49 protein-coding genes (1 of these 49 running past the window's edge) are annotated in these 57,671 nt (G+C 46.0%); 31 read left to right on the forward strand and 18 right to left on the reverse strand.

Going from position 1 to position 57,671, the window contains the following annotated elements:
• Nucleotides 1–184: 184 nt before the first annotated feature.
• Nucleotides 185–1,111, forward strand: a complete 927-nt coding sequence (locus tag VNE01S_RS11155) for a zinc dependent phospholipase C family protein (RefSeq protein ID WP_053394389.1) — start codon at nucleotides 185–187, stop codon at nucleotides 1,109–1,111.
• On the forward strand, nucleotides 1,108–1,536 hold the full coding sequence (locus VNE01S_RS11160; protein ID WP_053394390.1) for a hypothetical protein: 429 nt from the start codon (nucleotides 1,108–1,110) through the stop codon (nucleotides 1,534–1,536). The genes VNE01S_RS11155 and VNE01S_RS11160 overlap by 4 nt, the downstream gene beginning before the upstream one ends.
• A 280-nt stretch (nucleotides 1,537–1,816) precedes the next feature.
• On the opposite strand, the gene VNE01S_RS11165 is transcribed toward VNE01S_RS11160, so the two are convergent.
• The 4 genes from VNE01S_RS11165 to VNE01S_RS11180 are packed head-to-tail and all read right to left on the reverse strand — an operon-like array spanning nucleotide 1,817 to nucleotide 8,272.
• A complete protein-coding gene (locus VNE01S_RS11165) occupies nucleotides 1,817–2,680 on the reverse strand; it encodes a DUF7281 domain-containing protein (RefSeq protein ID WP_053394391.1) in 864 nt (287 codons plus the stop codon).
• On the reverse strand, nucleotides 2,680–3,978 hold the full coding sequence (locus VNE01S_RS11170; protein ID WP_245649886.1) for a hypothetical protein: 1,299 nt from the start codon (nucleotides 3,976–3,978) through the stop codon (nucleotides 2,680–2,682). The genes VNE01S_RS11165 and VNE01S_RS11170 overlap by 1 nt, the downstream gene beginning before the upstream one ends.
• Nucleotides 3,975–4,613 carry a hypothetical protein gene (locus VNE01S_RS11175; RefSeq protein WP_053394392.1) on the reverse strand — a complete coding sequence of 213 codons (639 nt, stop codon included), beginning with the start codon at nucleotides 4,611–4,613 and terminating at the stop codon, nucleotides 3,975–3,977. The genes VNE01S_RS11170 and VNE01S_RS11175 overlap by 4 nt, the downstream gene beginning before the upstream one ends.
• Nucleotides 4,610–8,272, reverse strand: coding sequence for an ATP-binding protein (locus tag VNE01S_RS11180; RefSeq protein WP_053394393.1), 3,663 nt, complete (start codon nucleotides 8,270–8,272; stop codon nucleotides 4,610–4,612). Before VNE01S_RS11180 ends, VNE01S_RS11175 begins: the two co-directional genes overlap by 4 nt.
• Nucleotides 8,273–8,496: 224 nt before the next feature.
• Between VNE01S_RS11180 and VNE01S_RS11185 the strand changes: the two genes are divergently transcribed.
• The gene (locus tag VNE01S_RS11185) at nucleotides 8,497–9,369 is read left to right on the forward strand and encodes a BrxR family helix-turn-helix transcriptional regulator (RefSeq protein WP_053394394.1); all 873 of its coding nucleotides are present in this window, start codon (nucleotides 8,497–8,499) and stop codon (nucleotides 9,367–9,369) included.
• A gap of 473 nt (nucleotides 9,370–9,842) precedes the next feature.
• Here the strand turns inward: VNE01S_RS11185 and gcvP are convergent, their stop codons facing one another.
• From gcvP to VNE01S_RS11200, 3 genes are all read right to left on the reverse strand, one after another.
• Nucleotides 9,843–12,707, reverse strand: a complete 2,865-nt coding sequence (gcvP, locus tag VNE01S_RS11190; protein WP_053394395.1) for an aminomethyl-transferring glycine dehydrogenase — start codon at nucleotides 12,705–12,707, stop codon at nucleotides 9,843–9,845.
• A gap of 285 nt (nucleotides 12,708–12,992) precedes the next feature.
• Nucleotides 12,993–13,373: a glycine cleavage system protein GcvH gene (gcvH, locus tag VNE01S_RS11195; RefSeq protein WP_053394396.1), complete on the reverse strand. Its 381-nt coding sequence runs from the start codon at nucleotides 13,371–13,373 to the stop codon at nucleotides 12,993–12,995.
• Between the two features lie 36 nt (nucleotides 13,374–13,409).
• Entirely contained in the window at nucleotides 13,410–14,705 is a 1,296-nt protein-coding gene (locus VNE01S_RS11200; RefSeq protein ID WP_053394397.1) for a serine hydroxymethyltransferase, read from the reverse strand.
• Nucleotides 14,706–15,075: 370 nt separating this feature from the next.
• Here VNE01S_RS11200 and VNE01S_RS11205 point away from each other — a divergent pair, with 370 nt between their 5' ends.
• From VNE01S_RS11205 to VNE01S_RS11225, 5 genes are all read left to right on the forward strand, one after another.
• Complete coding sequence (locus VNE01S_RS11205) at nucleotides 15,076–15,699, forward strand: helix-turn-helix domain-containing protein (RefSeq protein WP_053394398.1); 624 nt, start codon at nucleotides 15,076–15,078, stop codon at nucleotides 15,697–15,699.
• 258 nt (nucleotides 15,700–15,957) lie between these two features.
• The gene (gcvT, locus tag VNE01S_RS11210; protein ID WP_053394399.1) at nucleotides 15,958–17,076 is read left to right on the forward strand and encodes a glycine cleavage system aminomethyltransferase GcvT; all 1,119 of its coding nucleotides are present in this window, start codon (nucleotides 15,958–15,960) and stop codon (nucleotides 17,074–17,076) included.
• Nucleotides 17,077–17,181: 105 nt separating this feature from the next.
• Complete coding sequence (locus VNE01S_RS11215) at nucleotides 17,182–18,249, forward strand: S1 family peptidase (protein WP_053394400.1); 1,068 nt, start codon at nucleotides 17,182–17,184, stop codon at nucleotides 18,247–18,249.
• A gap of 110 nt (nucleotides 18,250–18,359) precedes the next feature.
• Complete coding sequence (locus tag VNE01S_RS11220; RefSeq protein ID WP_245649889.1) at nucleotides 18,360–19,388, forward strand: S1 family peptidase; 1,029 nt, start codon at nucleotides 18,360–18,362, stop codon at nucleotides 19,386–19,388.
• 118 nt (nucleotides 19,389–19,506) lie between these two features.
• Nucleotides 19,507–20,175, forward strand: a complete 669-nt coding sequence (locus VNE01S_RS11225; RefSeq protein WP_053394402.1) for a LuxR C-terminal-related transcriptional regulator — start codon at nucleotides 19,507–19,509, stop codon at nucleotides 20,173–20,175.
• Between the two features lie 65 nt (nucleotides 20,176–20,240).
• On the opposite strand, the gene VNE01S_RS11230 is transcribed toward VNE01S_RS11225, so the two are convergent.
• Nucleotides 20,241–20,504, reverse strand: coding sequence for a DUF3012 domain-containing protein (locus tag VNE01S_RS11230; RefSeq protein WP_053394403.1), 264 nt, complete (start codon nucleotides 20,502–20,504; stop codon nucleotides 20,241–20,243).
• Nucleotides 20,505–20,809: 305 nt separating this feature from the next.
• On the opposite strand from VNE01S_RS11230, the gene rbsD reads away from it, so the two are divergent.
• From rbsD to VNE01S_RS11260, 6 genes are all read left to right on the forward strand, one after another.
• Nucleotides 20,810–21,229 (forward strand): D-ribose pyranase, encoded by a 420-nt coding sequence (rbsD, locus tag VNE01S_RS11235; protein ID WP_053394404.1) that lies wholly within the window; start codon nucleotides 20,810–20,812, stop codon nucleotides 21,227–21,229.
• A 24-nt stretch (nucleotides 21,230–21,253) separates the two neighbouring features.
• Complete coding sequence (rbsA, locus tag VNE01S_RS11240; RefSeq protein ID WP_053394405.1) at nucleotides 21,254–22,759, forward strand: ribose ABC transporter ATP-binding protein RbsA; 1,506 nt, start codon at nucleotides 21,254–21,256, stop codon at nucleotides 22,757–22,759.
• Nucleotides 22,756–23,739, forward strand: coding sequence for a ribose ABC transporter permease (rbsC, locus tag VNE01S_RS11245; RefSeq protein ID WP_053394406.1), 984 nt, complete (start codon nucleotides 22,756–22,758; stop codon nucleotides 23,737–23,739). The genes rbsA and rbsC overlap by 4 nt, the downstream gene beginning before the upstream one ends.
• A gap of 56 nt (nucleotides 23,740–23,795) precedes the next feature.
• A complete protein-coding gene (gene rbsB / locus VNE01S_RS11250) occupies nucleotides 23,796–24,674 on the forward strand; it encodes a ribose ABC transporter substrate-binding protein RbsB (RefSeq protein ID WP_053394407.1) in 879 nt (292 codons plus the stop codon).
• A 178-nt stretch (nucleotides 24,675–24,852) separates the two neighbouring features.
• A complete protein-coding gene (gene rbsK, locus VNE01S_RS11255) occupies nucleotides 24,853–25,773 on the forward strand; it encodes a ribokinase (RefSeq protein ID WP_053394408.1) in 921 nt (306 codons plus the stop codon).
• A gap of 34 nt (nucleotides 25,774–25,807) precedes the next feature.
• Nucleotides 25,808–26,812, forward strand: a complete 1,005-nt coding sequence (locus tag VNE01S_RS11260; RefSeq protein ID WP_053394409.1) for a substrate-binding domain-containing protein — start codon at nucleotides 25,808–25,810, stop codon at nucleotides 26,810–26,812.
• Nucleotides 26,813–26,911: 99 nt separating this feature from the next.
• Here the strand turns inward: VNE01S_RS11260 and VNE01S_RS11265 are convergent, their stop codons facing one another.
• Complete coding sequence (locus VNE01S_RS11265) at nucleotides 26,912–28,861, reverse strand: DEAD/DEAH box helicase (RefSeq protein ID WP_053394410.1); 1,950 nt, start codon at nucleotides 28,859–28,861, stop codon at nucleotides 26,912–26,914.
• Between the two features lie 366 nt (nucleotides 28,862–29,227).
• On the opposite strand from VNE01S_RS11265, the gene rnb reads away from it, so the two are divergent.
• Nucleotides 29,228–31,231: an exoribonuclease II gene (gene rnb, locus VNE01S_RS11270; protein ID WP_053394411.1), complete on the forward strand. Its 2,004-nt coding sequence runs from the start codon at nucleotides 29,228–29,230 to the stop codon at nucleotides 31,229–31,231.
• Between the two features lie 47 nt (nucleotides 31,232–31,278).
• Here rnb and VNE01S_RS11275 read toward each other — a convergent pair whose 3' ends face one another.
• A complete protein-coding gene (locus VNE01S_RS11275; RefSeq protein ID WP_053394412.1) occupies nucleotides 31,279–31,629 on the reverse strand; it encodes a DUF3024 domain-containing protein in 351 nt (116 codons plus the stop codon).
• Nucleotides 31,630–31,770: 141 nt separating this feature from the next.
• Here VNE01S_RS11275 and VNE01S_RS11280 point away from each other — a divergent pair, with 141 nt between their 5' ends.
• Complete coding sequence (locus VNE01S_RS11280; RefSeq protein ID WP_053394413.1) at nucleotides 31,771–32,595, forward strand: phosphate ABC transporter substrate-binding protein; 825 nt, start codon at nucleotides 31,771–31,773, stop codon at nucleotides 32,593–32,595.
• Nucleotides 32,596–32,668: 73 nt separating this feature from the next.
• On the opposite strand, the gene VNE01S_RS11285 is transcribed toward VNE01S_RS11280, so the two are convergent.
• Nucleotides 32,669–35,437, reverse strand: a complete 2,769-nt coding sequence (locus tag VNE01S_RS11285) for an amylo-alpha-1,6-glucosidase (RefSeq protein ID WP_053394414.1) — start codon at nucleotides 35,435–35,437, stop codon at nucleotides 32,669–32,671.
• 488 nt (nucleotides 35,438–35,925) lie between these two features.
• Here VNE01S_RS11285 and VNE01S_RS11290 point away from each other — a divergent pair, with 488 nt between their 5' ends.
• Both VNE01S_RS11290 and VNE01S_RS11295 read left to right on the forward strand, forming a co-directional pair.
• Nucleotides 35,926–36,939 (forward strand): porin, encoded by a 1,014-nt coding sequence (locus VNE01S_RS11290; RefSeq protein ID WP_053394415.1) that lies wholly within the window; start codon nucleotides 35,926–35,928, stop codon nucleotides 36,937–36,939.
• A gap of 182 nt (nucleotides 36,940–37,121) precedes the next feature.
• Nucleotides 37,122–37,736 (forward strand): fumarylacetoacetate hydrolase family protein, encoded by a 615-nt coding sequence (locus VNE01S_RS11295; protein ID WP_053394416.1) that lies wholly within the window; start codon nucleotides 37,122–37,124, stop codon nucleotides 37,734–37,736.
• Nucleotides 37,737–37,946: 210 nt separating this feature from the next.
• Here the strand turns inward: VNE01S_RS11295 and VNE01S_RS11300 are convergent, their stop codons facing one another.
• The 3 genes from VNE01S_RS11300 to VNE01S_RS11310 all read right to left on the reverse strand — a co-directional run bounded on the left by VNE01S_RS11300 (nucleotide 37,947) and on the right by VNE01S_RS11310 (nucleotide 39,884).
• The gene (locus VNE01S_RS11300) at nucleotides 37,947–38,255 is read right to left on the reverse strand and encodes an AzlD domain-containing protein (protein WP_053394417.1); all 309 of its coding nucleotides are present in this window, start codon (nucleotides 38,253–38,255) and stop codon (nucleotides 37,947–37,949) included.
• Complete coding sequence (locus VNE01S_RS11305) at nucleotides 38,252–38,971, reverse strand: AzlC family ABC transporter permease (protein WP_053394418.1); 720 nt, start codon at nucleotides 38,969–38,971, stop codon at nucleotides 38,252–38,254. The genes VNE01S_RS11300 and VNE01S_RS11305 overlap by 4 nt, the downstream gene beginning before the upstream one ends.
• 91 nt (nucleotides 38,972–39,062) lie before the next feature.
• Nucleotides 39,063–39,884, reverse strand: coding sequence for an AraC family transcriptional regulator (locus tag VNE01S_RS11310; RefSeq protein WP_053394419.1), 822 nt, complete (start codon nucleotides 39,882–39,884; stop codon nucleotides 39,063–39,065).
• Nucleotides 39,885–40,093: 209 nt separating this feature from the next.
• On the opposite strand from VNE01S_RS11310, the gene VNE01S_RS11315 reads away from it, so the two are divergent.
• The 4 genes from VNE01S_RS11315 (at nucleotide 40,094) to VNE01S_RS11330 (ending at nucleotide 43,959) form a co-directional block, all read left to right on the forward strand.
• Nucleotides 40,094–40,726: a LysE family translocator gene (locus VNE01S_RS11315; protein WP_053394420.1), complete on the forward strand. Its 633-nt coding sequence runs from the start codon at nucleotides 40,094–40,096 to the stop codon at nucleotides 40,724–40,726.
• 67 nt (nucleotides 40,727–40,793) lie between these two features.
• Entirely contained in the window at nucleotides 40,794–41,213 is a 420-nt protein-coding gene (locus tag VNE01S_RS11320; protein WP_053394421.1) for a GNAT family N-acetyltransferase, read from the forward strand.
• 125 nt (nucleotides 41,214–41,338) lie between these two features.
• Complete coding sequence (locus VNE01S_RS11325) at nucleotides 41,339–43,444, forward strand: protein-disulfide reductase DsbD family protein (protein WP_053394422.1); 2,106 nt, start codon at nucleotides 41,339–41,341, stop codon at nucleotides 43,442–43,444.
• Nucleotides 43,441–43,959 (forward strand): protein disulfide oxidoreductase, encoded by a 519-nt coding sequence (locus VNE01S_RS11330; protein ID WP_053394423.1) that lies wholly within the window; start codon nucleotides 43,441–43,443, stop codon nucleotides 43,957–43,959. Before VNE01S_RS11325 ends, VNE01S_RS11330 begins: the two co-directional genes overlap by 4 nt.
• 62 nt (nucleotides 43,960–44,021) lie before the next feature.
• On the opposite strand, the gene VNE01S_RS11335 is transcribed toward VNE01S_RS11330, so the two are convergent.
• Both VNE01S_RS11335 and VNE01S_RS11345 read right to left on the reverse strand, forming a co-directional pair.
• Complete coding sequence (locus VNE01S_RS11335; protein WP_156309781.1) at nucleotides 44,022–44,555, reverse strand: hypothetical protein; 534 nt, start codon at nucleotides 44,553–44,555, stop codon at nucleotides 44,022–44,024.
• A 218-nt stretch (nucleotides 44,556–44,773) separates the two neighbouring features.
• Complete coding sequence (locus tag VNE01S_RS11345) at nucleotides 44,774–46,477, reverse strand: phospho-sugar mutase (RefSeq protein WP_053394425.1); 1,704 nt, start codon at nucleotides 46,475–46,477, stop codon at nucleotides 44,774–44,776.
• Between the two features lie 346 nt (nucleotides 46,478–46,823).
• On the opposite strand from VNE01S_RS11345, the gene coxB reads away from it, so the two are divergent.
• From coxB to VNE01S_RS11365, 4 genes are read left to right on the forward strand one after another with little or no spacing between them, the layout of a single operon-like run.
• Nucleotides 46,824–47,951, forward strand: a complete 1,128-nt coding sequence (gene coxB, locus VNE01S_RS11350) for a cytochrome c oxidase subunit II (RefSeq protein WP_174522335.1) — start codon at nucleotides 46,824–46,826, stop codon at nucleotides 47,949–47,951.
• Entirely contained in the window at nucleotides 47,948–49,597 is a 1,650-nt protein-coding gene (gene ctaD / locus VNE01S_RS11355) for a cytochrome c oxidase subunit I (RefSeq protein WP_053394427.1), read from the forward strand. The genes coxB and ctaD overlap by 4 nt, the downstream gene beginning before the upstream one ends.
• 10 nt (nucleotides 49,598–49,607) lie before the next feature.
• Complete coding sequence (locus tag VNE01S_RS11360; protein WP_053394428.1) at nucleotides 49,608–50,204, forward strand: cytochrome c oxidase assembly protein; 597 nt, start codon at nucleotides 49,608–49,610, stop codon at nucleotides 50,202–50,204.
• Nucleotides 50,201–51,085, forward strand: coding sequence for a cytochrome c oxidase subunit 3 (locus VNE01S_RS11365; protein ID WP_053394429.1), 885 nt, complete (start codon nucleotides 50,201–50,203; stop codon nucleotides 51,083–51,085). Before VNE01S_RS11360 ends, VNE01S_RS11365 begins: the two co-directional genes overlap by 4 nt.
• A 61-nt stretch (nucleotides 51,086–51,146) precedes the next feature.
• Here VNE01S_RS11365 and VNE01S_RS11370 read toward each other — a convergent pair whose 3' ends face one another.
• Complete coding sequence (locus tag VNE01S_RS11370; protein WP_053394430.1) at nucleotides 51,147–51,386, reverse strand: DUF2909 family protein; 240 nt, start codon at nucleotides 51,384–51,386, stop codon at nucleotides 51,147–51,149.
• Between VNE01S_RS11370 and VNE01S_RS11375 the strand changes: the two genes are divergently transcribed.
• The 5 genes from VNE01S_RS11375 to aroG all read left to right on the forward strand — a co-directional run bounded on the left by VNE01S_RS11375 (nucleotide 51,385) and on the right by aroG (nucleotide 56,317).
• Nucleotides 51,385–52,125: an SURF1 family protein gene (locus VNE01S_RS11375; protein WP_053394431.1), complete on the forward strand. Its 741-nt coding sequence runs from the start codon at nucleotides 51,385–51,387 to the stop codon at nucleotides 52,123–52,125. The genes VNE01S_RS11370 and VNE01S_RS11375 overlap by 2 nt on opposite strands.
• Nucleotides 52,118–52,666 carry a redox-active disulfide-containing membrane protein gene (locus VNE01S_RS11380; RefSeq protein ID WP_053394432.1) on the forward strand — a complete coding sequence of 183 codons (549 nt, stop codon included), beginning with the start codon at nucleotides 52,118–52,120 and terminating at the stop codon, nucleotides 52,664–52,666. Before VNE01S_RS11375 ends, VNE01S_RS11380 begins: the two co-directional genes overlap by 8 nt.
• Before the next feature lie 15 nt (nucleotides 52,667–52,681).
• On the forward strand, nucleotides 52,682–53,716 hold the full coding sequence (locus VNE01S_RS11385) for a COX15/CtaA family protein (RefSeq protein ID WP_053394433.1): 1,035 nt from the start codon (nucleotides 52,682–52,684) through the stop codon (nucleotides 53,714–53,716).
• Nucleotides 53,713–54,609, forward strand: coding sequence for a heme o synthase (cyoE, locus tag VNE01S_RS11390; RefSeq protein WP_053394434.1), 897 nt, complete (start codon nucleotides 53,713–53,715; stop codon nucleotides 54,607–54,609). The genes VNE01S_RS11385 and cyoE overlap by 4 nt, the downstream gene beginning before the upstream one ends.
• 652 nt (nucleotides 54,610–55,261) lie before the next feature.
• Entirely contained in the window at nucleotides 55,262–56,317 is a 1,056-nt protein-coding gene (gene aroG / locus VNE01S_RS11395; protein ID WP_053394435.1) for a 3-deoxy-7-phosphoheptulonate synthase AroG, read from the forward strand.
• Nucleotides 56,318–56,398: 81 nt separating this feature from the next.
• On the opposite strand, the gene VNE01S_RS11400 is transcribed toward aroG, so the two are convergent.
• A protein-coding gene (locus VNE01S_RS11400; protein ID WP_053394436.1) for an alpha-amylase crosses the window boundary here: on the reverse strand, nucleotides 56,399–57,671 show its 3' portion. 785 nt of this gene lie beyond the right edge of the window; the window shows 1,273 of its 2,058 coding nt (coding positions 786–2,058); the start codon falls outside the window, past its right edge; it ends in the stop codon at nucleotides 56,399–56,401.

Here is a 57,671-nt window from a genome sequence, read left to right on the forward strand (position 1 = left end):
AAAACTGAGTTGGAGATTTGACGAACTGCCGACTAAAGATGGAAGAAAGCATCTGCGGAACAGTGCTTTGCTAGAGCCCCAACACTAGATGGCCCACAATCAATAATTATGCAATTTAAGTCGCAATACATATGTTGTGTGCATAGTAAACTCCATATTTTTTACACTGGAAATGGAGGTGATTATGCCCGGTGCTTTTGCTCACATCACAGCGGTAAACGTGGCCTCTGCTAATAATGCGTTACGGGAATTAAATATGCCTCGAAACGCTAAAAAGGCTTTAGCTCAAAACAAAAGGTACTTGGAGCTTGGTTGTGTCAGCCCTGATTACCCTTACCTTGCCATTATGGATTCTGCACAAAACAAGTGGGCAGATGAAATGCACTACAACAAAGTTGGTGAGTTGATAGATGCCCTTGTTCAGCAAGTAAAGAGGGTAGACAACGAACACTTTGACCATGCCTTTGCTTGGTTATGCGGGTTTGTTGCGCATGTCGCTGCAGATATTACGATTCACCCCGTTGTTGAGATGAAAGTGGGTCCCTATGCTGAAAATGCTAAACAGCATAGGATCTGTGAAATGAATCAGGATGCCTATATATGGCCGACTAGAATGAATCTGGGAGCGATTGGACTGGCTGACCGAGTAAAGTTAAACATCGGCAGTTGTGTGGATAGTCATGACGATAATTTGATTGATCCAGTGATCAATAATATTTGGTGTACCGCTCTTTCAATTGTCTATCCTGAGTATGCAAAAGAGTGCCAACCTGACATTAATGCTTGGCACAATGGTTTCCAAAGGGTTGTAGATAATGCGGAAGAGTCGCATCGATTATTCCCTTGGGCACGACATGTGGCATGTGATCAAGGGCTGACTTACCCACTTCAAAATGAAGTAAACCTTGTTTACATCGAGAACTTAGAAACGCCAGATGGCCTTAAGCACTATGATGAGATTTTTAACAAGGCAATTGACACTATCCAAGTGTTCTGGGAACAAACTGCAAACGCTGTCTATGAAGATCAAGCCACAGGCTTTTTCAAAAATTGGAATTTAGATACTGGCTGTTGCGAAGATGGAGTACTTACTGCTTGGGGGAGTCTATGAGACTATTCACTACTATCGCGTTGATGCTAATGTTGACCGCTTGTGTTTCTCAAGGAAAATATTCTGAAGAAGTTATGTACGACATGGCTTCACTTTTAAAAGACGTTACCCAAGCTGTTGATGGAGAACTCAAATTTGGAGATACAACAGGGTTAACAAACGCAGAGGTTATAGAAAACGCAACCTCTTCAAACCCTGAGCAACTCGTTAAACTCCCAGATTTAGCCAAAGAAGGGAATGTCTCTAATTACCGAATTATTTCAGAATTTCAGGGTGACAATGCGGTAATGCTGATATGTGATGGCGATATCGCACTGATGGAAGATGTTGGCTGTAACACAGCATTTGATTCTGGTTACTGGCACGCCCCACAACCAAACTCCTGTCAAATAACACTGGATGCTGCCAAAATTTGTTCCAATTAGCTTGTGAGCACTTTCGAATGAACCCTGAAAACAAAAAGGCGAACCACTAGGTTCGCCTTTGGCATTTCTGCTTGTTACTAGGTGATCATGTCATATCAAGTTAGAAACAGAGTAACCCACTACATCAGTGAGTTAGTTATTGGTGACAAACAAATGTAGTTGGATACATGCACAATCTATAGTGTTGGTATAAGTGTCCTGTATGCCAACTAAGTTGGAAACAGGACTTATATTACGCTTCAAAGCGAACTCTCGTACTGTAAAGTTATTGAATGTTAAATTACTTTTCCAAATCCTTCCCAAAGGAATGCAAGACTAGAGGTATGTTGTTCGCAACTATGGATTCTTGAGTTATACCTTTTTCTACACTAGAAATTAAAGCCTCTAATTTAGAGGGGAGTGCCTTTGATACTCGTTCCCAATATCTGTACTGTTCTTCAAATAAAGTGGGATTTCCGTGCTCAATAAGATCTTGTTTTGATATGGAAGGAATAAGCATATAGTTTGCCCCTGATGCTAAGGCGAAAGAAATGCCTGAAGGATCAGTATCAAACCACGCAACAAGCTCAACCTTTGGGAAACGCTTAGCAATCTCTTTAGATATAACCCCTCCCTCTATATCTCCTCGATATACAACAAGCGGGTTGGGGCTCATATTTGATTGAATGATCCTAAATTGCGAAAATGCTTCATAATTTTCGACAATAACTATTTGCTTGTGTTCAATGCTTCTCAGACCGCCAAGAGGTACCTCTAGGTTCATGCCGTCTTCTAGATCGTATTTCTTACCATTTATGTTAGTAGACAATACCCCATAGACTTTGACCACCTTATCTTTGACAGGGGTAGTGCTTAACTTCTCGTTCGGGAAGTACTTAGCCATTTCTGTTCGAGAGCTCGGTATTGGATCAGTTAGAATATCAAACCCGGACATCTCTTTAATTAGCTTTCTGATTTGCCGTATATCTTTGGGTGTTAGTTGCAGCTTTCCTGAGCTAGTTTTACCTATACCATAGTCTTGGTGAAAGGCCTGAAATACTCCCGTCAAAACTACGGAGGCCCCATGTTGAATTTTGGCTGGAACGAAGATGTTTTTAAGTCGAGTTAGATCTCCACTCGTAATATTTTCAATAATTTTACTCACTATTTCCTCGATATAGATACATCTTCTAAGTGGAGGTTGCCATAGCCTATGTTACTGCCCTCAGCATGATAGGTATGTGTTCCAATAGGCTCAATAATAAAGTCTTTGCGATCTTGTGGAAGCATCGAACTATGGAAGTTAAGCACGCTAAATAGCCATACATCTTTGGCACAAGTTAGTTGCTCAAGATCATCAGGTAGGTCATCGTTGATTTGCTCATAGTAATCCAGTGCCGAAACCTTTGTTTTCCCCTGAGCCATAAAGGCTTCAGCAAAGAAAGTATCGCAGTGGGAATCAATATCAACTTCAATCAGCTCTTGTATTTCAACATCGAGTGTAAACACTCGACGCCCAGCTTCTTCTATAACCGGCAGATCCTCTTGCTCAACGGGTTGTGCTGTGATTTTCTCTACAATCTCGGCCAATTCCGGTTCTTGTTCCATATTCTCAGGGTTTGGGTGATGTGCAAAATCAATCTGTTCTGATAGCCAGAATGCAGGTATACCATCATGCTTTACCATTTCATCTGGCAAGATCACTTCTTCATTTGGTGTCCAGTGTGGCTCCTGATCGATGAATCGGTCAAAAGCGTTGATAAGGTCTTTATCACGCTCTCGATTACGATATTTCATCATTAGAATGCGAAGTTGGTTTAGGATAGAACCAAGTTCTTGCTGACAGCTACGGATAGCATGGTGCATTTCAACGCAAAGCAATGTGTTTAGTTCAGAGTTATCCCCAGCCATGTCGCTTAGCAGCCTAAATGAGAAAGCTTTCATGCCACTGACAAGTTTGTCAGCTTGATCTATAGCTACTTGATTCTCTCTCTGCTTATGAGCAAGTGTATTGCCGTAACCAAAGTCATAGCTGATACGGTTGCGCAGACGTCGACAAGATTCTTGTAGGTCCATGGTAATGTCATAGACTACACCCTCAAGGGTGTTGAACCTGTCAGCTTCTTGCTCCCTTTTGCCATTGAGTTTGGCTTCCAGGTACTCTTGGGCCAGATCTTGTATTTCTGGAATACGCTCCGAGTGCTGGGTGCCAAGGAACGAACTTGCTTCCGTCTCAAGGAAGTAGTTCATCAGTGCTTCCATCTTCGGGTGGACACGGTAGCCGCGGCTTGTAACGATAACAACGCGTGCTTCTTTCAGCTTGCGAAGGTCGTTGGCGTTCTCATGGGTTTCGCGGATCGTACCGTTTTCAAATACTTGAGTTAGGGTGTCCTTTGCTTGGCTGATTAAGCGAAGCATGTGGCCGACGCCACCATGTTTGCCGTTGCTTTGAGAACTAATCAAAAGTCGAACTCCCCTTGGTCCTCGTTTGATTTGTTGACTGTCTCAACAACCTTCTCATGCGTATCGATGAAGTCGAGCACCTCGTATACAAAGTCTAGTTTACCTGTCATCACATAAAGTTGACGTTCTTTATTTACGAGATGGGCAACCCCCTCCTTAACCAAAAATTCGACTACCACATCGAGTTTTTCGCTGGCAGTCTCACGAACTTTTTTTCGACTAACTTTTGGTAGTCGGTAAATACTATCGAGTTTCTCCATCAAGCTAGGGGATGATTGGATTTGCGCACTAAGTACAGGCACATTTAACTCATCACCACCAACCATGACAGTTTCCACTTGGGCTGCTTCACTGACTGTTGCAATGAACTTAACTACAGGTCGAATGATACCGTGTACGTTGCTCATCAACGTGGTTACCTGACGGCGGTTGTAGTCGTTGATGCTTTTGTAAGTCACATAGTAGGCGCTGGTTCGACTCGTGCATTGAAGCTCACGACTCATAAGAGTCAAGACTTGATTAATTTCGCGGCGAGTACGATCGTCTGTAAGAGTCTTATATGCATCGCGATCCGTCGCAGGGCAGATAAAGCTACCACCCAGTAGTGACTCTAGGACTTGTGATACTGGCTTCATGCTTCTGCTCCTGTGCTTTCTTCAGCGGCTTTTGCTAAGGCGAGCTTGCTTATTTTAGGTTTGTTAAAAATGTTCTTGTCAGGCGTTAGGTGGTACAAGTTCTTAAACAGGTTAGCTGTACGGTTGTTACCGTCCGGTTGAGCGGCTACAACATTGAAGTTGTGAGCATCCATCATCTTGAGCAGTTTCGCTTGGTTCTCCGCAGTCAACTTACCAATCTCATCGGTAGGGTAAGTAATTGACAGCCGGCTGGCCCCGCGTTGCTGCGTGAGTAAAGCCAGATACAACATTGATTGGATAAGCAAGTTGGTACCATTACTGGCTAAATCGCGCATATCTTTATCTGTTTTAGCGGTTTTACGCTGGTTGTTTTCGATCACTTCGAATTTAATGTCAAAGAGTTCGGTTGGCTTCTTCACTTTGTCGGCACTGATATGGTACGTCAGTGTATCTAGGGCGTTGTAGAACTCCTTGGTTGGCAGTTCAGCCGCACCAGTTCGGTCCCACTCTTCGTAAACCTCAGAGAAGTTAATGATGTCTTGCCAGCCTTGTAGCTTGGAAAGCGAACTCTCAACGTTGATATCAATAGAACCAACCACCGAGAACGTGTTGTTTGCCTTTACTTGTTCAGAGACATTGCGACCGAGTTTCTTAATGTCACGGTCGAAGCCAAGTAGTCGGTCTTTGAAGTCTACTAACATGCGCCCCATGTTAACGGCACTATCAATTGTTATGCTCGTCACTTGTGGAATAATGTCATTCATGATTTTTTCTAGAATGTCGATGCGTTTAGAGTCGCTAGCTACAATATCTTCGCTAATGGTGTTTCGACTGGTTTCATTCCAGAAACGGTAAAGCTCCCCGTCACCAAGACCAAGTGTTATGGTCTCCATCTGCTGGATATCTTTCTTACGCTGCTTCGATAGCATATCTAATTCAGGTAGCTTACTCTCCACCTCACTAAGTATTGAGTTTAAGTCTCCGCTATAACTAAAGCCCTCATCTACCACTTTTTGGTACTCGAATGCTTCGTAATTAGATAGGCGATGAATAGCGCTCTCGGCACGTTTTATACCTTTATCCAATGTATCAATCGCTTGTTTAAAATCTTGTTTGGTGTGATGGACTTCACTGCGCAGTTCTTTCAATTTAGTTTCAAGCGATTGAATATGTTGGTTAACCGATACAAGTGCTTGTTGTTTTTCGTTGCGAGAATGACGGCGTTTCGGATCGTCAATATGGTAGACAGCTAACCAAGTCTCATACTCTTTGATATCTTGACGCTTCGCTTTTAGATTCTTGATATCATCTTCAAGCCGTTCAATATCGCTCTGGTAACGCTGGTAGAGACCGCGGTTGATTCCTTGCTCACTCAGCCGCTGTTCGTACTCCATTGTGATGCGTTCTTGATTTTCATCTAGCATCAATTGGTTCTGTTTCAGCGTATTTTTGAGTGTGTCAATACTGAGGTTTAACGTCGTTTCAATCGTAGCAATCTGAGTCAATCTATCATTTCTTAGTTTTGATTCTGCCTCGATAAAACGCACTTCTGCCTTTGATAGTTCCCGTTCAACCAGAGAGAGGCTTTGCTGAATTGACGTGATATTTGCGCTGATTTTTTCAACCAAAGTCTCTTTAGCGCGAGCAATCTCGATCTTTTTGTTTTCAAGATTGCTTTTGGTTTGGGTTAAGTCGTTCTCAGTGTTTCGAAGTTCACTGCGAAGTTGTGCCAATTTGATAGTTGACTCTTTAATCTTCGCATCGGTTTTCTTGATTTGCTGGTTGAGTTCAGCCTCAGATTCTTCAAGTTCATCAAGGAGGTCGATTAAATTAGCTTGCTCTTGGATATCCACTTGGTTCGTCACCGTACAGTCAGGTAAATGCGTTGTGTCGATCGTTAAATCAAACAGGCTGCCAGAATCTTCGGTCATCAATGGAGCAAGAGTGGTGTCCATCAACAGTTCATCAGTAAGAACTCGACCAAGTGGTGAGCTTTGCCATCCAATTTTGTGAGTTTCAAGAAACGAGAACAAGGTTCCTGATTCAGGGTCGAGTCTAGCGCTGACCAACTGAAGTTTCTCTTGTGCATTACGCTTTTTATTGCACGTTGTCTCAAGATTTTTCAGTAAATTCTCCCGTCCCTTAAGCCAATCTTGCTCTTCTTTTTCCGCACTATTCAAAGCCGAATTTTGTGCATTAATTTGATCTTGGAGCTGATCTTTTTCTGATTCAAGATGCTCTCTCTGGTCAATAAGACACTGATCAATATCAGGATGTTTGAGACGTTGTTCTTGGGTTGCGAGTTCAGCCTTTCGCTCACTCAGTTCTGCATTAGTTTTTTTGGTGAATCTACTGTGCGAGTCTCTCAGCTCTTTTAATTGCTGCTCGAAAGAATTATCGACTAGTGTTTTTTTTTGCTTAGCCTCTTGCTCAGCTTGTAGCTGTTGGTCTGTGAGCTTGGACTTTTCAGCATTGAACTTGCTATCAAGGTTTTGAAGATCACGGTCGCGTTTATCTTTCGCGTCAGCCACCTTAGTTTCAAGCTCAGCGTAGCTCTCTCTTTGATGGACTAACTTGTCTTCCATGTCTGGAAGCTGCTTTAATTTTATCGCTAGTTCTGGGTAATCATTATCTTCATAATCAAAGAGCTTTTGTTCATTGACTTTGATTTCAGAATCAAGGCTTCGGATGGCGTTTTGAAGTGAGTTGTGGGAGCTCTCTTTGTCGATTTTTAGGTTATTGAGCTCTTCGAGCTTTTTGTCACTGGCCTCGATGTAATTTTCTAGTTCGCGGTGTGTTTTTGATAGTGACTCTGCAAGCTTGCCTGATTCTTCACGAATGACCAACAGGGCATTGGCTAGTCGGCTAGTTAGATAGGCAATCTGCTTATTGTTGGCAATAGCCTGAGTGAAGGCGTCTTTTTTGCCAAGGAAAGCTGTTAGGCCGGTGTAGTCATCACACCATTGTTCAATCTTGTTCGCATCAACACCAAATTCTAAAGTGCGATTACCTTGCTCAAGAATATCAAGGAAAAGCGCCTTAGTGTCGGCCATGTTGAACTCACCCTGAATTAATGCAGCAGTGATTTTTTCGATATGGCGAACATCATTACGACCAGAGCATAGAGAATAGCTGAGGAGTTTGTTGTTTCGAGTACCAGCGTTTATGTTTTGGATGACTTCACGGTACTCTTTAACACTTGTGATACGAGATTCGTAGTCCAAACCTTGAGCGGTCAGTTCTGCGGCCAATTTGGTCGAGGCTAGAGCGTACGGCTTTTCTTCGTGGTCTTGTTTGATAAACACGGATTGCTCAAACTCACCTTTAACGAACAGGTAAACAATCCCACCTTTAGTGCTTAGATTGCGATAACAAATGACATGAGCAACTTGACCACGTGAGGTAATGTACTCAAAAACAAGATAACTGTTGTTGTGGGGTAAGTACCATTCTGCGAAAGGCTTATTAACGTTAGACTTCCTAACAATCTGTGTACCCATAGCACCATAAAAGAACGGTATAAGCCTTAGTAGTGATGTTTTTCCAGCACCATTGTCACCTGTTAGTTGAGTAGGTGAATCAAAATCATACTCTGAAAACATCTTCTTTTTCTGATATGAGTTTATCGCGATGACTTTTCTCAATCCGGCATACATCATAATAACTGTCTCTGCTCTCAGGGCTTTGGGGTTAAAAATTAACTAAGTTGATTTTGTGACTTTATTGGAAGGGAACCAAGGTGTCTCGTATAGATGTTGATACTCACATCTCAAAAAATCACATCACCTAAAGCGATCCTACCAATTACCATAATTAATTTATGTACTTTTTGTATACATGTATATACTGTATACATCAACATGTAACTTTTATGAACAGTACTATGACGCAGTTAGATATCAAGTGGGATCAACAAATGAGATTTCGACTCATCGAAATCATTGCCCAGTGGGAGGGACGTCTGACGACCAACCATTTATGCGATGCCTTTCGCATAGGTCGGCAACAGGCATCAAGGGACATTAACAAATATTTAAACCTTACTGACCGACAACAGTTGATTCTAGATAGGACAATTAAAGGGTACAGACCAGCGGATGACTTTAAGCCACTATTTACTCAAGGTACTGCTCACGAGTACCTGACAATGCTTCATCAGCAGTATAACCAGGAAGAAACATTTGAGTTCTTCAGTTGGGGAGAAGCGCAGTCGACTGTATTAAATGTTCCTGAAAGGGCTGTTTCACCGAAAATTGTTCGTGGGTTAATTGCAGCTGCAAGAGCTAACCTTAGAGTAGATATTGATTATGTATCGCTCTCAACTCCAGAGATCCGAGGGAGAATAATTGCCCCTCATAGTTTGGTATATGACGGCATCCGCTGGCATGTGAGGGCCTATTGCGAGGAAAAAAGAGAGTTTCGTGACTTTGTTCTTAGCCGCTTTCGAAACGAACCGGATTTAATGGACAGATCACTTAATACGCGGGAACAGGATGATGATTGGAACCATCAAGTTATGGTAACTATTACACCAAATCCCTACCTATCTAATAAACAACAACGTGTTGTTGCTGAAGACTATGCAATGGAAAATCGTAGACTTACAATCGTTACGCGCAAGGTTTTGGTTCATTATTATTTACGTCGTATGGGTGTTGTACTTGATGAAAAACGACTAAAGGAACAACCCGAAATGCACCAACTGACGGCCAGCTATGAGCATCGAAATAATCTAGATGCTGATGATGTGCTCTGATGTGTAGGTGGTTGAATTTGCTCTCTGAGTTAGATGTTTTGCAATATCCTATCTAATCCGTTAAACGCTAATTTAGTAAATTCACTGACTCATTTCTGTCCATTTTTGAGCTAGTGAACCTTTAAGTTGATGTGTGATCTCTAAGTTATAGCTTCGTAATTGAGGATGATTAATCAAGTTTGGTTAACCGACTCTTGGAGAGATGTACCTTCGAAAACGTACTTTAAACATGGAAGTTGACTAACATGCCTCGATCTGATTGTCTGGTATGTGGAAGTAAATGCTCGAATGATTGGGTGGTTATATTATGACGTAGCAGTAGGATCGTTGCCTGAGCTTAGTCCACAAAGCAAAAAGCGAACCTTGTAGGGGTTCGCTTTTTCATTATTTGGAATTAACCAATTTAATGATTTATCCTCAGTACTAGCATATCACTGTTTCCAACTTGATATGATATGTTCACTAGGAAGCGATTAGTTTTCGTAGTTCTCGATGCTTGGGCACGAGCAGATTAGGTTACGGTCACCGTACACGTTATCTACGCGGTTTACTGTTGGCCAGTATTTCCAAGACTTAGTCGCTTTCGATGGGAAGCAACCTAGTTCACGAGAGTATGGGCGATCCCATTCTTCAACGTAAAGATCAACTTGGGTGTGTGGTGCGTTCACCAGCGGGTTGTTCTCTAGTGGCCATTCACCGTTTTTCACTTTCGCCATCTCTTCGCGGATTGCGATCATCGCATCACAGAAGCGGTTTAGCTCTTCCAAATCTTCTGATTCAGTCGGCTCTACCATTAACGTACCAGCAACTGGGAATGACATTGTTGGCGCGTGGAAGCCGTAGTCCATCAAGCGTTTCGCGATGTCTTCTTCGCTGATGCCTGTTTCTTCTTTCAGTGGACGAATGTCGATAATACATTCGTGCGCTACGCGGCCGTTAGTGCCACGGTAAAGAACAGGGTAGTGAGGAAGTAGGCGCTCCATCACGTAGTTCGCGTTAAGAATCGCCACTTTAGTCGCTTCTTGTAGACCTGCTTCACCCATCATCGCGATGTATGCCCAAGAAATAGGTAGGATTGACGCACTACCCATATCCGCCGCAGACACTGCAAAGTCATCGCCTTCTACACCGTTTTCGATGTGGCCTGGTAGGAATGGTGCTAGGTGAGATTTAACACCGATAGGACCCATACCCGGACCACCACCACCGTGTGGGATACAGAAGGTTTTGTGCAAGTTCAGGTGAGAAACGTCAGAGCCGATGAAACCTGGAGACGTTAGTGCAACCTGAGCGTTCATGTTCGCGCCATCTAGGTAAACTTGACCGCCAGCGGCGTGAACCATTTCACACACTTCTTTCACTTGCTCTTCGTACACGCCGTGTGTTGAAGGGTAAGTGATCATGATGCTTGATAGGTTTTCTTTGTGCTTTTCGATTTTCGCAGCAAGATCGTTCATGTCGATGTTGCCTTCGTCATCACACTTCACCACGACAACTTTCATTGACACCATTGACGCTGTCGCTGGGTTAGTACCGTGCGCAGAGCTTGGGATCAAACATACGTTGCGGTGACCTTCGCCACGGCTTTCGTGGTAGCGTTGAATCGCGATAAGACCTGCGTACTCACCAGATGCACCAGAGTTTGGCTGCAGTGAGAACTCATCGTAACCTGTGATTTCACACAGTTTTTGTTTTAGATCTTTTGCTAGTGCTGCGTAACCCGCTGCTTGCTCTAGAGGTGCGAATGGGTGGATAGCACCGAACTCAGGCCAAGTGATAGGGATCATCTCTGCTGCTGCGTTCAGTTTCATTGTACAGCTGCCCAGTGGGATCATACCGTGAGTTAGCGAGAAGTCTTTGTTCTCAAGCTGTTTCAGGTAACGCATCATTTGCGTTTCGCTGTGGTGTGTGTTGAACACAGGGTGAGTCAGGAACTCAGAAGTACGGCGTAGCGCTTCTGGAATCGCAGCAAATTCGTTGCTCGCGATTTCTGAAGACAGCGCGTTCACGTCTTCCTTTACGTCGAATACAGCGAACAGTGCGTTGATGTCATCTGTCGTTGTTGTTTCGTCTAAGCTGATACCTAGCTTGCCATTGAGCTTACGTAGGTTGATATCTGCTGCTTGTGCTTTCGCGTAAAGCTCTTCAGTTTTGCTATCTGTGTTGATAGTGATGGTGTCGAAGAAGCTGTTGTGCGCAAGCTCGTAGCCAGATTTAGTCAGGCCAGCGGCTAGAATCGCCGTCATGTGGTGAGTACGGCGGGCGATGGTACGTAGGCCTTCAGCACCGTGGAATACCGCGTAGAAAGACGCCATATTCGCTAGTAATGCTTGTGCAGTACAGATGTTTGATGTCGCTTTTTCGCGGCGGATGTGCTGTTCACGAGTCTGCATTGCCATGCGAAGTGCTTGGTTGCCTTTTTCATCAATAGACACACCAATTACACGACCTGGCATGGTACGTTTATGCTTGTCACGTGTTGCCATGAATGCCGCGTGAGGACCGCCATAACCCATCGGTACACCGAAACGCTGAGCCGAACCGATCACCACGTCTGCACCCATTTCACCTGCTGGTTTTAGCAGAGTTGAAGCGAGTAGGTCAGTTGCCACCGTTACTAGCGTTTTGTTTGCTTGCGCTTTTGCGATGATGTCCGTTAGATCACGAACTTCACCCGTTGTACCTGGGTACTGAACTAAAGCACCAAATACGTCTTGTTCTGGAAGTGATTCAAGAGTGCCAACTTGTACGTCAAAGCCGATGAATTTAGCACGTGTTTTCACTACTTCTAGTGTTTGCGGATGAACATCGTCAGCCACAAAAAATACGTTACTCTTGCTCTTACCCGCACGCTTACACAGAGTCATTGCTTCGGCTGATGCCGTTGCTTCGTCAAGAAGAGAAGCGTTCGCGATGTCCATACCAGTTAGGTCCATGACCATTTGCTGGTAGTTTAGTAATGCTTCTAGACGGCCTTGAGAAATCTCTGGTTGGTAAGGTGTGTACGCAGTGTACCAACCTGGGTTTTCAAGCACGTTGCGCAAGATAACGTTAGGTGTGAAGGTGTTGTAGTAACCTTGACCAATGAAAGTACGCTTGATTTGGTTCTGGTCAGCGAACTCACGCATTGTTGCAAGCATATCTGCTTCGCTTTTTGCTTCTGCAATCGCTAGAGGCTTCTCTAAACGAATTTGAGCTGGAACGGTTTCGTCGATCAGTGCATCAAGACTTGCTACGTTGATAGCGTCCAACATTTTTTGTTGGTCAGATTTGTTTGGGCCGTTGTGGCGAGCAACGAACTCATTTTGTGTGCTGAGGCTTTGAAGTAATTCAGTCATTGTCCTTTACCTACTCCATGGTTCGGGTAACGGAAGTCATCGTTACTGATAACTCTATACCAATCGTCGTAAATAGCTGCTTATTCTAGCTTGTTAAAATGCCCGATAACTGCGTTTAAATTTTTGATTGTAGAGTAACTACTTATCGAAAAATTTTGCCTTGTTCTCAAGCATTTTTCCTACGCTATTTCTGACCATTTACTTACTGTATTGGTATTAATTATACGTCCGAACATTGAAAAAAAGCTGCCTTCCAAATGGGGGCAGCTTTCCTAATCTTCCTAATTACTCATCTTCAATTGAGTTTAGGTATTCTTCTGCGTCTTTTAGATTGTCTAGTTCAGATGGGTCTGCCATTTTAACTTTCACAATCCAGCCGCCTTCATACGGTTCTTCGTTGATTAGCTCTGGGCTATCTTCTAGTTCTTCGTTGATCTCTACAACTTCACCCGTAATCGGTGCGTAGATGTCTGAAGCTGCTTTTACAGATTCAACCAGTGAAAAGCTTTCGCCCGCTTCGACTTCTGCTTCCACTTCTGGTAGGTCAACGAATACTACGTCACCTAGCATTTCTTGCGCATGCTCAGAAATACCGATTGTGACTGTGCCGTCGCCGTTGTCACGTACCCACTCGTGGCTATCTGCAAACTTCAAAGTGTTGTCCATTGCTTAATCTCCAAAAAATAACTTTGTTTAAATTGTTTACTGGTAAAGAGGGAAGCGATTGCACAGCGTTTTCACTTCTTTGCGAACGCGTTGTTCTACTTCTGCGTTACCTTCTGGGTTTTCTACTAACCCATCCAGTACATCGCCAATCCAATTACCGATGAGCTTGAATTCTTCTGCGCCAAAGCCGCGGCTTGTGCCAGCTGGTGTACCCAAACGGATACCCGATGTAATCATAGGCTTCTCTGAATCGAACGGGATACCATTTTTGTTGCATGTGATACCAGCACGTTCAAGAGCTTCTTCTGCTTTGTTCCCTTTCAAGCCTTTCGGGCGAAGGTCAACCAGCATCAGGTGAGTATCTGTTCCGCCAGTCACAATGTCGCAACCGCGAGTTTGCAATACTTCCGCTAGAACTTTTGCGTTGTTGATCACCGAATCGATATAAGTCTTAAACTCAGGTCCCAAAGCTTCACCGAATGCAACTGCTTTTGCTGCAATAACGTGCATTAGTGGGCCACCTTGCAGGCCAGGGAATACCGCTGAGTTGATCTTTTTAATGATGTCTTCGTGGTTCGTTAGGATCATACCGCCACGTGGGCCACGCAGTGTTTTGTGCGTTGTTGTTGTGACCACGTGTGCGTGTGGTAGTGGGCTAGGGTGAGCACCTGTCGCGATAAGGCCAGCAATGTGCGCCATATCAACCATTAGGATTGCATCCACTTCGTCTGCGATTTCGCGGAACTTAGCGAAGTCGATGGTACGAGGAATTGCGCTACCACCAGCGATGATCATTTTTGGTTTGTGCTCAAGTGCAAGAGCGCGAACGTCTTCGTAGTTGATTTCTAGTGTTTCACGATCAACACCGTATTGAACTGCGTTGAACCATTTACCAGATAGGGCAGGGCGTGCGCCGTGAGTTAGGTGGCCGCCCGCGTCTAGAGACATACCAAGAATAGTATCGCCTGGCTTAAGAAGCGCTAGTTTAACCGCACCGTTTGCCTGCGCGCCTGAGTGTGGTTGAACGTTTGCGTACTCACATTGAAAAAGTTGTTTAGCGCGTTCAATAGCGATTGCCTCTACTGTATCAACGTGCTCACAACCACCGTAATAACGGCGACCTGGGTAGCCTTCTGCATATTTGTTAGTAAGGCATGTGCCTTGTGCTTGCATCACCGCTTTAGACACGATGTTCTCTGAAGCGATCAGCTCGATTTGTTCGTTCTGACGAGAAAACTCAGATTGGATACCCGCAAAAACGGCATCGTCTGTAGCAGAAAGGTTGGTAGAGAAAAAGTTCTCTAGGCTGTGATTCTGATAAGTGTTGTTCATGGTAGATGACCTTCCTATCGTGCTAACGAGATGTATTTATGTAGGGTACTTACCTCGTTAGTCCTTATTTTTTATTGCTCTCTGAAAACAGAAAACAACGTGATTTCCATGTCCCCAAAAGGGTGGGGTAAAACCGAATTTGATTGTTAAATCTATCAACGAACAAACCCGGAAACAGCATCTCTTCAACTAACAAGTTGGTAACATAGCGGTTGTTATCGGAACAATCAACCAAAAATTTCCTATTGGAAACATGGTTTCTAATTTTGTTACCGAGAGCACGGTTTATTTCTTGTTCGGTGCTTTCCTCTATTATCCGCTTCGGGCACAATGAAAATGACACAGGAAGTAGCCGTTTAAAGAGGGAAGTATGCCCGAAGATTTCTATGACGAATATCCGTCGTTGACTCTGGCAAGAGAGTCGTCCGAGCAAAACATCGAGCCGTTAAAGCTCGGACAGCGTATTAAAGACATACGTAGCAAATTAGGCATCACACTTGAAGAAGCAAGCCAAAGAACAGGCCTTGCGCGATCCACACTAAGCAAGATCGAAAACGAGCAAATTTCACCGACATTCCAGGCAATGCAAAAACTGGCGGCTGGTTTACAAATAGATATGCCGCAACTATTTGAACCGCCAAGGAAAAAGGTTGCAGCAGGGCGACGGGATATCACGCTATCAAACCAAGGAAAACCGCACCCAACGCCAACCTATGAGCATGAATTGCTTGCCACTCAGCTTTCTAATAAAAAGATGATGCCATTTAAAAGCCGTATTCATGCGCGTGAGTTTGAAGAGTATGGTGATTGGGTAAGACATGATGGTGAAGAGTTTCTACTGATTTTATCCGGAGCCGTCAGATTTTATTCCGAGTTTTATGAGCCAGTCGAACTATGTGAAGGTGACAGTGTTTACTACGATGCGAATATGGGGCATATGCTGGTTTCGATCAGCGAAGAAGATGCGCATATTTTATGGGTCACCGCTAAATAAAACGGGTTTAACTCGATTTCCTATAGTGAAAGCAAACGTTTGCTTTTGTTTTTTAGATAAGTACAATAGCGCCGTCTTGAGCAAAGAATGTTCGTGACGGCGCTTTCATTTCATATTTCCCGATGTGAATTTAATGTTAAATGTCACATTTTGAACTGTTCTAAACTTGTTAATGGTGCAAAACTTCTCCACTCGTGTTTATTATTGGAAACAAGGTTTCCTCGAATGGAAAACGGACCTGATTAAATGGAGACAACAATGACTCAAGATCTACTAAAAACGCCACTTCATGCACTTCATATTGAAGCGGGTGCAAAAATGGTTCCTTTCGCAGGCTACGATATGCCAGTGCAATACAAACTTGGCGTAAAGAAAGAGCACTTACACACGCGTGATGCCGCGGGTCTGTTTGATGTTTCTCACATGGGACAACTTCGTTTGCACGGGGCAGGCGCAGCAGCGTTCCTTGAGTCATTGGTTCCAGTAGACATTATCGACTTGCCACAAGGCAGCCAGCGCTACGCATTCTTTACCAATGAAGAAGGCGGCATTATGGATGATCTGATGGTAGCCAACCTAAGCGATCACCTATTTGTTGTCGTTAATGCGGCATGTAAAGATCAGGACATTAGCCATCTTCAGGCGCACCTTCCTGAAGGCGTTGAGCTAGAAATTATCGAAGACCGTGCGCTACTTGCGCTGCAAGGACCAAAAGCGGTTGAGGTGCTTAAGCGTTTTAATGCTGAAGTCGCGGACATGGTGTTTATGGACGTGAGAAAACTGGAGATCCTGGGTGTTGAGTGTATTGTTAGCCGCAGTGGTTACACGGGCGAAGATGGCTATGAAATCTCTGTACCAAGTTCTCATGCAGAAGAATTAGCACGCAAGTTAACCGATGAAGCGGAAGTTGAGTGGATTGGCCTCGGTGCTCGTGATTCACTTCGCCTTGAGTGTGGTTTGTGCCTATACGGTCACGATTTAGATACAACGACAACACCTGTAGAAGCAAGCCTATTATGGGGTATTCAAAAAGTTCGTCGTCTTGGTGGTGAGCGTGAAGGCGGCTTCCCTGGTGCTGATATCATTTTGAAGCAGATCGAAACGAAAGATGTCACACGTAAGCGCGTGGGTCTCGTTGGTCAAACTAAAGCTCCTGTTCGTGAAGGCGCAGAATTGTTTGACGCAGAAGATAACAAAGTGGGTGTGGTAACCAGTGGTACTGCGGGGCCGAACGCAGGTAAACCAGTGTCTATGGCATATGTACGTGCGGACCTTGCTGCGATTGGCACTGAGCTGTTCGCCGATGTTCGTGGTAAGAAATTACCAATGACAGTAGAGAAAATGCCATTTGTTCCACAGCGCTATTACCGCGGCTGATAACTTGGTTCAATATATTGTCAATATTTATAAAACCTCTCGACTGAGAGGTTTTTTTGTAGGTATATTCGGAAAATTCTTCAAAGTAGTATTAAGAGTTAAAGCATGAAAAAAATTGTACTGGCAGCGGGTTTGTTTGGGGCTGTAAATGTTGGCGCTGTAGAGGTCTCTCCTTACATTGTGAATGGTACAGACATTATTAGTGCTTTAAAATACCCTTCGTTTGTTAGCCTGTTTTTTGACGGTTTGGACTATGATGGTAGATATGGTGAAGGACCATTTTGTGGTGCCACATTACTGGATGAACAGCACGTTTTGACCGCAGCGCACTGCGTCTACGGAGATAGAGGGAAACAGCTGTTTATGTCCGCCGTGCCTCAGCTCCTAGACGAAACCAACTTTCCTCATCAAGTTATGCAAAGGGTGATGGTCAACGAGTACTACTATCCCGATACGTACAATGACGACACTTTGACCGATGATATTGCCATTCTGAAGTTAGCTTCCCCAATTACGGCTGTGGCAAGTTACGCCGCGTTTGTGCCTTTAGCGGACATTGCCAATTACCGCAAAGATTCTGAAGCCTTTTTTGCAGTCGGGCATGGTAATACCCAGTCGGGCGATGACGCTACAACCAAGCTTCAAGATACTCAGCTTGAGTTTGTGCCTAACAGCGAGTGCAATGTTTACAGGAATACAGACACGTCCAGCAACTTATGTATGACAGGGGCGGATACGGTTACTTACGACAATGCGACTTGCCAAGGTGACTCTGGCGGCCCTCTTTACTGGGATGGTAAGCAAGTGGGTGTGACCAGTTTTGGCCCTACAACTTGCGGCCAAACCAATATCACTCCAAACTCGATATTTACAGAGGTAGCAAGACATGAAGAGTGGATCCAGTCTGTAGTATCTGGTGAAGTGAGCCCTAAAGTGACCGTTTCAGATGTTGATAGATATAACTATCTAGGCCTGCCAATACCGCCTAGTCTGAATGTGAGCGAAGGCACAGAAGACTCAGGTAGTACGACGGAGATTAATGCAGGTTCAGGTACGACCAACAGCAATACAGTGACAGCTGCAAGCCAGTCTAGCGGTGGTGGTTCACTCGGTCTCGCAATGCTTTCCATATTGGGTCTACTTTCGTTTAGACGACAAGTATTAAGTAAATAATACTTTAATCAGTTATAACTTTCTTTTTTGTGAACTAAACTTCTACATTAGTAGATACAGTTCACAAAAAAGGGAGAGGACTTATGCTTAGACAAGCTAGTGTCCTAATGATGTGGCTTATAAGTACAGCCAGTTCTGCGCTTGAAGTTTCGCCTTACATTGTAAATGGAAGCATCGCGAATATATCAAATTACCCCTCATTTGCCAGTCTGTTTTATCGAAGTGATACCCAATATAGTCCCAGCAGTTTCTGCGGTGCGACTATGATCAATAGCCGATTTGTACTGACCTCCGCGCACTGTCTTCAGAGCGACGATGAGATCCTGCTTCATACCGTGGTCGCCCCTAATCTAGAAGATGAGAGCAACTTTCTCTCGAGCACTCAGGCCAAAGCATCAGAATTCTACTACCCAGACACATTTGTCAACTCATCAACCGAATTGTGGCGTGATGATATCGCCATCATCAAACTTGAATCGCCGCTTCCTGTCTCTGACTTTCAATACCTGCTCAATTCAACGTTCAACAATAACTTTCCCGCAGATGGTGAATTTCGCGCTGTGGGGCATGGGTATGTTCAGAGTGATGACCCCGGGGGGACAGAGCTGCTAGATACGCAACTGACGATAATGTCTACCGCTCAGTGCCGTGCAGTCTTTGGCAGCAAAATAACGGACAAGCAGCTATGCTTTGGCAGCCCAACCGTAACGACAGAAACTCAGAACTCAATTTGTGCTGGGGATTCGGGGGGGCCGATTTATTACTATTATGGCGGTGAGTATATCCAAGTTGGGGTTGCCAGCTTTGGTTTACAACGATGCGGGGATCCAAACTACAGCGTTACCTCAGTATTTACCGACATATACGACTACCAAGGTTGGATAAACCAAGTGTTGAGTGGACAAATTGAGCCGAAAATTTACATCGATACGTCAACTGGTGAGAGAGTACTAGTGAGAAATGAATCACAGACACCTGCTATTAATGTCGCGAATGTTTTTTCGGGTGAAAGTGACAGCGGTTCCCTGTCTGTAGTTAGTTTGTTTGGTTTGATGTTTGCGTTTTTATTGAGGAACGGAACCTTAAGTAAATCAAAGAGGTTGAAAAGGGCGATTATCAAAAATAAGACACTGACTTAATCTCATGAAAAACAAGTGTTTTATTTGCTAACCTAGACGTTTTTCCAATTAAGTTATGTTGACTAATCACGACTAAACGATAGTTTTAGAGTAGACACGATAGGCTGGAGATTTTTTGATGAAGGATAGTAACAACGACCATATAACGCTTTTATCCGATGTGAGTATGCAGTCAAACCTGTTTAAAGACTCATTGGAAAAAGGGCTCCAGCTAGGTGTCAACATCGTCACATCTGGCGAGCTCGGGTCCTCGGAACATAGTGATAGTCTGCTTGGTGATTATGTGCTGTTCGACTTCCAATATCTGGATGATGATCGACTCAACGTATACAGCCAGGCTAAAGCCGCGAGTGGTAAATCTATTAAAGAGATTGTGATTAACTGCCCCAAAGACGTGGCTTCTACCCAGCTGTTTCGCTGGCGTAACTTGGTCGGTGTGTTTTACATTGATGATGATCTTTCTTTGTTACTGAAAGGCATGGCAAAGATCATGAATGATGAAATGTGGCTATCTCGTAAAGTGGCGCAAGACTATATAGAGTACTTTCGCTGCTCCAATACCGTTACCACCTCCCAAGCTTACGCCAACTTAACCAAGCGCGAGAAAGAGATAATGCGTTTACTAGGGCATGGTGCATCCAATTTGGAAATTGCGGATGAGCTGTACGTAAGTGAAAACACAGTCAAAACACACTTACACAACATCTTTAAGAAAATCAATGCCAAAAACCGACTGCAAGCCTTACTGTGGGCGAATGATAATATTGCGTTAGAAGAGCGAACGTAAAAACGACAAGAAAGCTGTCGAGCAGCTTTCTTGTTTGGTTTTTATGGGCAGATTTCTGATATTAATCAGAAAATGCAGTGTTTCGCATAGCTTGCTGCATCATTGGCTGACCAATCGGCTTTAGGCGTATTATCCAGTTGCTTACACCAAGCTTCGCTGCCTACCGCATCTAAAATTACACAGTGCTTTGCGTAATCCACCGCCGTTTGAGCATTCCATTCTGTTTTCGGTGTGTTGTCCATTGTTTCACACCAACCTTGGGTTCCCACTTCATCTTTACACGCATTTAAAGCCAGTAGTGCAAACAGTGAAAATGCAATTTTTTTCATAATCAAATCCTACAGTTCATTGCCGCTACTATACCTAAATTCGTTGCAAAAGTGTGTCTGGATCACGTTAAAACCCGCTTGGTTTTGAGTAACTAGATACAAATTTATTGCACTTGATCACTTTTTAATACGGCTTTTTTTACATTAAAAAGATCAAATTCACACTCTCAGTTACATCTGTTCGTAAATTTTCATTGAGGCATTATTATTTCATCGAAACGTTTCGATGAGTTTTCTATCAGTACGAGAAAAGCTGATGTTGAAAGCTCTTGGTTGTCAAAACGTGAATGACATAGGTCGATGAGATGAAAAAAAGTACCCTGATTAATTCTGAACTTTCTTACTTAGCTGCCACGCTGGGACATACCGATGAGGTCACCATTTGCGATGCAGGATTACCGATCCCGCCATCGGTGCAACGCATCGATCTTGCCCTGACTCATGGCGTACCAAGTTTCGTACAAACGGTGCGTGTATGGTTGAGTGAAGCGCAAATTGAAGGCGTGATCATGGCAGAAGAATTCGCGGCTATCAGTCCTGATCTGCATGAAGCGCTGCTAGCTGAGCTGGCTACCGAGCAGGAAAAAACAGGCAAAAACATCGCGATTTCCTATGTGTCTCACGAAGAATTTAAATCTCGCTCTCAGCAGAGCAGAGCCGTCGTTCGTACTGGTGAATGCACACCATACGCGAACGTGATTTTTCAAGCTGGTGTGGTCTTTTAAGGTCATACAAACTAAGGATTGAATATGACTCAAGCTATCTTACAACTAAGCGAGATTGAGAAAGCATTCCCGGGTGTTAAAGCGTTAGATAAAGCCAGTCTAAATGTTTATCCAGGTCGAGTGATGGCGCTGATGGGTGAGAATGGTGCTGGTAAATCTACCTTAATGAAAGTATTGACGGGCATCTACAGTAAAGATGCAGGCGCGATTCATTACCAAGGCAGTGCTGCGGCATTCAAAGGTCCGCGAGATTCTCAACAAGCGGGTATTAGCATCATCCACCAAGAGCTGAACCTGATCCCTGAATTAACCATTGCAGAAAACATTTTCCTTGGCCGCGAGTTTACTGGTGCGATGGGGCGCATTCAGTGGGACAAGATGTATGCCGAGGCCGACAAGCTGCTTGCGCGCTTGAACGTCAAACACAGCTCGAAAACGCCCCTAGGTGATTTGAGTCTGGGTGAGCAACAGATGGTGGAAATTGCTAAGGCGCTGTCGTTTGAATCAAAAGTCATCATTATGGATGAGCCGACCGATGCGTTGACCGATACCGAAACAGAATCACTATTTAGCGTGATCAATGAGCTACGCGATCAAGGCTGCGGCATTGTGTATATCTCGCACCGCCTTAAAGAAATTTTTCAGATTTGCGACGACATCACCGTCCTGCGTGACGGCAAGTTTATCGGTGAGTGCAGAGTTTGCGATACCGATGAAGACGGTCTGATCGAAATGATGGTGGGTCGCAAACTCGACGAACAATACCCACGCATTGATGTGCGCCACGGCGACACCTGTCTTGAGGTGAGAGGTTTGACTGGCTCGGGGGTGCACGATGTGAGCTTTACCCTCAAACGTGGTGAGATTCTGGGTGTTTCTGGCCTAATGGGCGCGGGTCGAACTGAGCTGATGAAAGTGATTTATGGCGCACTGCCAAGTGTAAGTGGCGTGATTAATCTTGATAACAAAACCATTAATCCAGTCAGCCCTCAAGACGGGTTGGCAAATGGGATTGCGTACATCTCAGAAGACCGTAAAGGCGACGGCTTAGTGCTGGGCTTATCGGTCAAAGAAAACATGTCTCTATGTGCGTTGGATCAGTTGACCAAAGGCGGCCGAATCCAGCATAACGAAGAAGTCATTGCCGTCGAAGATTTTATCAGACTCTTCAACATCAAAACGCCTACCCGCGATCAAATCATTGGCAACCTGTCCGGTGGTAACCAACAAAAAGTGGCGATTGCGAAAGGCTTAATGACTAAACCTAAAGTACTCATTCTTGACGAGCCGACTCGTGGTGTCGACGTTGGTGCCAAGAAAGAGATCTACCAACTGATTAATAAATTTAAAGCTGATGGGATGAGCATCATCCTGGTTTCTTCTGAAATGCCGGAAGTGCTGGGAATGAGTGACCGTATCATGGTGATGCATGAAGGCCGTATCAGCGGTGAGTTTGATGCGAAAGATGCCGACCAGGAAAAACTACTAGCGTGTGCCGTTGGCAAACAGATTAACGAGGAAGCAGCATGAGTACTAGCACGATGAGCAAACCCAATGAAATTGGCAGCAAAAAGCTGCTGAGCAAAGAGTGGCTGATAGAACAAAAATCGCTGATTGCGTTGCTGTTCTTGATTGTTGTGGTCTCTTTTCTTAACCCAAACTTTTTTACCGTCGACAACATTCTTAACATTCTGCGTCAAACCTCTGTGAATGCGATTATTGCGGTAGGTATGACGCTGGTTATCTTAACCGCGGGGATTGACTTGAGCGTCGGCTCGGTACTTGCGCTGTGTGGTGCATTCGCCGCAAGCCTGATTGCCATGGAAGTACCAGTACTCATCGCAGTGCCTACTGCGCTTGTTGCTGGCGCTGCCTTAGGTGCGATCAGCGGCATCATTATCGCAAAAGGTAAAGTGCAGGCGTTTATTGCCACTCTGGTTACCATGACGTTATTGCGTGGTGTGACCATGGTTTACACCGAGGGGCGTCCAATTTCTGCTGGATTTACAGATACGGCTGATGCTTTCGCTTGGTTTGGTACGGGCTACGCATTGGGGATCCCTGTTCCGGTTTGGATCATGGTGGTGGTCTTCGCTGCAGCTTGGTTCCTGCTTAATCACACTCGTTTTGGTCGTTATGTTTATGCGCTGGGTGGTAATGAATCAGCAACTCGCCTATCGGGTATTAACGTTGACCGAGTAAAGATTGGTGTTTACGCCATCTGTGGTCTGCTGGCGGCATTGGCGGGCATCATCATTACTTCACGTCTTTCATCAGCACAACCAACCGCAGGTATGGGTTACGAGCTAGACGCGATTGCGGCTGTTGTACTGGGCGGCACAAGCTTAATGGGTGGTAAAGGTCGCATCATGGGCACGCTGATTGGTGCGCTGATCATCGGCTTCCTAAACAACGCTCTAAACCTGCTTGATGTTTCTTCTTACTACCAAATGATTGCTAAAGCGGTTGTTATTCTGCTGGCAGTACTGGTCGACAACAAAAATAAATGATTCATAACAGGCTTGGGGGAAAGTACCCCGAGCCACCCTACACAAGGACTAACACAATGAAAAAACTGGCAACTCTTATCTCTGCTGCACTCCTTTCGTCAACCGTTTCTGTTTCAGCACAGGCACAAGACACCATGGCTATCGTGCTGTCTACGCTGAACAACCCGTTCTTCGTTACGATGAAAGACGGTGCGGAAGCAAAAGCGAAAGAACTGGGTTACGACCTAATCGTTCTGGATTCGCAAAACGACCCAAGCAAAGAACTTTCTAACGTGGAAGACTTAACGGTTCGTGGCGTAAAAGCGATTCTGATCAACCCAACGGATTCAGATGCGGTATCGAACGCGATTCGTATGGCCAACCGCTCAAACATCCCTGTACTCACACTTGACCGTGGTGCAAGCCGTGGTGAGGTTGTTAGCCACATCGCGTCAGACAACGTTGCTGGTGGTGAAATGGCGGGTCGTTTCATCATGGAAAAAGTCGGCGAGAAAGCGAAAGTTATCCAGCTTGAAGGCATTGCTGGTACTTCAGCGGCACGTGAACGTGGCGAAGGCTTTATGAAGTCTGTTGAAAGCAGTGATATGGAACTGCTGGCTAGCCAACCTGCCGACTTTGACCGTACTAAAGGCCTAAACGTGATGGAAAACTTGCTTGCTGCGAATCCAGACGTTCAAGCGGTCTTCGCACAGAATGACGAAATGGCACTAGGCGCGCTACGTGCAGTACAAGCTTCTGGTAAAGATGTCACCATCGTCGGTTTTGACGGCACGGATGATGGTATTGCAGCGGTAAATCGTGGCAAGTTGTCTGCGACAGTGGCTCAACAGCCTGACCTTATTGGTGCGTTAGGTATTGAAACTGCGGTAAAAGTTTTACAAGGCGACTCTGTTGATCAATACATCCCAGTTCCGCTAAAAGTGGTAACCAAATAAGCGACATACGTAAGGACGATTAATCGTTCTTGAAGTCGATATTACCGAATTGTGTCCTCTCCCTCTTTGTTATCTGTCGTTTGGAGGGGGAGGGCCGATAAGCTTGTGCTTTTGCGAGAGTACAAACTTATTAACTGTTGAAACTGTATAAAGGTTCTAGAGAACCGAGGATAACCGTATGAATAAGTTAGTGGTTTTAGGTAGTGTTAACGCTGACCATGTTCTTCAAGTGCCTTCTTTTCCTCGCCCTGGCGAGACGCTTCATGGTCGCAATTACCAAGTTATCCCAGGTGGTAAAGGGGCAAACCAAGCGGTTGCAGCCGCCCGCCTAAAAGCCGACACAGGTTTTATCGCCTGTGTTGGTGATGATGCGTTTGGCATCAATATTCGTGAAAACTTCAAAATGGATAACATCGATATCGGCGCGGTAAAAATGCAGCCGAATTGCCCAACTGGTATCGCGATGATCCAAGTCTCTGACAGCGGTGAGAACAGCATTTGTATCTCTGCGGAAGCAAACGACAAATTGACCGCTGAGGTGATCGAGCCAGATTTAGCGCGTATTCGCCAAGCCGACTACCTATTGATGCAACTTGAAACCCCGCTTTGTGGCATAGAAAAAGCCGCGCAAGCTGCGAAGCAAGCACAAACGTCAGTCATACTGAACCCAGCACCAGCTAAGGCGTTGTCTGACGAATTACTGGCCTGTGTCGATATCATTACCCCTAACGAAACAGAAGCGGAAGTTCTGACAGGGATTGCTGTGACGGATAATGACACCGCACAAGAAGCGGCGAATATGTTGCACAGAAAGGGTATCGATACAGTATTGATTACACTTGGTGCGAAAGGTGTTTGGTTAAGTGTTGCTGGTAACGGTGAGCTAATTACTGGCTTTCGCGTAGACGCAACCGACACGACGGCTGCGGGCGATACCTTTAATGGGGCACTGGTCACTGGTTTGTTAGAACAATTGCCATTAAAATCAGCGATTAAGTTTGCTCATGCAGCCGCTGCAATTTCAGTCACGCGTTTTGGAGCGCAAACCTCCATTCCTAGCCGAGAAGAAGTTGACGCCTTTCTTGCTGAGTACGCTTAATCCATAAGTCATCCAGTTAGAAAAAGGATATTGCATGGCAACAATGAAAGACATTGCGAAACTGGCGGGGGTCTCTACCTCGACTGTTAGCCATGTAATCAACAAATCACGCTATGTGAGCGAAGAGATTTCTGAGCGGGTAAATAAAGCCGCTCAGGAGCTTAACTACACGCCTTCTGCTTTGGCGCGCAGCCTTAAAGTTAACCGTACTAAAACCATTGGAATGCTGGTTACCACTTCAACCAACCCATTCTTTGGAGAAGTGGTGAAGGGGGTTGAGCGCAGTTGTTATCACAAAGGTTATAACCTGATCTTGTGTAATACCGAAGGCGACAACGAACGTATGCGCGAGTCGATCAATACCTTGTTGCAAAAACGCGTCGATGGGTTGATTTTAATGTGTTCTTCCCTAGAAGGAGAGCGCATAGACGTCTTTGATAAATACCCAGACATTCCGGTAGTGGTGATGGACTGGGGCCCGATGCTGTTCACCAGTGACAAGATCCAAGATAACTCATTGCGCGGTGGTTACATGGCGGCGAAATATCTTGTCGATGCAGGGCATAAAAATATTGGCTGTATTACCGGACCTTTAGTCAAGCATCAGGCGCAAATGCGTTATGAGGGCTATAAACGCGCGTTGAACGAAGCGGGGTTAGAATTTAATCCACACTGGATTATTGAATCAGACTTTGAATGTGAAGGTGGTTATGACTCGTTTAATAAAATGTGCGAGAAGGGGCCACTTCCAGAAGCGATTTTTGTTTGTAACGACATGATGGCGATGGGGGTGATTAACGCAGCGAATGAGCGCGGGATCCGTATTCCAGAAGACTTGTCTATTATTGGTTATGATGACATCCATATTGCGAAATTTATGACACCAGCGCTGACCACCATTCATCAGCCGAAATATCGTTTGGGTAAAGCGGCAGTAGAAGCACTGCTCAATAAGTTAGATGGTGGAGAGACCGAGCCTCAAGTGGTGCAGTTAGAGCCAGCCCTTGTTGAGCGAAAAACGGTTAAACAAGAGAGTTAGAATTTCGTCCGTAAGTGGGTTGTTTAACAACAAGTAGAACGAAAAAAAGCCAGTAGCATTGCTACTGGCTTTTTGTATTCATGTGCGTGTTAGCAAGGATTAACCTTCGCTGCGACGACCACGTCCGTGACCACGTTCACCACGGTAGTTACCACGGTGATCGCCACCACGGTTACGGTCGAAACGACGCTCGCCATCACCACGGCCGCCTTCACGATTACCACGACCACCTTCACGGTTGCCACGGTAGCCGCCACCTTCGCGGTTGCCTTCACGGTTACCATCACGATTGTTGCGGAAACCGCCGTCACGACGACCACCACCATCGCGACCACGACCGCCTTCACGACGACCACGAGGCTCACGGAAATCGTTGAAATCACAAACAACAGCGTCTACTTGCTTCTGACGAATACGCAGTTTGCTTAGCTTAGTTGCCGCGTCAGAAGACATTGCTTTAGGCAGCTGAACGTAAGTTTCGCCTTGATCCAGTTTGATTGCACCGATAGAACCTTTGGTTAGGCCTAGTTCGTTTGCTAGTGCACCAACGATGTCTTTAACTTGAACGCCTTGCTCACGACCAACTTGGAATTGGTAAGTATCCCAATCTTGGTTGCTGTTGAAGCCACGACCGCCTTCACGACGACCGTCACGACGACCGTCACGGCCACCTTCGCGACGCTCTTGACGACGTTTCTTATCACGCTCAATCGCTTCAACCATTGGGTCTTCGCCAATGTAGAATAGAGGGCGTTTGCCTTGTTGGCGCTTAAGAAGAATAGCAGCCAGTGTGGTTGCATCGATTTCTAGCGTTTCTTGCAGTTTTTCAACAAGCTCAGAGAATTTCTCTAGCGCTTTGTGTTCTTTGTCTGCTTCTAGCTCAGCACCTAATTTAACTAGACGAGCTTCTGCAACTTTGTCACGCAGTGGAAGTTGGATTTCTTCCATTGAAGACTTAGTTACGCGCTCGATAGTGCGAAGCATACGCATTTGGTTAGTGCGAACTAGAAGGATCGCTTTACCTTTACGTCCAGCACGACCAGTACGGCCGATACGGTGGATGTAAGACTCAACATCGAATGGGATGTCGTAGTTAAATACGTGTGTAATGCGTGGAACGTCAAGGCCACGAGCAACAACGTCAGTTGCTACAAGAATGTCGATAACACCTTGTTTGATATGATCAACTGTACGCTCACGTAGAGACTGAGGAATATCACCGTGCAGTGCAGCCGCTTTAAAGCCACGTGCAGATAGCCAATCAGCTAGGCGCTCAGTGTCCTGACGAGTACGTACGAATACGATAGATGCGTCAGTCTCTTCTGTTTCTAGAAGGCGAGACATTGCTTCGTCTTTTTCTACGCCTTTAACAACCCAGAATTGTTGCTCTACTTTGTCTACAGTGTGGTTTTTACCAGCAACGTCGATCATTACTGGCTCACGTAGGAAGCGCTCAACAATGTTTTTCAACATTGGAGGCATAGTTGCAGAGAACAATACGCGTTGTGCAGAAGATGGAGCGTGTTCCATGATCGCTGTTACGTCATCAACGAAACCCATGTTTAGCATTTCGTCAGCTTCATCAAGAACGAAAGTGTGTACTTCGTCTAGGTGAAGGCGATCACGGTTGATAAGGTCTTGAACTCGGCCTGGAGTACCGACAATGATGTGTGCGCCATTTTTAAGAGCACGCATTTGATCAACGATAGATGTACCACCGTAGATCTCTAGCACTTTAAGGCCAGCGATGTTTTTACCAAGGTTCTTCACCTCAGCTGCAACCTGGATAGCAAGTTCACGCGTTGGTGCAAGAACGATTGCTTGTGGTTTACGTTGAGATAGGTCAATCTTGTTTAGAAGAGGCAGAGAGAAAGCCGCTGTTTTGCCAGTACCAGTTTGAGCTTTGCCTAGTGCGTCTGAACCTTTCATCAGGTGTGGGATTGCCGCTGCCTGAATTGGAGTTGGTGAAACGAAACCCATTCCGTTTAGTGCAGAAAGGATAGAGTCGTTAAGCGCTAGGTCGCTAAACTGGATTACAGAATCTGTCATTGGGATCCTACTAATTAATGTCAACAAAAGGTCCCACGAGCTCTACCAATTCCAATACCAATCCTGATTATCGCTGAATCCGTTCAGATGCGGATAAGTCGTAAATCGCATCAAGCCGCTAGGGACATATATATAAGGGGCAAGATTATTCCCTAAAAGCATAAAAAAAGCCAGAAAAAATTGAAATACATCACATATTTTTCGCTATTGACACTGTTCTGTTCATAAAATCTTCACATCTTGGCCTTTTTACGCTCACAATTGCCGGTTGAATAAACACTTTTATAGATAGTCCTCTGCTCAAGGTAGCTAGGCTATGGCGGCAATGTTATAGTGTGCGCAATTTTTTCAGTAAGAAATGTAGAGATGTTCCAAGATAATCCGCTATTGGCTCAACTTAAGCAGCAAATCCAAGAGACCCTGCCTCAGAAGGAAGGGACAATCAAAGCAACTGATAAAGGCTTTGGTTTCCTTGAAGTAGACAGTAAAACCAGCTTTTTCATCCCGCCACCGTACATGAAAAAGTGCTTACACGGCGATAAAGTTAAAGCCATTATCCGCACTGAAAAAGAGCGAGAAGTGGCCGAGCCGCAAGAGCTATTGGAACAAAAGTTTACGCGTTTTATTGGCCGCGTAAAATTGTTCAAAGGCAAGCTGAACGTTGTTCCTGACCATCCACAGATGAAGAAAATGTCTCTTAAGGCGAAAGTGAAAAAAGGCCTGAAGAGCGATGATTTTCAAGAAGGTGATTGGGTCGTTGCACATTTGACGAGTCACCCATTAAAAGGTGATAACGGCTTCTTTGTTGAGATCTCTGAAAAGATTACTGACGCAAATGATAAGATCGCGCCTTGGTGGGTAACGTTGGCGGAAAACGACCTGCCAAATAGTGAACCAGCGGGCATCGACAACTGGGAAATCAAAGACGACGCTGATTTAGAGCGTGTTGATATGACTCACGTTCCTTTTGTGACCATCGATGGTGAGTCAACAAAAGATATGGATGATGCGCTGCATGCGAAAAAACTGGAAAATGGCGATTTCGAACTGACGATCGCGATTGCAGATCCAACGGCCTACATCACGCCTGACAGTGAGATGGATAAAGTCGCGCGCGAGCGTGGTTTCACGATTTACCTTCCTGGCCGCAACATTCCAATGCTGCCACGTGACCTAGCGGACGAACTATGTTCTTTGATCGAGAACGAAATTCGCCCTGCGCTGTGTTGTAGCGTGACGGTCAGCAAAGACGGTGTGATCGGCGATGACATCAAATTCTTTGCGGCAAACATCAAGTCTCACGCACGTTTAGTGTACGACCACGTTTCTGACTGGATTGAAAATGGCAGCTCTGAAGCATGGCAGCCAAGTGATGAGATTGCAGAAATTGTACGTGACCTGTATGAATTTTCTAGAGCGCGTGCCGAGTGGCGTGAGCAGAACGCGGTTGTGTTCCCAGACCGCCCAGACTACCGCTTTGAACTGAGTGAAGATAACGACGTCGTGGCTATCCACGCTGACATGCGTCGTAGTGCTAACCGTTTGGTTGAAGAAGCGATGATCACTGCCAATATCTGTGCGGGTCGTACTTTACAAGCAAGCTTTAATTCAGGTGTGTTTAACACCCATGCTGGTTTCAAAGCAGAGAAAATCGAAGATGTGGTTGCGCTTATCAACCCTGAAGGTGAACTGCCATTTACCGCAGAGTCGATTGCGACTCTAGAAGGCTTTGCTGAACTGCGCCGCTGGTTAGCGAAGCAAGACACATCGTATCTAGACAACCGCATTCGCAAGTTCCAAACCTACAGCGAGATTGGTAACCAACCATTACCACACTACGCAATGGGTCTGGATCTCTACGCGACTTGGACATCTCCAATCCGTAAGTACGGCGACATGATCAACCATCGTATGCTGAAAGCGCATGTTTTGGGTAAAGAACCAGTACAAACGGCGGATGAAACGGTCGGTGAAGAACTGGCTTTACACCGTAAACATCACAAGATCGCAGAACGTAATGTTGGTGACTGGCTATACGCTCGTACTCTGGCTGGCGATGTTGAGAAGAAAACCGTCTTCAATGCTGAAGTGTTTGACGTTTCACGCGCAGGTGTACGTGTACGCCTACTGGAAAATGGCGCAGCAGCGTTTATTCCTGGCTCATTGATCCTTGCGAACAAAGAGCGTTTGGCGTGCGATGGTGAAACAGGTACGGTATCTATTGATAAAGAAGTCGTTTACCGCTTGGGTGACGTATTCGAAGTGGTGCTGGCGGATGTAAACCAAGAAAACCGCAGCCTGCTTGCCAAACCGACTCAAGTCTTTGACGAGGTGAAAACGGCGGAAGAAGCAGAAGCGGCCGCAGAGTAATATCCACTAGATAGCTATAGTAGAAAGGGCGCAGTCAGCGCCCTTTTTTAATCTTCCCAGAACATCTCTTTCGGATCTTTATCTATTTCTCTCATGATCGCTGTCAGGTCCGTACTGCTGGCCAGAAATGGGTAAGGCAACCAACGCTCTTTTTCCTCGTCTGGCATAAATAGCTGCCATCGCTTGCTTTGTTCACACCACTTCACTTTTGCGACCTGATCAATGTAGTCACAGTGGGCCGAGTCGAGAAGAAAATGCTGTTTAAAAAACACAACGCCGTTATTGGTTGCTTCAAAACTGGCTTTGCCTAATTCGGCTGGCACACTCTGGTTCCGCTGCTGACAGATAAGCTGCGCACGGCTTTCAACTTGTCTTTGTAGCAAACTCACAACAACCATATTTGCTCCTCAAGCAGATAACTTAATCATAGTATTTAATGGATATTTTGTTGTCTGCATAGCTTTTCACAAAAATGTCATCTCTCCGCAATATGATGAGCACAGTTAAAGTTACCTACTTGAATTTGAATGGAGAAAATTATGTTTCGCACTGTGGCTGCTGTACTTTTATCTTGCACTCTGGCGGCTCAGCCAGTGTTGGCTGGAGAAGTCAATGTATCAGGCTCTACTTCAGTCGCGCGAGTGATGGATGTACTGGCAGAGACCTATAACTCCGCTCATCCAGACAGTTATGTTGCCGTTCAAGGCGTAGGCTCTAGTGCGGGGATTACGCTGGTTAAGAAAGGCGTCGCGGACATAGGCATGAGTTCTCGTTACTTGACTGAAAGTGAAAAGGATGAAGATTTGGCGGTTAACTTGATCGCGTATGATGGTCTTGCGGTTGTCGTCAATAAATCAAATTCGGTCGAGAATGTGACTAGAGAGCAGCTGTTCAATATTTACAAAGGAAAGATCACCAACTGGAAAGAGCTTGGTGGCACTGATCAAGCCATTGCTGTGGTGACTCGCGAAGCGTCTTCTGGTTCTCGTTACAGTTTTGAAAGCTTAATGGGGTTAACCAAAGTGATTAATGATCGCCTTGTATCTGATATCAGCCCGAATAATTTGGTGGTGAACAGCAACAGCATGGTAAAAACCATCGTTAACCACAACAAGCAAGCCATTGGTTTTATTTCAACCGGCTCTATTGACCAGTCTGTGAAACCAATTACGTTTGAGGGTGTTAAACCAAACAACGGCACGATTGCTAATGGTAAGTACGAATTAGCGCGTCCATTCCTGGTTGTTTACCAAGAGGGCAAAGTGGATCAAGAAACACAGTCATTCATCAAGTACCTAGATAGCAAACAAGCGTCGCAATTAATTGAAGAATACGGCTACACAGCAGCGAAAGAGAATAAATAACGCTACTTTCAGACTATTGAATCCGCCACTCTTTTTCAGAGTGGCGGATTTTTTTATCTACTCGGCTCGCGTATTAGTCTTTGGCTAGCTCTAGATTTTCCGCTTCTCGCTGTTTTAACAAGTAATCCTTTGACTCAAGTGAGCGATGTTTTAAGCGTATGTCTGGCTGTGCAAAATAGAGAGTATCGAGCTCAGGGAAGTGGGGTTTAGCGACTCTGTTGAACTGCTCCACCTCTCGGCTGAGTGATACTTCACCATTATCGATCTTAACCTCTAAAGGTAGTGTTAGATCGCATGTTATCTCTACTTGCTCATTAGGTGAACCCGTTAAGCGAACTTTCAGTTTTACATCTGACTCAGCTTGTGTCGCAGATAGCAGATAAACTTGCGTGTTATCGACTCGTTCGTAGTGAACATTCAATGTGCTTTTTTCGCCGTAAGGCAGCGTGGCCGTGGCTGTTCGCCATTGTGTTGGAAGCGCTGGCGCCAGTTCAATCACACCTTCTAATAGCTTAGGTTTAAAGCCGAGGTAATCTTGCTGCGCATTGCGAGCATACTCAGATACAGACCATGCTTGAGCGTATGTGCCAGTTTCAACAAGCTGGCTAGGGTCTTGTTGGTAAGCGTCCAAGTTTTCACTCATGGTGCCGCGATGGCCTTGCTCTAAGATCTGTTTAGCCAGGTTTTTAGACAATGTATAAGCGAAATCTTGTTGCTGATATTGGGCTAAAGCCGTCACAGTGAAGCCCGCATTCCAACCCCAAATTGTACCATTGTGATAGGCCGCATCTTTGTGGTATTCGCTGCGGTTGTCATGATAAGGATGAAAATCGGTATGGTGTTGATCCAGAGAACAAATTCCCCACGGGAAAAGCAGAGTGCTCACGCTGTTTTTGACAATATGCGCGCCGATGGAATCACTGATAAGCGCGTTGTGTTGCGGGATCGTCAATGTCATCAGTTGGTTGGGTCTGACACTGTAATCAGGCGTATCGCCCGCGTTTAACCTGTCTGCGAGTTGAAGTGTATTTTCGTTCCAGAACTTCTGCACAAAGCTTTCTTTGACCTTGTCGGCCATTGCACGCCATTTAGCCTGACTTTCTTCATCATCAATCAGTTCAGCCAGCAGAATTGCGCATTGTAAGCTTTCAAACCACAGCGCTTGGATGTCGTTGGCTTTGGGGCCGCGTGGTGACCACGGGATCTGTCCGTTAATTTTGGCGTCCATCCATGTATCAGGGTGGCGATGCTTCATTAAGCCGTCTTCATCTAGGTAGTTATTCTCTACTCCCTCGATAAAGCGCGCTACCACAGGGTACATCTTATGGGCGAATGCCAAGTCACCGCTGTAGTTAATGTATTCTAGGATTTCGCGGATCATCCACGGCGTGCCATCTGTCGTATTGTAGATGATGTTGGTTTTGCTGGTCACGCGGTTGGGAATACGGCCATAGTTTTTGGATTGCTTATCGGTCATTTGCATCGCGGCGAAGTTTTCTATGATCGCTTTGGCTTCATCAAACTCACCATTGGCGAGGCTAGTCCCCGATAATGCGATAAAGGTATCTCTGCCCCAGCAATCTTTAAACCATGGCAGACCCGCCCATATGCCAGTGCCAAACTCATGGCTGACAAAAGTACGGCTTGATAAACGTGCCCACATCACCGCTCGGTTGTATTCAATATCGTCGCTCCAGAGATAACTGTGGGTGAGAAATTGATAGAGTTTCTGCTGGTGGCGAACAAAGCCATGATCAATGGCCGCGTTTTTTGCGCTCGCGACCGCCTTTTCTTTGTCGTGCTCAAAACTCAGGTAAACCGTGAGCAAGTCTGTGCTGGCTTGTGATGTCAGCATCAGCTTGGTGTTTTCCCTTGCCAAATGCATGACCTGATTTAACTCTGGGTGCGTAGCGAATGAGACCTCATTAGCCGTCACCGCTTGGTTGGCGCTGATGGCGATGAATCTCGGGCAGCCTTCAGGGCAATACTCCGTTTCAAGCGTGTAGACAAGCACGCCGTCATGTTGCTCAACGTATGTGTGATTAAGCGGAAGGTTGAGTTCGGGTACGATCGATAATGTCGACTTTGTCGTAGTGTGGACCGTTAAACACACCAATCGCTGGTTTTGTACCAAAGAGAGAATGTCAGAAGATGATTCAAACTGATGTTCAATGCCATAGGGCAATAAACGCGCTTTGTTGGCTGCATTTTTGTCGTTTAACTGACCGTCGACATAGGATCCAAAACCGCCTAAATGCCAACCTTGATGATGTCGGTAGCGGTCCCCACAAGAGAAACTCAAGGCTCTTCCTTCATAGTAGCCATCAACGTTATCTCCAAACACGTACGGGAAAGGTCGATCACTTTCTATCGCTAACGTATCGAACAGATCCTGAGGGTCTAAGGCATGGTTAACGGCTGCTAAGCGCGGTAATTCTCCGGTCGTTATTGCTAAGCTGTAGCTTTCCAGTCCTCGAGTTGAAGCAGTTTCTGCCCCGTTTTCTGCTAGAACAATAGTAAGCGTCGGAGTGTCTGAGCTTAAGTCTAAGTGCAACGTGTAGCGGCCAGTTTGGCTTGGTGAAAAAGTCAGATCATTACCGATACCTTGGGTATGAATCAGTTGCGTGGTGTCATCTAAATCAAGTGCTGTCGCTTTTGTTGGATGGGCAGAGAATGTCCATTCTTCACGGCCGTCCATGTCTGCAATCTTGAACTTATGAGTATCGACCGAGAAAACGACGCTCGCAGAAAAGCAGTTTAGGCCATTTTCAGTGAACGGCGTGTCTAGCCCCCAACCGTTGAAGGTGCCTTTTAGGTACAGAGTCGGCGTGATTATTTTCATGATTTTTATCCTCAAAATTTTACTCAAGGATAGTGAAATCTGAGAGGGGTGAGAAATAGATAGTTTATGGATTGATATTGAAAAAATATATATCACCGCATCGCAGAGAGGTATTCACATCTTTGCTAAAAACCCAGCGGCAAAGTATCTAATCGGAGACGTATTTTTAGCTAAGAGAGCCGTGCGAGGTGTGTATTTTATGCTGAGGTGATTCTATAAAATCAGAGAAAGTTCATTAGTGATTTCTAAAAATGTGACTCTAATCACTTATTAATCTCAGCGGGCAATGGATTTAAAATAGAGCATAAATTCATGCATTTACCAGAGTTCTATAGCGATTAGAGTTCGGTATCTCTATCAAAAGGTTAAAGTATTACAATTGAGAGCCTTCTCAAAACCGCTTTTTACCTACTAGGGTTTTAGTGTTCGTGTTGTTTTGGCACCTGCCTTATTCGGACGAGGTATAACCTTGATACGGATACTAAATTATGAAAATGAAATTACTAGCCATTGCAGTGATGGCAACAGCATGTGGTTCCAGCGCATTTGCCGCAGAGGTTTACAATCGCGGTAACACAACACTCTCCATTGGTGGATACGTTGATGTAGGCGTTGGCGAATACGATTCTAGTGATGAGGTTGAAGTTCATTCAGTTTCTCCTCGGATTAACATCTCAGGTACACAAGACCTTGGCAACGGCGTAACGGTCGATGCAAAAGGTGAGTGGTCACTCAATTACTTAGACGGTGGCGAACAATCATTCTCAACACGTTTAGGCTATATCGGGGCAACCCATGATCAATACGGCCGTTTAGTCGCTGGTACTCAATGGTCCCCATATTACGATGTGGTAGGGGTAACTGACTTACCTATCGCGTTTGCGACCGATTTTATCTACGATGATTATTACTTTTTAGGCACGGCTCGCGCTGAAAGAATGGTGAGTTACAGAAACTCCTTGTCACTGGGGGATGTTGGTGATTTACATATAGGTCTTGGTTGGCAGGGCAACCATACCGAGGAAGTAGGCGATCCTGTGACCACGGTTGAATACCATTCTCGAACTCAGGCCGCTTTGAGCTTTTCCATCGATATGGTCACGTTAGGTTACGCTTATAACGGTGGGGATGTGACCCGTACAGAAAAAGTGGATCAGCAATCTCACGCGGTTTCTATCAGTGCAGGCGAATACGGCAGTGGTTTTTATGGCGCGGCTGTTTATGCAATGAATGACTATATGAATAGTGGTATAGAGGATACTGACGCTCTTGAGTTACTCTTGGCTTATGGGCTGGGCTATGGCATGAATGTGATTGGTAATTATGAAGAGGTGGTGGATTCGGACAGCGAAAACACGCAATACAGCCATGCTGCGCTTCAATTGGAATACACCATCACACCGAAGTTTATGGGATTTGCGGGTTACCAGTTTGATGCAGGTAACGACATCGGCGAAAAAGAAGAAGATTTCTGGACGGTAGGGGCACGTTACTTCCTATAATCCTTCAAGTTAATGTCATAGTGATCCGGCGAGCGCCTGTGCAATTTGTGCAGGCGCTTTTTGTTTATTTATCGATAGCTTAATAGTGGGGAACGGATCGGGTTTTCGTGATTCGTTTAGTTTATTTTTAACATAGTTAGACTAGAATCGTGCCCTTATGTTCGCTGTTCAGGGAAGAAAATATGTATTCGGTTAAGCTTGATGAAGCGTTGGTTTATCCAACGAAAGTTGTCTGTGTGGGTCGCAATTACTTGGAGCATATCCAAGAACTTAATAATGCCATCCCGGAGCAAATGGTGGTGTTCAATAAACCATCGACTTCTATTTCATCAACGTTGCGTTCGGCGCACCAAGAGCCTTTGCATTATGAGGGTGAAATCTGTTTTCTAGTGAAAGACAGCCAATTGCACGGTGTCGGTTTGGGCCTAGATTTAACTAAGCGCGGCTTACAATCCAAGCTCAAGGAAAAAGGACTGCCTTGGGAAAGAGCGAAAGCGTTTGACGGTTCTGCAGTGTTTAGCCGTTTCATCCCATTGGCCGGGTTGGACATCCATCAGCTAGAAATCGAGCTGTTTATCAACTGCGTACGAGTGCAAAAAGGCGATGTGTCTCAGATGATGTATTCACCAAACGTGATTTTGCAGGAGCTTCAAAGCTATACCACGCTGCAAGACGGTGATGTGATCATGACTGGCACACCACAAGGCGTCGGGGAAGTGCATCAAGGGGATGTCTTTTTGGCCCGTTTGAAGCAAAACGAGGAAACTCTGATAGAAATTGAGTGGGTGGCTGAATAACGAGCTTTACCTTGCCCCAAGGGAAACGTGTAACCTCTGATTGAGTGATTCAATCAGAGGTTTTTTTATGGGTTCAGAGGTGGTTTATGGGTTGTTGTAACAAAGCACCAAATGGTGGTTCATCTCAACTAGGAGTGCTACTGAAATGGACCTTGTGTATCGCGATTGTGGTGTTTTTGATTGCTGCCATTTTTGGCTAGGCAGGTTGTTTTAAAGCAGCTTAAGCACCAGAAAGATCGCCATGCTAATAAAGGTGGTGAGCAAGACATTTTTTGTTTTCCAAGCGGTGAACGCGGCGACAATTGCACCAATGAGGTAAGGGTTGTCAGGCGTTAGCCACAACTGTTTGTCTGGCATAAATACGATCGGTGCCCAAATCGCGGTTAACACCGCAGGGCTGGAATAGCTCAGCAACCGTTGTGCTTGAGGGTTTAACTTTAACGGTAAGCGCGGTTCGAGAAAAAGATAACGGCTAACAAACACCAGCAAAGTCATGGCGAAGATAGACAATAAGATCATGAGTTTGCTCCTTTGAGTGATTCGGTGATATAGCCTGCGAACATGCCGCCAACACTGGCGATCATCAATCCTGATTCTATCCCTAAGTAGCTGCACACAACGGCTAGTATCAGAGAAACGACAACGGCCGCGAGTACGGGATAGCTTTTTACATTTGGGATCACAATGGCAATAAAGGTGGCAGCGACTGCGAATTCAAGCCCAAGCTCATTCATTGATGGAATGTAGCTACCCGCGAAGATCCCAATCAGCGTCACTAGGTTCCAGAAAAGGTAAAAGCTTAGCCCCGCCCCTAGTGCGTACCAGCGGTTAAACTGCTTGTCGGATTGTTGCCCACAAATAGCGAACAACTCATCGGTCAGTAAATAGCCTAACGCTAAGCGCCATCGTAAAGGTAAAGGGCTGATTTTACTACGCATCGATACGCTATAAAGAAAGTGTCGTGACGTAATAAAAAAGGTCGCCAATAGCATGGTGGTTAAGCTTGCGCCAGCTTTGATCATACCTGTGGCAACCAATTGTGCCGAGCCTGCAAATAATATCGCCGACAGTGCCTGGCTTTCGATAATCGTAAGGCCAGATTCAACGGCATAGGAGCCTGCGAGCAATCCCCAAGGAATCACGGCAATGCTCAGAGGCAGCATGGCGATAGCGCCTTGCAGGAAAAGTTTGCTGCGCGAGGGGGCAGTGGTGGAACTCAAACTGATGGTACTCATGGGTATCTCTTAGTGAAAAAACTCATCTCTATTCAGACATGATCGCGGTGTTAGCGCTTGTACAATATTGCTGTAAACAGGCCCTAGTGATTTATTGCTGGTACTGCTTGGGTGTTACACCCATGGCACGTTTAAAGTGGCGATGAAAGTGGCTTTGGTCGTGAAAGCCAGTTTCTTGGGCAACATCCGAAATGCCCATGCCTTGTCTTAGTAACTGTTTTGCCAGCCTTAAACGCGATTGAATTTGATAGGCATGAGGAGGAAAGCCAAACTCCTTCTGAAAGCTGCGCACAAGATAATAAGGGCTAAGACCTGCAAGCTTGGCTAAATCATCTAAGCTGATGTCGGCTTGTGGGAAGTCATCCAAAAACTCTTTGACTAACTTAAGCTGCCTTTGTGTTCGGGTTTGCGGTTCCCAATCGGCGCGGCTTTTACTGTGTCTGCTCAGCAGTTTGACCAAGGTTCCGTACACCAGCGTTTCACGCAGCAATCGGTTGTCAGATTTCGACAGTGTGTTGAACACCATTCTAAGTTGCTGAGCAAGTTCTGGATCGTAGACGACGGGCTCCGGGAAATACGGTGTGCTGTCTTTGGGCAGTAGTCCGTCTGTCAGTTTAGAAAATTGTTCTGGGAGCGGGTACATGGCTTTGTATTCCCAACCGCCTTCAGTGGCCGTTTGGCCATTGTGTACTTCATCTGCGTTGACAAGAATAATGCTGTCTTGCGGTGCAATGTGATTGCCACCCGTGCGATAGAAGCGTTGTGCGCCTTTTTCGATCACGCCGATGGTGTAGCCTTCGTGACTGTGGCGAGAAAAGTTTTGGTTGGTGTACTTGGCGTCAAGCAGCTCTAACCCACCGAGCTCATTCGCTAGCTGAAAATTCGCTGACTCTTTCTCCATGTGATGACTCATCTTACTTCCCTCTGATACACCTTGCAGCAGTCTAGCTTAATAGGGGCTAAGGTTTTTGTACAAAATTGCGCTTTTTATTTCACTCAGGTTGATGGTTTTCGGCTGTACTTTATTCTATCAGTGCAAATTTTATCTATATATTGACTATGGAATAGATTTCTAGGTTGGTATAAAATTCCGCGCTTTCCTGTTCCGGTAAAATAAAAGTTATGATTGATATTTCTGTGCTTCCCGTTTATTTAACGGCTGTAGTTGCACTGTTGCTGTTGCCTGGCCCAGATATGTTACTGATCGCCAGCTCAAGCATGAGCTACGGGCGTAAAGTGGGTATCTTCGCCAGCTTAGGTAACGCGACATCAGGCGTTATTTTAACGCTGCTTGCTGCTCTGGGCGTGTCGGCATTAATTGCCATGAGCCCAATGGCGTTGAAAGCGTTGCACCTTTTGGGTGGGGCATATTTACTAAAAATGGGCTGGGATTGCCTGAGAGCCAGCGCCTCAGAAGCGCCTGAGCTAGACGGCAGCAGTAAAATGGCTACTACTTTTTACCAGCGCGCTTTAGTGAGCAATCTGCTCAATCCAAAAGCGTTGGTGTTTTTTGTCATGTTCTTACCGCAGTTTGTGTCTAGCAATATTACCGCTTCATCGGGCGAGCAAATGCTTGCGCTTGGATTGCTGCTTAACGTACTGGGGTTAGCATTTAACTTGCTGCTGGTGGCTCTGGTTGGCACATTGGGTAAACCTCTGCTTGAGAACGCCAAGTTTAGAACCTATCAGCACAAGTTTATGGGTGGCATCTTTATCGTGCTAGCTCTGTGGATGTTAAGTTCATTTGCTAGCTAAGCCACTTTTTGGCACAGTTTCAAAGGTCAGCAATCGCTGACCTTTTTCATTACAGGGAAGTCATTTTATGCATGTACAGTTCATATGGAATCCGCCTAAAAATATCAAAGATCTGATCTATAACGGGTTAAAAGCGTTTAATTTAAAGCACCTTCCAGACCAGCCTGTTCATTCGGTGGCATGCGTTGCGGAAGACCCTGGTGATAACTTCTTAGGAGGGCTCACGGGACAAATATTTACCAATACGCTGTTTGTTGAGTTTTTATGGTTGGATGAAAACCACCGTTCTGCTGGCATTGGTTCGACCTTGATGGCGGAAGTAGAACGACAAGCTAAGCAATGCGGTGTGACGGACATCTATCTGGACACTTACTCATTTCAGGCGCCTGATTTTTACGCCAAGCTTGGTTTTAAAGAGGTTGGGCGCTATACCAGCTTTCCAACAGAGGGCGTTGATAAGATCTTCTTACAAAAGAAAATTGCCTAACTTGAACAGTTCTTTAACTTAGTGCGGTCCATTGGGGGGATATCTTAAATCTCACGCCGTGTTAGGCTGAGTTCTTCGTCGCTAGCCGCTACGTTGTGTTGCACTGGCGTAAAGTTGGGAAATATATGAACCGCATAAATACTATAAGACTGTTTAATCAGTTAGTTGGCTTTATTACGCTTGCTCTACTTATCTGCTCTTCTTACGTACGGGCAGAAACCAATACAGGGTGGATGTCTAACCCGGAACATCCACCAGTGACCACCAGATTTGTACTGACAGGCCAAGTTAATCCAGATAAAAAGACGGTCGAAGGGTTTCTTGAAGTCAAATTGGACAAAGGCTGGAAAACCTACTGGCGAAGTCCGGGGGAAGGTGGTGTTGCCCCTAAGATAGACTGGAAAGAGTCACATAACTTAAGCCGAGCTGAATGGCACTGGCCTTATCCGCAGCAATATGAATTGTTGGGTATCAATACTCTCGGCTACAAAGGGGATGTGGTTATCCCGATCACGTTACACATTTCGGACTGGAGTCGCCCAGTCGCGCTAAATGCAACACTCACCTTGTCATCTTGTGATACGGTTTGTGTACTGACCGATTACACTTTCACTTTAACTTTCAATGCCAACCAATTGCAGCTATCGGAATCGGCGGCTTTTCAATATGCTCAGGCGATCAGCCTTGTGCCAAGAAGCACATCACAAATTACCGACTCAGAAGCACGTTGGGATCCACAAACGAATCAGTTACAAGTGTCGCTGACGCGCTCGTTAGGTTGGCATAACCCAGAGTTGATAGTTGACTCGTCTCATCACAAGGCAAAAGAATACAGCTTTAAACCTTTGTCTATCCGTACGACAGACAATCAAGCCACCGCTATTTTTGCCGTCTCTAGCTGGATGCGCGACATCGACTTGGATCAGGTTCCGCTTTTTGTGTCGGTGAAAGATGAAGGCGTGTTAGCAGAAGCGAATATGGTCGCGGGACTAGGCACAGTCGCGGGACATCAATCTTCATTGCTGATCATGTTGTTGTTTGCTTTTGTCGGTGGCTTGATTCTTAATGTGATGCCGTGTGTCTTGCCCGTATTGGGGATGAAGCTGAGTAGTGTGATTGCTACGCAAGGTTTGCAAAAATCGCAAATACGTCGGCAGTTTGTCGCTTGCTCTTTCGGTATTCTCTGCTCATTTTGGCTGTTAGCGATATTCTTATGGGGCCTAAAATTGACGGGTAATGCCGTCGGTTGGGGAATTCAATTCCAAAGTCCTTGGTTTCTTGGATTGATGGCGCTGGTTACAGGACTGTTTGGTGCCAATATGCTCGGGCTGTTTAATATTATGCTCCCTTCAAAACTTAGCACCTGGGCATCGACTAAGGGGGATGACTCTGCCATTGGTCACTTTACTCAGGGCGTGTTTGCCACCTTACTGGCGACGCCTTGTTCTGCGCCCTTTTTAGGCACAGCGGTTGCTTTTGCTTTGGGTGCAAACAGTATTGAGCTATTTGCTATTTTTACTGCTCTAGGGCTGGGTATGGCGTTGCCTTGGCTCCTGGTTGCAGCCTTTCCTCGACTTGCATCTTTACTGCCCAAACCAGGGAAGTGGATGAATAAAGTGAAGTACACGTTTGGCGCAATGATGCTAGCAACCTGCTTGTGGCTGCTGTACTTAACGAGTAATCACATACCGATCTTTTGGGTTATCGTTGCGGCACTGTTTTTAGTGGTTGCGCTGCTGAGAGCAGTAAAACGGGTTCATGGTGACAAAGCGTTTGTCACGGCTGGGGGGCTTTTGCTTATTGGCTTAAGCAGTTCTTTGGTGTTAGGAAGCATCACCACTGAGCAATGGGTAAAACCACTACCGGATGATCTGGTATGGCGTTCTTTGGATCAAAACGATATTTCTCGCGCAGTGAGCCAGGGCAAGACGGTATTTGTCAATGTGACAGCCGATTGGTGTGTGACCTGTAAAGCCAATAAGGTCGGGGTTCTGTTGCAAGATCCCGTCTATTCAACACTAAAGCAAGATAGCATTATTCCAATGCAAGGTGACTGGACTCACCCTGACAGTGCGGTGAGTCGTTACCTCAGAGAAAATGGCCGTTTTGGTGTGCCTTTCAACATCGTCTACGGGCCAGCTAAACCACAGGGCATTCCACTGCCTGTAATTTTGACAGAAGAAAGTGTCATGCAAGCCATACATACCGCGCAGGGGAGTGATCACCAATGACAAAAAAAGAGAGTACAAAAAAAGGGCTGGGCTATTGGTTACGCCAAGCGGTACAGATGATGGTGATATTGACTGTTGTCTCTGTCGCGGTGGATTGGTACCGCACCCAAGACATTGCTACCGATACCGCGCCGAGTTTAGTCGCCAACACCGTGGCGGGTTTGCCAGTTGATTTGATAGAGCAAAGCCACAAAGAGCCTGTGATCGTCTATTTCTGGGCAACATGGTGTCCGGCGTGTAAGTTTGTTAGCCCGAGTGTCAGTTGGCTCGCTGATCATTACTCAGTTGTGGCGGTTTCGTCGGCTTCAGGAGAGGAGCAACGTGTTGCGCAGTTTCTGCAAAGTAAAGACTATCAGTTTGAAAACGTTAACGATCCAAATAATATATTTATGCGAAAGTGGGGAGTTCAAGTAACCCCTACAATATTTATTGTAAACCAAGGAAAAATAGAGAGTATTACGACGGGAGTGACGACCCCGATAGGTATTATTGCCAGGGTTTGGTTTTCTAAATAAATAATAAAAACAATCGGCTTTTACTATTTAGAGTAAAAGCCGATTTATATTAGTCATAGGCATTATTTCCGTGCTCCAACGGGAATCATAATATGTGCATACGGTGTGCCTTTCCACATAACGTATGGTCCACCATAGTACGGATCGGTCGGCAAAGAGTCTAAAAGCGCTTGGTCCGGTGTGATAATCATTAAGTGTGGGCCTTCCACAATCCATTGATTATCGTCGGTGGCGGCTTCTGCGTATGGATCGGTATTACTTGCTCCTCCATCGCCCGCCAGCATGTATGAAATACCCATAGCTTCAGCGGTAAAAGGCTTCTTGTTCATCCATGCATCAGCCCATGCCATCCAAGGACCGTCCATACACATAGGGGCAGTGCCTTGTAATTGTGGTGGGGTCGGGAAGCAAGTGTATTGGCTACTACCTTCTTGCAAAACGTTATTTTCCCAGTCCATTACGGTGACTTGATCACGTAAAGTTGGCGGAGCCGCATTCAGTGCATCTTCTAGTAAAGCTTCTGTATGATGAGCGGCAAATGTACTAAATATGCTGCCGAGAGAAATAACAGCAACCATATAAGTTAATCTTTTCATAAATAGAGCCTCAAGTTTATCAAACTAATGAGTTTTGGCGCTCTAATTATAGTTCAATACAAACTCATTATTATTAATATAAATATTAATAATAATTTTAATGATGTTTATTTTATTATTAAACTTATTTCTCAGTGTTGTTTTGTTATGAATTTTGGACAAAATAATCACAAAAATAAAGCCTACAACATGGTAGGCTTTATTTTAAAATCGATAGCTTAGAGGCTGCTTTGATGCTCGCTGATTAGCATATCGATTGCGAGTTCAGCCTTTTCAACCGCTTGATCATATGAATCTTCTGCCGCAAAAGGCTCCACGACCTCGTAATAGCACTTCAATTTAGGTTCCGTACCAGACGGACGAACGATCACACGCGCGCCACCAGATAGGTGATAAATCAAAACATCGCTTGCTGGTAAATCGATCGTCTCGGTTTTACCATCGGCGTAGGTTTTCGTCAGTGTTTTCAAGTCTTCCAGCACTTCAACTTGTCGCCCTGCGATCATGGTTGGTTGACTCTCTCGCAGTTTGTCACCCACCGGTGGATCTTTCGGATCCAGTATGGAGCTGTGCTGCGCATTAAAGTACATGCCATGCTCACGATAGAGTGCTTCAAGCTGGTCCCAAATCGTTTTGCCTTGGCTCTTTAATTCCGCAGTCAACTGCGCAAAAGCCACAAGGGCCGATAATCCATCTTTGTCCCACACTTTACTACCAACGGTGTAACCTAAAGCTTCTTCATACGCGAATAAAAATTGCTGGTCATCGGTTTGTTTTTGCATCGCGACGTTAGTCAGCCACTTAAATCCGGTCAGAGTTTGGTAGTAGGCTGCACCATGCGCTTGGGCGATTTTACTCAATAATGTGGACGAAACGATGGTGTTCCCAACCAGCTGTTTTGTTGCATCAGTATGGCTGAGTAAGTAATGACCGAGCAGAGAGCCCACCTGGTCACCTGATAACATTTGGTACTCTCCATCCGGTTTTCTCACCGAAACGGCAAAGCGGTCAGCATCGGGATCGTTGGCACAGGCGAGGTCTGCATTGTTCGCTTTGGCTAAGGCGACCACCATGTCCATTGCGCCTTTTTCTTCGGGATTAGGGAAGTTAACCGTCGGGAAGCGACCGTCTGGCTCTCTTTGTTCTTTTACACTGTAAACTTTCGTGAAGCCTGCATCGTGCAATAGTGTTTCGGCCATTTCTGCGCCGACACCGTGCATCGCCGTGTAGGCAATACCAACAGATTCAGGACTCGTATGATTCGCCAACAATGGAGTGTGGTTCATGGTATGACGATAAGTTTGATAGTAGTCGTCTTCTAGCCAGGTTAACAAGCCGTGTTTGTGTGCGTCATCGAGGTTCATGAGCGGCACTGCTCGTGTGGCCGCCACGTCAATCTCAGCGGCAATACCTGAATCGTGCGGCGGAATAATTTGCGCGCCATTCTCCCAATATACTTTAAAACCGTTGTATTCCGGAGGGTTGTGACTGGCCGTGACGACCACAGCGGCAGCAGCATTAAAGTGACGTACCCCAAACGCGACGATAGGCGTCGCAGCAACTTGGTGAGTTAAGTACACCTTGAGGCCTAAGCTGGTCAGAACAGAAGCGGTATCATGTGCGAACTGTTTTGAATCTGGGCGGCCATCGTAACCAATCACCACACCACGGTGACAAGCATCTTCAACTTCATCAATCAGATAATGGCCCAGCCCGGCAGCCGTCTCTTGAATCACGAGTCGATTCATTCGGTTAGGTCCACAGCCTACTTTGCCTCGTAGCCCCGCCGTACCAAATTCCAGACGTTTGCTGAACCTGTCCTCTAGTTCGTCATAGCTTTTTTCATCAATCAGATGTTGAAGCTCTTCTCTTGTGTGCGGATCGGGATCTTTTTCTAACCAATGAGTAACTTGTTCCATCATAACCTTTATACCTTTTTGAATCGTTATCCCAAGTGTATGACATCTGGGATATTATGGTTGATAACGATTATCATTTGCGAGAGGGCAATCGCTAAACTGATAAGAGACTAGAAATTGATTGAGCACTTTCTTGCACAATCGACAAACCCCAACTAGCTTTTATTAACATAACTATAACAAATTACATCAGTTTTGCTGTTTACAAATTTCCCAAGCACAAGCACCACATAGACTTATTCACACGTCTTATTGGTTGTCTTGGAGTGGCCGTCAATCGTGATGGAAAAGACAGAGGAGAGGTCTTTTGAAAAGAATACAGGATGTATTGTGGCGAGTGCTCGCTGTTATGCTGACTGCCATTGTTTCGTCTGTACAGGCTGAAGAAAGCGCGTTCAACATGACCAAGGGCGTCACAGATATCAGTGGTAAAGTTTACGATCTTCACATGCTGATCTTCTATATCTGCTGCGCCATCGCACTTGTTGTGTTTGGTGCCATGTTCTATTCCATGTTTCGTCACCGCAAGTCTAAAGGCGCGGTCGCGGCCAATTTCCATGAAAGCACCAAAGTTGAGGTAGTCTGGACCGTCATTCCTATCATTATCCTTGTGCTCATGGCGATTCCCGCGACGAAAACGCTCGTCGCCATGGAAGACACTTCTCAGTCCGATCTGACAGTTCGAATTACCGGCTCGCAGTGGAAGTGGCATTACAGCTATTTTAACGAAGGGGTGGAGTATTTCAGTCTGCTCGCGACCAGCCAAAAAGCGATTGATGGCGTTGAAGAGAAAGGGGCGCATTATCTGTTGGAAGTGGATGAACCACTTGTTCTACCAATCAATCGAAAAATCCGTTTTCTCCTCACATCAGACGATGTCATCCATTCGTGGTGGGTGCCCGATTTTGCGGTAAAGAAAGACACCATTCCCGGCTTCATTAACGAGGCATGGACGCGCATTGATAAGCCCGGTGTGTACCGCGGTCAATGTGCTGAGCTGTGTGGGCGCGCGCATGGCTTTATGCCGATTGTGGTACATGCCATGGAAGAAGATAAATACGACCAATGGTTATTAGCCAAAAAAGACGAGATAGCGAAAGCAGAACAAGAAGCTGCGGCCTCACTAACTGCGACGCTCTCAAAACAAGAGCTGATGACCCTAGGCGAGAAAACTTACCTGGACAGATGCGCGGTATGTCACCAAGCCACTGGCGCTGGCATACCTGGTGCTTTTCCGGCTATTACTGGCAGTCAGGTGGCGACTGGCGATGTGTCGGTGCACATCGATACGGTTGTGAATGGTCGACCGGGAACGGCAATGCAGGCATTTTCTAATCAGCTGAGTGATAAAGAGATCGCAGCTGTGGTCACTTATCAACGAAATGGACTGGGTAACAGTGTGGGCGACTTGGTGCAAGCATCGGATGTCAATGCGTTTAAAGCTGCAACGTCGCAAACGTCTAAGGAGGGACAATGAAAACGTCCAAACCTGAGTCAGAAAATATTAAAGCGGCACCCGTTGCGGATGCAGATTTGAGCCGAGCAAATAGTGCGATTGCGGTCGAAGACGATCATCATCATGAAGCGCCCAAAGGAATCGCCCGTTGGATCTACTCGACCAACCATAAAGATATAGGGACTCTCTATCTCTGGTTTAGCTTCATTATGTTTCTCACTGGCGGCGCGATGGCGATGGTCATTCGCGCTGAACTCTTCCAGCCCGGACTTCAACTGGTGGAGCCGCAGTTCTTTAACCAGATGACAACAGTGCATGGTTTGGTGATGGTATTTGGGGCGGTGATGCCGGCATTTACCGGGCTTGCCAACTGGATGATCCCGATGATGATTGGCGCGCCTGACATGGCACTGCCACGTATGAATAACCTCAGTTTTTGGATCTTACCTTTCGCGTTTTTAATCTTACTTTCCTCTTTGTTTACCGCGGGTGGCGCTCCTGACTTTGGTTGGACCTTCTATGCACCGTTATCGACCCAGTACAGCCCAGATAGCACCGCGTTGTTTGTCTTCTCCGTACATATTATGGGGATCAGCTCCATTATGGGGGCGATCAATGTGATCGTAACGATTGTGAATATGCGCGCCCCGGGGATGACTTGGTTCAAAATGCCGATGTTTGTTTGGACGTGGCTGATCACTGCATTTTTGCTGATTGCGGTTATGCCTGTCTTGGCAGGGGCGGTCACCATGGTGCTGACTGATAAATACTTTGGCACCTCATTTTTCGATGCCGCTGGGGGCGGGGACCCAGTCATGTTCCAGCACATCTTTTGGTTCTTTGGTCACCCCGAAGTGTACATCATGATTTTGCCGTCCTTCGGTATCATTTCGGCCATTATCCCTGCATTTAGCGGTAAAAAGCTTTTTGGTTACCATTCAATGGTCTACGCGACTTGCAGTATTGCGCTGTTGTCGTTTTTGGTGTGGGCGCACCACATGTTTACTACCGGTATGCCCGTGTTTGCCGAATTGTTCTTCATGTATTGCACCATGCTCATTGCGGTGCCGACGGGAGTAAAAGTCTTTAACTGGGTAGCCACCATGTGGCGTGGCGCAATGACGTTTGAAACTCCGATGCTGTTCGCGATCGCATTTATTATTCTATTCACTATCGGAGGGTTCTCTGGGTTGATGCTGGCGATTGTGCCCGCTGATTTCCAGTACCACGATACCTACTTTGTGGTGGCGCATTTCCATTACGTGCTGGTGTCGGGGGCGGTCTTTTCTATTATGGCAGCAGCGTATTATTGGTTGCCGAAATGGACTGGCAATATGTACGACCATAAGTTGAGTTTGTTGCATTTTTGGTGCTCGGTGATCTCGGTTAACGTGCTCTTTTTCCCGATGCACTTTTTAGGTTTGGCTGGTATGCCAAGACGGATCCCGGATTACGCGATCCAGTTTGCGGACGTGAACCAAATTGTATCGATTGGCGGTTTTGCGTTTGGCTTATCACAATTGATCTTCTTGTGGGTGGTGATCAAGTGTATTCGAGGCGGAGAAAAAGCGACCGACAAACCTTGGGAACACGCTGAAGGGCTAGAATGGACGCTGCCAAGCCCGGCACCTCATCATACCTTCTCTACGCCACCAAAGATTGATTGAAGGTGATCTCATGGACGAGCACAACAAATCAAATAAAAAGCTGACCTTGCGCCTACTGATGGCGACGGTCGCGATGTTTGGCTTTGGTTTTGCTCTGGTGCCTTTGTATGACGTGATGTGCGATACGCTTGGGATTAACGGCAAAACCAACACGGAGTCTGCGCTGCAACCGCAAGGTATGGTGCCTGATGAGTCCCGTGTGATCAAAGTGGAATTCATGGCACACCCCAATCAGGACATGCCATGGTCATTTGAGCCCAAGCAAACACTGATGGACGTGCATCCGGGCCAAGTGATTCAAACCGCTTATGTGGCTAAAAACCTCGCCAATCACCGAATTGTGGGTCAAGCGGTGCCGTCTGTTTCGCCCGGTTTAGGAGCGAGCTACTTTAACAAAATTGAGTGTTTCTGTTTCAACAAGCAGCCTCTGGCTGGGCAAGAACAGGCGGAAATGCCACTGATTTTTTATATCGAACCTGATATTCCGGAATCCATTCACACCTTAACGCTGTCTTACACTCTGTATGACATTACTCAGCAATCGGCAGAGCCCGAAGAAGTCGCTGCGTTGGTTGTGAATGATTCAATACAAGGAGCATTACAATGAGCTCAAAACATCAACCTTACTATGTGCCAGCGCAAAGCAGTTGGCCAATCGTTGGCGCCATTGCCCTCTTCCTCATTGCTGTTGGTGCGGGGATTACTGTTCAGAATATGGCCGAAGGTGGCGAGGGGAGTGTATTTGGCAAACTGATATTGCTGTGCGGCTTATTGTTTCTGCTTTATATGTTTGCTGGCTGGTTCAGCAACGTCATTACCGAATCAATGAGTGGCAAATACTCCCATCAGATTTCCCGTTCGTTCAGGCAAGGGATGAGCTGGTTTATTTTTTCTGAAGTGATGTTCTTTGGGGCGTTTTTTGGGGCGCTGTTTTACGCAAGAATGGTCGCTGTTCCGTGGTTGGGTGGCGCAAGTAACAATGCCATGACGCATGAGTTACTTTGGCCGACCTTTGAAGCGTTTTGGCCGCTGACCACCACACCGTCTGGTGACACAACGCAAGCAATGGGCTGGCAAGGGATCCCGCTCATCAACACTCTCATCCTGCTCACGTCGTCCATTACGCTTCACATGGCGCATGTTAATTTGGAACAAAACAAGCGTATGGCGCTGATTGTTTGGTTAGAGGTTACGATAGTACTGGCGTGCTTTTTCCTTTATTACCAGGGTGTGGAATATATTCACGCTTATCAAGAACTCGGTCTGACATTGCAATCAGGGGTGTACGGCAACACCTTCTTCTTACTGACAGGGTTTCACGGCATGCACGTGTTGCTGGGTACGATTTTCCTCATCGTTCTGCTTGGGAGAATCGCTAAGGATCACTTTACGCCTCAAGATCACTTTGGCTTCCAAGCGGGAAGCTGGTACTGGCATTTTGTTGATGTGGTGTGGTTATGCCTATTTACCTTCGTTTATGTGTTGTAACTATCGCTATTAACGTAAATATAAGTAATCGCAAAGATAAGTAACGCAAAGGTAAGCAGTATTAATAGGGCCGAGCGTTGGGCTCAATCAGGCCGCTCAGTAGCGCCGCGATAATGAGGATGATAGCCAAAGCAGAGAGGAACACACGTTTACCCAAATAGAAGCTCATGGGTTTGTTTTCTTGGTATTCCTCTCCTGAGTCTGAACGGGGGCCTTTCAGCATTTCGAACATTGCTCGGACGAGGTTGAAAACGATGAACAGTAACAACACGACCAGTAACAACTTGAAAATAAATACCATGGGATTGTCCTTTCGTGGCTTATTGAAGCGACCAGCCTTTTGGCTAGGTATGTTACTAACTGTGGTTGTGTTTTCGGTATTGATCAACCTGGGTTTTTGGCAACTGTCTCGAGCAGAGGAAAAACAGCAGTTAGAGCAGCACCTTAGTGACTATGCCAACCGAGAGAGAATTCCTTTAACTGAGCTGGAGATAAACAAACAAGCATACGTCACAGGGTTACCCGTTAAAGCGTCTTTATCGCCCGTCGATGAAAAGTACTTGTTGTTGGACAACCAAACTTATGAAGGACGGGTGGGCTACCTCGCGTATCAATTGATGCAGCTAGAAAACGATCAATACGCGCTTGTAGAAAGGGGTTTTGTTGAGGCGAGCAAAATGCGTAGTGAGTTACCCAACGTGGATTGGATAGAAGATCCAGTGAGCATTAAGGCAAGGTTGTACCAAAAGTCAGCCAACCCGCTTAGCCAAGATTTGCACTTTGAATTGGGGTCACCGCATCGTATCCAGAACCTTAATATCGAACAGCTAGAGCAGCAGTGGGGAGTTCGTATTGCGCCTTATGTCATTCAACCACAAATGGAAACGTGGCCCTATCCGCAGCCTTGGCTGCCCATCCCACTCAAAGCTGAAAAGCACTTTGGTTACGCTGTGCAATGGTTTTCAATGGCTGGCGCTCTGTGTTTGTTAAGTCTGTGGGTACTGATCCGCGCGTTAAGAAAAGGAGTTCACCATGAATAACCCAGTATTACGGGGCCGCATTATCTTTGTCGCACTGGTGCTGATGTTCGCACTACCTGCCGTCATTGCCAAAACAGTGCTGGTTAACCATTGGTATCACTCCGGTGTCACCAATAAGGGTGTGTTGGTTGAACCCAAAGCCAGTTATCAGTCACTCGGTATGGAGAACCCATACAATGGGCAGCAATGGCAGCTCGCGTATGTGTTGCCCGCAGAATGTGACCAGTTTTGCCAACAGCAAGTGTATCTGCTTGGTCAAAGCCACATCGCATTAGGCAAATATCAAAGCCGAGTGGCGCCTGTTTTACTGGTGTCAGCGTCAAGTGACTTAGGTGACCTGCCAACAGACACATGGGGTGTGGTTAGCGCGACGGGTGAGCTTAGTCATGTGGTTGCCGATTTTGAATATGTCATCGTCGATCCTTTAGGGCAATTGGTGATGCGTTACCCAAAGGCAGATTCGCAAGAGCAATTGATCAATCAGAGTAAGGATGTGCTCGCCGATTTAAGGAAGTTATTGAAGTTGTCACGTGTCGGCTAGGGAAGGAGAACGTGTATGGTGCTAAAGAATCTGTTGCGGCTTAGCTTAGTGTTAACCCTTTTCGTGATTGCTCTGGGAGCTTATACGCGGCTGGCGGATGCAGGGTTGGGATGCCCAGATTGGCCCGGCTGTTATGGTCATTTGACCGTACCAAACGAACATCATGAAATCGCGTTGGCAAAGTCGCTCTATCCTTCTTTAACCGTCGAGGCACATAAAGCCTGGCTTGAAATGGTTCACCGCTATTTTGCTGGCACACTCGGGCTAGTGGTATTTTCGATTACTTTTTTGTGTTTAAAAAGTCGCGTAGTTTCGTTTGGTTTACCTTTGGCGCTATCTGTGGTGATTGTTTTTCAGGCTCTGCTTGGCATGTGGACAGTGACGATGAAACTTATGCCAATCGTGGTGATGGGACATTTATTGGGTGGCTTTACGCTGTTTTGTTTACTCAACCTGTTGTACTGGAAAGTCAGCGAGCTAAACCAGCGATCCCTCAGCTTATCGCATATGTCTTCACTGACCAAAATACTCGCGGCTACGACAGGTTTGTTGCTTGTAGCACAAATCGCTTTGGGCGGTTGGACATCTTCAAACTATGCCGCGCTTATGTGTACCAGCCTGCCCATTTGCCAAGGTAATTGGGTCGAGTATTTGGATCTTCAGACCGCTTTCCAGCTTATTCAACCCCACAGCGAGAGCTACGAATTTGGCACGTTAGATTACGGGGCGCGTATGACGATACATGTTAGCCACCGATTCGGCGCATTACTGGTTACCTTCTTCTCGCTGGCTTTGATCTATCGATTAATGCAAGAGGGCGAGCCAAGGCTAACAGCGGCGGCGAAGCGGGTGGCGTTGATGCTGATGATTCAGTTACTGCTCGGTATCAGCAATGTGTTGTTCAGCTTACCGCTGTTAATCGCCGTCGCCCACAATCTTGGTGCAGCACTGCTTCTCATATCTGTATTACAGGTCAATTATTTGTTATTTCGCCGCGTCGGTGTCGTCACCGAACCGTCTGGTTTGCAGCACAAGGAGAACGTGAGATGAGCAAAACAATCAGCTATACCTCAGGACAAGAGAAAAGCATCTGGCGTGTTTACCTGACTCTGACCAAACCCAAAGTGGTGGCCTTAATGCTGCTCACTGCGCTGGTGGGGATGTGTTTGGCAGTGCCCAGCGCGTTACCCATGAAAGAGACGTTGCTTGGGCTTCTCGGAATTGGCTTGATGGCGGGTTCCGCAGCCGCGTTTAATCACTTAATCGACCGACGAATTGATGCCGTAATGGCGAGAACGTACAAGCGCCCGTTGCCTTCAGGTGAAATCAACGTGTTGAATGTGTTTGCTTTTGCCAGTGCCATTGGCGTGGTTGGTTTTGCGGTTTTGTATGCTTGGGCTAACCCGCTAACGGCGTGGCTCACTTTTGCCAGCTTACTCGGCTATGCAGTGATTTATACCATGTACCTCAAGCGAGCAACGCCGCAAAATATCGTCATTGCCGGGATCGCAGGTGCAATGCCGCCATTGCTTGGCTGGACGGCAGTGAGTGGAGAGCTGCATGCTAATGCCTGGTTACTCGTAATGATCATTTTCATCTGGACGCCACCACATTTCTGGGCATTGGCTATCCATCGAAAAGAGGATTATGCCAAAGCGAACATTCCGATGCTGCCGGTTACTCACGGTGTGGAGTACACCAAAACCTCGATTCTTCTCTATACCGTTTTGCTGACTTTGGTGTGTTTAATGCCTGCGTTGGTAGGGATGAGTGGTGCGTTATATTGGGTGGGAGCGACCTGCTTAAGTCTTGGGTTTGTGGGTTATGCGTGGAAACTTAAATACCACCCTGATGAACGCACTGCCATAGAAACGTTTAAGTTCTCTATCTATCACCTGATGCTGCTTTTTGTGTTGTTGCTGATTGACCATTACCTAATCTGATGGTGTTTAGCTGACACGAACATCGCTTGCTACCATCACAGTGGGCGATGTCAGTGCTAGACAAACGTTTATGCAGAAAATGGTTTATTTTGCCTAAGTGGCTGGACTGGAATGCTTACGTTCTTATTGATGTAGAGCCATGTTCGGATAGGGTGCTCGGACGTTATCTTGGCGCTGGAACTCGATGGAAGGTGAGTATTTTTTAGGTCATACAACGTGCGATTTATAATCGTGATAGCTGCCTACCTCTGTTCGCGTTATTGTTGCTATTAGTAGTGAAATTCGACGAAATTCCTCAATTTTATAAGCCTAATTGCCGATTTTTCTTATTCATGTATAGCCCACGTACTCAGAGTGTTATTGGCGGAAGAAGGGCTGTTGAAACTACGGGCGGTTACAGTGTGTAAGCCGCTTTTTTACTGACTCTTGGGCGGAGAGCATGAAGTGCCAAATAGTGGGGTGTAATTTTATGTTTACACTGTCTGTAAATTATAAAATAACTAGAAATATTGCCTTTTGGAGAAATTAGTGCTTGCAACCTTCATTTTTGATAGATAAGTTACAGGGAACAGGAAATAACAAAGTTGAGCATTTATGCACCAATCCCTTTAGGTGCGGGCGCTCAAACCAAGAAAATAGGAAGTAGTAAGCGATGTTCCAGACAGATGATGTACGTATTAGTAAAGTTAAAGAATTGTTGCCACCTGTAGCCGTATTAGAAAGATTTCCCGCAACAGAAACGGCTTCTTCAACCACGTTCCGTTCACGTGAAGCCATCTCAAATATTCTAAAAGGGTCAGACGATCGTCTGCTTGTGATCATTGGCCCATGTTCTATCCATGATCCAGAAGCCGCCATTGAATATGGTAAACGCCTGAAAGTGCTGCGTGATGAGCTAGGTGACCGCCTTGAAGTGGTGATGCGCGTGTACTTTGAAAAACCGCGTACCACAGTGGGCTGGAAAGGTCTGATCAACGATCCTTACTTAAATGACACATTCAAAATCAACGATGGGTTACGTTTAGGCCGTAAACTGTTGCTTGAATTGACAGACATGGGCTTACCAACGGCAAGCGAATTCTTAGACATGATCACGCCACAGTACGTTGCGGATCTTATTAGCTGGGGCGCAATTGGTGCTCGTACTACAGAATCTCAGGTACACCGTGAACTCGCTTCAGGTCTATCTTGCCCGGTCGGTTTCAAAAACGGTACCGATGGCAACATCAAAATCGCATCTGATGCTATCCGCTCTGCTGGGGCTTCGCACCACTTCTTGTCGGTAACCAAGTACGGCCATTCTGCAATTGTCGAAACAGCGGGTAACCCAGACTGCCACATTATTCTTCGCGGCGGTAAAGAGCCGAACTACAGCGCAGAACACGTTGCGGCGATCAAATCGGAGCTAGAAGGTTCTGGTCTGCCACAAAAAGTGATGATCGATTTTAGCCACGCAAACAGCTCTAAGCAGTACCAACGTCAGATGCTAGTGGCAGAAGATGTGGCTGGCCAAATCGCGAATGGTGAAGATGCGGTATTCGGTGTGATGATTGAATCTCACCTGGTTGAAGGTCGCCAAGATTTGGTCGATGGCGTCGCACCAACGTATGGTCAGTCAATTACGGATGCGTGCATTGGTTGGGATGATACAGAAAAAGTGCTGCGTCAACTTGCCAGCGCCGTTGAAACGCGCCGCAATAATAAATAACACAACAATTAAAACGGGCCCTCAATTGAGGGCCTGTTTTTTATGGGTAGATGTTATTGATCAGTAGGTATTTCACCACTGTTATTTACCAACGAAAGCAACCACAACCTTGTCGTCGCCTAATGTTCTGGAAAATACGTAGGCCGAGTCGTTTTTAATCACCTTATGAGTTCCTGCGCCTACCGCAGGGTGACGCTGTCTAAACTGGCCAATGGTTTGCCAATGTTCGAGTAGCTTTTGACGATTTTGGTCTAATTTCCACACCATATCGGAACGCGTACCTTGATGGAAATCATCCGCATATGGGCCTAACTCTCGGCCAACTTCATCACCGTAATAGATTTGAACTGCCCCAGGGCTTAGCAGCAGTGCGTTTGCTGCATCACGCTGCATGTCGAACGATTTGAAGCGGTCAAAGAATAGCTCGGTATCGTGCGATGACATGTAGCTAACAGGCGTAAAATCCGGTGTTTCTTGTAGCGAATTGGCGTAGTTCTGATAAGTATCCTGCATCTGGCTGAAACACGCTGCACCTTTATCCAATTTTTTCTGCATATCAAAGTTTATCAGGGCATCAAAACCATCGTCGGCATATGGAGAGCGGTAGGCTGAGTGGCCCCACACTTCACCCATCATCCAGAAGGGTTCACCTTTCTGGCCATTCTGGCTGCGCCACTGCGTGAGGCTTTCACTGGCGGACTCTTTCAGTCGCTTCCAAACCTCACCTTCAACATGCTTCACGGTATCCACGCGGAATCCGTCAATCCCAAATCGTTTCACCCAATCTGATTGCCACTCAATCAGGTAATCGGAAACGCTATACCCTTCTTTGGCCACTACACGCGTTTCTGGGTTATTCAGTAGCCACTGGGGAGGAGTGACCGCTTTGTCGGACTCGGTTAAAAAGTCAGGTAAACCCGCCAGTGTCATCGTGATATCGCTAGAGCCTGGCTTGGAATAGTCCGGCAACCCTGCTCTTACCCAATCCGCACCCCACCACTGTGACCATTGTGGATTTTGATAATCAATCGCTTGGTTGTAGCTATGCCAGTTTTCACCTTTGCTCGGAGACCAATCCGCCCATTGCGGTGGCATCTGGCTTTTGTCGACGATGGGTAAGTGGTCAAGCTGAAGATCGGCGAGGGTCGAATAGCCGGAGTGATTGATCACCGCATCTAAGAAGATCTTTATGCCGCGCTTATGAGCTTCTGTCACCAGGCGCTTAAGATCGGCTTCAGACCCGAAGTTAGCGTCGATTTTGGTAAAGTCACGCGTCCAATAGCCGTGATAGGCGTAGAAAGGAAAACTGCCACTTTCACCGCCGCCAACGAAGCCGTGCACTTGCTCGACGATG

This window comes from Vibrio nereis NBRC 15637 (assembly GCF_001591105.1).
Classification (GTDB): Bacteria; Pseudomonadota; Gammaproteobacteria; order Enterobacterales; family Vibrionaceae; genus Vibrio; species Vibrio nereis.

Bases quoted from the DNA above. Each gene is read 5' to 3' on its own strand.
- VNE01S_RS11155 (WP_053394389.1), top strand. From the start codon at position 185: ATGCCCGGTGCTTTTGCTCACATCACAGCGGTAAACGTGGCCTCTGCT.
- VNE01S_RS11160 (WP_053394390.1), top strand. From the start codon at position 1,108: ATGAGACTATTCACTACTATCGCGTTGATGCTAATGTTGACCGCTTGT.
- VNE01S_RS11175 (WP_053394392.1), bottom strand. From the start codon at position 4,613: ATGAAGCCAGTATCACAAGTCCTAGAGTCACTACTGGGTGGTAGCTTT.
- VNE01S_RS11180 (WP_053394393.1), bottom strand. From the start codon at position 8,272: ATGATGTATGCCGGATTGAGAAAAGTCATCGCGATAAACTCATATCAG.
- VNE01S_RS11185 (WP_053394394.1), top strand. From the start codon at position 8,497: ATGACGCAGTTAGATATCAAGTGGGATCAACAAATGAGATTTCGACTC.
- gcvP (WP_053394395.1), bottom strand. From the start codon at position 12,707: ATGACTGAATTACTTCAAAGCCTCAGCACACAAAATGAGTTCGTTGCT.
- gcvH (WP_053394396.1), bottom strand. From the start codon at position 13,373: ATGGACAACACTTTGAAGTTTGCAGATAGCCACGAGTGGGTACGTGAC.
- VNE01S_RS11200 (WP_053394397.1), bottom strand. From the start codon at position 14,705: ATGAACAACACTTATCAGAATCACAGCCTAGAGAACTTTTTCTCTACC.
- VNE01S_RS11205 (WP_053394398.1), top strand. From the start codon at position 15,076: ATGCCCGAAGATTTCTATGACGAATATCCGTCGTTGACTCTGGCAAGA.
- gcvT (WP_053394399.1), top strand. From the start codon at position 15,958: ATGACTCAAGATCTACTAAAAACGCCACTTCATGCACTTCATATTGAA.
- VNE01S_RS11215 (WP_053394400.1), top strand. From the start codon at position 17,182: ATGAAAAAAATTGTACTGGCAGCGGGTTTGTTTGGGGCTGTAAATGTT.
- VNE01S_RS11220 (WP_245649889.1), top strand. From the start codon at position 18,360: ATGTGGCTTATAAGTACAGCCAGTTCTGCGCTTGAAGTTTCGCCTTAC.
- VNE01S_RS11225 (WP_053394402.1), top strand. From the start codon at position 19,507: ATGAAGGATAGTAACAACGACCATATAACGCTTTTATCCGATGTGAGT.
- VNE01S_RS11230 (WP_053394403.1), bottom strand. From the start codon at position 20,504: ATGAAAAAAATTGCATTTTCACTGTTTGCACTACTGGCTTTAAATGCG.
- rbsD (WP_053394404.1), top strand. From the start codon at position 20,810: ATGAAAAAAAGTACCCTGATTAATTCTGAACTTTCTTACTTAGCTGCC.
- rbsA (WP_053394405.1), top strand. From the start codon at position 21,254: ATGACTCAAGCTATCTTACAACTAAGCGAGATTGAGAAAGCATTCCCG.
- rbsC (WP_053394406.1), top strand. From the start codon at position 22,756: ATGAGTACTAGCACGATGAGCAAACCCAATGAAATTGGCAGCAAAAAG.
- rbsB (WP_053394407.1), top strand. From the start codon at position 23,796: ATGAAAAAACTGGCAACTCTTATCTCTGCTGCACTCCTTTCGTCAACC.
- rbsK (WP_053394408.1), top strand. From the start codon at position 24,853: ATGAATAAGTTAGTGGTTTTAGGTAGTGTTAACGCTGACCATGTTCTT.
- VNE01S_RS11260 (WP_053394409.1), top strand. From the start codon at position 25,808: ATGGCAACAATGAAAGACATTGCGAAACTGGCGGGGGTCTCTACCTCG.
- VNE01S_RS11265 (WP_053394410.1), bottom strand. From the start codon at position 28,861: ATGACAGATTCTGTAATCCAGTTTAGCGACCTAGCGCTTAACGACTCT.
- rnb (WP_053394411.1), top strand. From the start codon at position 29,228: ATGTTCCAAGATAATCCGCTATTGGCTCAACTTAAGCAGCAAATCCAA.
- VNE01S_RS11275 (WP_053394412.1), bottom strand. From the start codon at position 31,629: ATGGTTGTTGTGAGTTTGCTACAAAGACAAGTTGAAAGCCGTGCGCAG.
- VNE01S_RS11280 (WP_053394413.1), top strand. From the start codon at position 31,771: ATGTTTCGCACTGTGGCTGCTGTACTTTTATCTTGCACTCTGGCGGCT.
- VNE01S_RS11285 (WP_053394414.1), bottom strand. From the start codon at position 35,437: ATGAAAATAATCACGCCGACTCTGTACCTAAAAGGCACCTTCAACGGT.
- VNE01S_RS11290 (WP_053394415.1), top strand. From the start codon at position 35,926: ATGAAAATGAAATTACTAGCCATTGCAGTGATGGCAACAGCATGTGGT.
- VNE01S_RS11295 (WP_053394416.1), top strand. From the start codon at position 37,122: ATGTATTCGGTTAAGCTTGATGAAGCGTTGGTTTATCCAACGAAAGTT.
- VNE01S_RS11300 (WP_053394417.1), bottom strand. From the start codon at position 38,255: ATGATCTTATTGTCTATCTTCGCCATGACTTTGCTGGTGTTTGTTAGC.
- VNE01S_RS11305 (WP_053394418.1), bottom strand. From the start codon at position 38,971: ATGAGTACCATCAGTTTGAGTTCCACCACTGCCCCCTCGCGCAGCAAA.
- VNE01S_RS11310 (WP_053394419.1), bottom strand. From the start codon at position 39,884: ATGAGTCATCACATGGAGAAAGAGTCAGCGAATTTTCAGCTAGCGAAT.
- VNE01S_RS11315 (WP_053394420.1), top strand. From the start codon at position 40,094: ATGATTGATATTTCTGTGCTTCCCGTTTATTTAACGGCTGTAGTTGCA.
- VNE01S_RS11320 (WP_053394421.1), top strand. From the start codon at position 40,794: ATGCATGTACAGTTCATATGGAATCCGCCTAAAAATATCAAAGATCTG.
- VNE01S_RS11325 (WP_053394422.1), top strand. From the start codon at position 41,339: ATGAACCGCATAAATACTATAAGACTGTTTAATCAGTTAGTTGGCTTT.
- VNE01S_RS11330 (WP_053394423.1), top strand. From the start codon at position 43,441: ATGACAAAAAAAGAGAGTACAAAAAAAGGGCTGGGCTATTGGTTACGC.
- VNE01S_RS11335 (WP_156309781.1), bottom strand. From the start codon at position 44,555: ATGAAAAGATTAACTTATATGGTTGCTGTTATTTCTCTCGGCAGCATA.
- VNE01S_RS11345 (WP_053394425.1), bottom strand. From the start codon at position 46,477: ATGATGGAACAAGTTACTCATTGGTTAGAAAAAGATCCCGATCCGCAC.
- coxB (WP_174522335.1), top strand. From the start codon at position 46,824: ATGCTGACTGCCATTGTTTCGTCTGTACAGGCTGAAGAAAGCGCGTTC.
- ctaD (WP_053394427.1), top strand. From the start codon at position 47,948: ATGAAAACGTCCAAACCTGAGTCAGAAAATATTAAAGCGGCACCCGTT.
- VNE01S_RS11360 (WP_053394428.1), top strand. From the start codon at position 49,608: ATGGACGAGCACAACAAATCAAATAAAAAGCTGACCTTGCGCCTACTG.
- VNE01S_RS11365 (WP_053394429.1), top strand. From the start codon at position 50,201: ATGAGCTCAAAACATCAACCTTACTATGTGCCAGCGCAAAGCAGTTGG.
- VNE01S_RS11375 (WP_053394431.1), top strand. From the start codon at position 51,385: ATGGGATTGTCCTTTCGTGGCTTATTGAAGCGACCAGCCTTTTGGCTA.
- VNE01S_RS11370 (WP_053394430.1), bottom strand. From the start codon at position 51,386: ATGGTATTTATTTTCAAGTTGTTACTGGTCGTGTTGTTACTGTTCATC.
- VNE01S_RS11380 (WP_053394432.1), top strand. From the start codon at position 52,118: ATGAATAACCCAGTATTACGGGGCCGCATTATCTTTGTCGCACTGGTG.
- VNE01S_RS11385 (WP_053394433.1), top strand. From the start codon at position 52,682: ATGGTGCTAAAGAATCTGTTGCGGCTTAGCTTAGTGTTAACCCTTTTC.
- cyoE (WP_053394434.1), top strand. From the start codon at position 53,713: ATGAGCAAAACAATCAGCTATACCTCAGGACAAGAGAAAAGCATCTGG.
- aroG (WP_053394435.1), top strand. From the start codon at position 55,262: ATGTTCCAGACAGATGATGTACGTATTAGTAAAGTTAAAGAATTGTTG.